The sequence below is a fragment of the Streptomyces sp. NPDC001231 genome (assembly GCF_042896885.1).
Classification (GTDB): Bacteria; Actinomycetota; Actinomycetes; order Streptomycetales; family Streptomycetaceae; genus Streptomyces.
Map to the genome: position 1 here is coordinate 86,035 of NZ_JBIAXS010000018.1, position 54,210 is coordinate 140,244.

Here is a 54,210-nt window from a genome sequence, read left to right on the forward strand (position 1 = left end):
GCCACCCGCCGACCCGTCACGGCACACCGACTCCGACCACCCGCCGGCTGCCACGGCGCCGCCGGTCCTACCACCCGCTGGACCGCCCGGTGCTCCGTCGATCCCAACAACGCCCGTTGGCGCAGTGCTGGTTCGGCCACCCGTCGACCGTTCGGCGTATGGCCGGCTCGGCCACCCGCCGACCCGTCACGGCACACCGACTCCGACCACCCGCCGGCTGCCACGGCGCCGCCGGTCCTACCACCCGCTGGACCGCCCGGTGCTCCGCCGAAACCACCAACTCTCCCTGGCATAGAGCCGGTTAGGCCATCCGCCGACCATCCGGCATACCGTCGCCCGTCGCCCGTCGCCCGTCGCCCGTCGCCCGTCGCCCGTCGCCCGTCGCCCGTCGCCCGTCGCCCGTCGCCCGTCCGCCGTCCGCCGTCCGGTGTTCCGCCGGCCCTGTTGCCGCCTGTCCGCCATGGTGCCGCCGGCCCTGCCACCTGGTGAGCCGTCCGGGGTACACCGATCCTGCCCATCCACCGACCGCCCGGCGTACCGCTGGTCCGGTTACCCGCCGGCCCTCATGGTGTCGGCGGTCCCGCCACCCACCGACCGTCCGGCGTCCCCCGCCATCCGTGGAAAGCCCGGCCTGCCGCCGGCCCAGTTACCCCTGTCCGTCGTGGTGCTGCCGGTCCCGCCACCCGCTGGACCGTCCGGTTCACCGCCAGTCCTGCCACCCACCGCCCGCCAGGCGTACCGATCGGGCCACCCGGCGCCCGGCGCCCGGCGTTCCGCCAGTCCTGCCACCCGCCGACCGTCGCGGTGCCGCCGGTCCCGTCGCCCGCCGACCGTCCGGAGCACCGGCGCTCCGGGCACCGGCTGATCGCACGGGGCCGCCCTTCAGCCCCGCCCCTCGGCCCCGTCCCTCAGCCCCCGTCGACGTACCACCCGCTCCTGCCCTCCCTCAAGAAGGACGATCCCGTGCGCCATCCGATACGTCTTCCCCTCCTCGCTGCAGTCGTCGCGCTGGCTCTTGCCGGCTGTACCAACGCATCGGCCGAAGGCGGTTCCGCCGGTCCGGGGCCGTCCGCGGCGGCGTCCGGCGGTGGTGCCGGCACGGCGGTGGTGGACGCCGCGGCCGCGGCGCTGCTCCCCGCCGACGTCAAGTCCAAGGGCGTGCTCGCGGTGGCGAGCGACGCGTCCTACCGGCCGTTCGAGTACTTCGACACCGACAACAAGACGATGATCGGCTTCGACATCGACATGACCGACGCCCTCGGCGCCAGGCTGGGCCTGAAGGTCACGCACGTCAACGCCGGATTCGACGGCATCCTGCCCGGCCTCGCCGCCCGCAAGTTCGACATCGGCGCCTCCGCCTTCTCCAGCACCCCCGAGCGGGCGAAGACCGTCGACTTCGTGCCCTACCTGAACGGCGGCTCCGGCATCGCGGTCAAGGCGGGCAACCCGCTGGGCCTCAAGATGGAACCGATGTCGCTGTGCGGGCACACCGTCTCGGCCCAGAAGGGCAGCCTCCAGGGACTCAACCAGCTGCCCGCGATCTCCCAGCAGTGCACCGGCGCGGGCAAGGCCCCGGTGAAGGCCGAGCTCTTCCCCTCCCAGGACGGCGCCAACCTCGCCGTCGTCAGCGGCCGGGTCGACGCGGTGATGGCCGACTCGGTCTCCCTCGCGCTCCAGGCCAAGGCGTCCAACGGCAAGTTCGAACTCGCACCCGGCACCGACTACGAGCCGTCGCCCATCGGCATCGCGCTGCCCAAGGGCTCCGCGCTCAAGCCGGCCCTGGACGCGGCCATGAAGGCCCTCCTGTCCGACGGCACCATGGAGTCGCTCATGAAGAAGTGGGACATTCCCGCCGGCCTGCACCTGAACTCCGGGAGCTGACATGGCCGCCCTGCCCACCCCGCTCGCCCGGGAGACCGAGGCGAAGACACCGGACGCCGAGCCGACCGTCGTCCCCAAACGGCACCCGGCCCGCTGGCTGACGGCGGCCGCGCTGCTGCTGATCGGCGCGGCGACGCTGCGGTCGGTGTTCACCAACCCCCGCTTCGGCTGGGACGTCGTCAACACCTACCTCCGGGACGTGTCCATCGGCCGCGGACTGGCCGTCACACTGGAACTCACCGCGATCTGCATGGTCCTCGGCGTCGCACTGGGCATCGTCCTGGCGGTGATGCGCCTGTCGGTCAACCCCGTCGTGCGGTCCGCGGCGTTCCTGTACGTGTCGTTCTTCCGCGGTACGCCCGTGCTGGTGCAACTGCTGTTCTGGTACAACCTGGCGGCGCTCTACCCCACGCTGACCTTCGGCATTCCGGGCCTGTCCCTGGACGCCAACCGGCTGATCACCCCGCTGGTCGCGGCCATCCTCGGCCTCGGCCTGAACGAGGCCGCCTACATGTCGGAGATCGTCCGGGCCGGCATCCTGTCCGTCGACCACGGCCAGGCGGAGGCCGCCGGAGCGCTGGGCCTGACCCGGATGCAGACCATGCGCCGGGTGGTCCTGCCGCAGGCCATGCGGGTGATCATCCCGCCGACCGGCAACGAGACCATCGGCATGCTCAAGACCACCGCCCTGGTGAGCGTGCTGGCCGTGCCCGACCTGCTCTACTCCGCGCAGATCCTGTACTCGCGCAACTTCCAGACCATCCCGCTGCTCATCGTCGCCAGCATCTGGTACATGGTCGTCACCAGCGTCCTCACCATCGGGCAGTTCTACGTCGAGCGCCGGTTCGCGCGCGGCAACCGCACGCTGCCGCCCACCCCGCTCCAGCGGCTGCGGCAGATGCTGAGCACCCACGCGCCGATCGCCACCGGGAGGCAGTCATGACCACCGGCAGTGCCACCACGGAACCGGCCCCGATGGTCCGGGCCGAGAAGGTCCGCAAACACTTCGGGCGGCTGGAGGTTCTCAAGGGAGTCGACCTGGAGGTCCGGCGGGGCGAGGTGGTCTGCCTCATCGGCCCGTCCGGCTCGGGCAAGAGCACCTTCCTGCGCTGCATCAACCATCTGGAGACCGTCGACGGCGGCCGGATGTGGGTGGACGGCGAGGTGATGGGCTACGAGCAGCGCGGGACCAGGCTGCACGAACTGGGCGACAAGGAGATCTGCCGCCGGCGCACCGGGATCGGCATGGTGTTCCAGCACTTCAACCTCTTCCCCCACATGACCGTGCTGGAGAACCTCGTCGAGGCGCCCCGGCGCGCGCTGAAGGAGCCCAAGGCGGTCGTCACCGAGCGGGCTCTGGACCTGCTCGACCAGGTGGGACTCAAGGACAAGGCCCAGGCCTACCCGCGCCACCTCTCCGGCGGGCAGCAGCAGCGCGTGGCCATCGCCAGGGCGCTGTGCATGCGGCCCAAGCTGATGCTGTTCGACGAACCGACCTCGGCCCTGGACCCCGAACTCGTCGGCGACGTGCTCAGGGTGATGCGGGACCTGGCCGCGTCCGGCATGACCATGATCGTGGTCACCCACGAGATGGGCTTCGCCCGCGAGGTCGCCGACCGGGTGGTCTTCTTCGACGGCGGCCAGGTCGTCGAGACCGGACCCGCCCGGCAGGTCATCACCGCACCCAAGCACGAACGGACCAAGGCCTTCCTGGCCGCCGTGCGATGAGCGCCCCCGGCGCCCACCCTTGAGAAACGCCCTCGAGTGAGAAACCCCCTCGAGTTCCCCGAGTGACGACGAAGGAGGACGACCGATGAGGCTCCTGCTCCGCGCCAACGCCCACCGGCAGGTGGACAGCGGCTGCCGGGAGGTCGCGGCCGCACCGGACACGCCCCGCCGTGAGCCCTGGCAGTGGCAGGTGCGGCTGCTCGCCGAAGGACACGGCCCCAGCACCGCCCCGCTGCCCGGAGCGTCGCGGATCACCGAAGCCCTGCCGGACGGGGCGCTGCTGGAGGTCGCGGCCGACCCCGCGGCGGTCCGTGCCCGTGTGGAGGTACTCGACCCCGGCGCCGGGACGACCGTGGACCGCGCCGAGGACGATGTGCTGGTCCTGGTCTCCACCGGGGGACGGCTGCTGGTGGAGGAACGGCACCTGCTGGCGGACGCGGACGCGATGGTGCTGGCGGGAGACGACCCCCTGCACGTGGACGTCCGGCACCCGGACGGCCCAGGCACCTCGGACGACTTGGACACCCGGGTCGCCGTGGTCCGCCTCGGCTCCGCCCGGGGCCGCACCCTGAGCTGGGTGCCCTGATGGCGGCGGCACCCGTCACGGACGGGGAACGGCGGCTGCGGCTGCGTGTGTCCGCCCTGGTCCGGGAGGCCGAAGGAGTGGTCTCGGTGCACCTGCGGCGGCCCGACGGCGGCGACCTGCCGGCGTGGGAGCCGGGTGCGCACCTGGACCTGTGCCTGCCCGGCTCCCTCACCCGGCAGTACTCGCTCAACGGATCGCCCGCGGACCGGTCCGTCTGGCGGGTCTCCGTGCTCAGGGAACCGGCGTCCCGCGGCGGCTCCCGGGCGGTGCACGAGACCCTGCGCCCCGGTCAGGAGGTCGAGGTGGCCGGGCCGCGCAACCGGTTCCCGCTGGTCGACGTCCCCGAGTACCTGTTCGTGGCGGGAGGCATCGGGATCACCCCGCTGCTGCCGATGCTGGAGCGGGCCGACGCCGCCGGCGCCCGCTGGACGCTGCTGTACGGCGGGCGGACGCGAGAGAGCATGGCGTTCCTGCCGCGGTTGGCCCGCTACGGCGACCGGGTGCTGGTGCGCCCGCAGGACGAGTACGGCCTGCTCGACCTGGAGCCCTTCCTGGGCGTGCCGAGGGAGGGGACGGCGGTCTACTGCTGCGGCCCCGAGCCGTTGCTCGCCGCCGTCGAGCGGTTCTGCGCCCCGTGGCCTCCCGGCGCCCTGCACACCGAGCGGTTCGCCGCGGCGCCCCGGGAGCCCGGCGCCGCGGACGCCGACGGGGAGTTCGAGGTGGTGCTCCAGCGTTCTGGCCGCAGCGTCACCGTGCCCGCCGGCATGACGGTCCTCCAGGCGCTGGAGGACCAGGGGATCGACGCCCCGAACTCCTGCCGGGAGGGCATCTGCGGCACCTGTGAGACCAAGGTCGTCGAGGGCGTGCCCGACCACCGGGACAGCCTCCTGTCGCAGGAGGAGCGCGCCGCCAACGACACCATGATGATCTGCGTCGGCCGCGCCCGCTGTCCCCGGCTGGTGCTGGACCTCTGACCGTCCGGGCCCGCGCCGGGGCACGGTCCTCGGCGCGGTCCGGCCGTGCACGCGTCACGTGTGCGGGGTGTCCGGGGCGGCGGCTTCGAGATCGGCGACGCTGCCCGACATGATCGTCCGCACATGCTCGGTGATGTGCTCCGCGGGCCAGTCCCACCAGGCCACCGCCAGCAGCCGGGCGATGTCCCGGTCGTCGTAGCGCGTGCGGATGAGGCGGGCCGGGTTGCCCCCGACGATGCCGTAGTCGGGTACGTCGGAGGTGACCACGGCGCCGGTGGCGATGATCGCGCCGTGTCCGATCCGTACGCCGGGCATCACCGTCGTTCCATGGCCGAACCAGACGTCGTTGCCGACGACGGTGTCTCCTCGGTTCGGCAGGTCGGTGAGCAGGTCGAAGTGCTCGGACCACGAACCTCCCATGGTGGGGAAGGGGAAGGTCGAGGGGCCGTCCATGCGGTGGTTGGCGCCGTTCATGATGAACCGCACTCCCGTGCCCAGCGCGCAGAACCTGCCGATGATCAGCTTCTCGGGGCCGTAGTGGTGGAGCACGTTGCGGGTCTCGAACGCGGTCGGGTCGTCCGGGTCGTCGTAGTAGGAGTACTCCCCGACCTCGATCAGCGGGGACTTCACCAGTGGCCGGAGCAGTACCACCCGCGGTTGCCCGGGCATCGGGTGGAGGACCGTCGGGTCGGCAGGGACAGGCATGGCGGGCGGTTCCTCATCGGTTGCGTGCCGGTGTCCCGGTCCATGATCGCCGCGCAGCTTCGTCCAGGACACCGATTTACCGAAGTGCGGCTGGTGAACGCGCCCGTAGCCGCGCCTCCGATTCCTCGTGTTCGCTTTCCGGCCATCCTGAGGATTCCTGGAATCAACCCGGGATTCTCATGAGCCCATCATGTGCCACTGGTTGCGTGTGCGGGGTCGGTCGGTCCGCAACGTATGAGCAAGGAGGCGCATGGTGTTCCTGTCGAAGGCAACCGCGGCGCGCGACGGCCGGGCCGATCAGGTCCGGCCCGGCGAGGGCGCGGAACGGGCGAACGACGAACCACATGCCCCGCGGGGCGGCCGGCGGCGGTCAGGGCGGCGATCCGGGCCAGGGCATGCCCGGCGGCAAGGGCGGGCAGGGCGGCTTCATGGAGCATGTCCTGAAGACCAGGTTCCTGGAGGCCGACGCGTTCGACGGCGTCTAGCAAGAAGGCCTACCGAGCGCTGTACCAGAAGTTCTACCAGTCGGGTACGGCGACCGAGGACCTCCAGTCCGTCACGGATGACTCGCTGGGCCGACCGCACGTCCAAGGCGCCACCCCAGCAGGGAACTTGCCCTTGGCGGCGACCGCGGTCATCTGTCACGATCAAGCGTGGTCAACCCTTCAACGGTCACCAGATGGACGGACCGCCTCCACGAGCTGATGGGCCTGGCGGCAGGCGCAGTGTTGCTGGCGGTCGGACTCAGAACCCACCGCCACGGAGGATCCGTGGGCTGGGTCGTCGCGGGAGCAGCAGCGCTGATCCTGAGCGGCCTCTGGGTAGCCCGGCGCCGACGCGCTCGGCGTATGAACGCGACTCCACAACCGTGAAGATGCCCGGACCGCATCGCGACCTACCAAACTGTGCCGGCGGCGTCGAGGTCGTCCAGCAGGATCAGCGCCGGCCAGGTCACTGGCCGGCGACCACGATCAACATCGGACCAACGTCATGCCTTGTGCTGCATGCTGCGTCGTGCGGGGCTTCCCTGCTCGGCGGCCTTGGGATCCTTCTCGTCGGCCTTGGAGCGCACGCCGTCGGCAATGCGCTTGCCGATCGTCTCGTCGATGTTCGACCAGTACGTGAAGGCGCGCTCCAGGACCGGTTCGCTGACGCCGTCGAGGAGGTGCCCGACGACGTTGTCGACCAGACGGTCCCGGGCGGCGTCGTCCAGGACCTGCCGGACCAGGGTGCCGGGCTGCCCCCAGTCGTCGTCCTCGGCGTGGGAGACGTATGCGGCACGGATGATCTCGCCGTCGGCCGCCCAGCTGGGCGGCGGGCCGAAGCGGGCGGGGTCGGCGGCGGGACCGCCCTTGGAGTTCGGGGCGTACACCGGATCCGTCGTCTTCCGGTACGCCATCGCCCCGTCCTTCGAGTAGGTGTGGACGTCGACGATGGGCGCGTTCACGGGAAGCTGCTGGTAGTTGGCGCCGATGCGGTGCCGGTGGGCGTCCGCGTAGGAGAACAGCCGGGCCAGCAGCATGCGGTCCGGACTCGGCCCGATCCCGGGGATGAAGTTGTTGGGCTGGAACGCCGCCTGCTCGATCTCCGCGTGGTTGTCGGTCGGATTGCGGTCCAGGGTCATCCGGCCGACCGGGATGAGCGGATAGTCACCGTGCGGCCACACTTTGGTGAGGTCGAACGGGTTGAAGCGGTAGTGCGCGGCCTCCGCGTACGGCATGACCTGCACGTACAGCGTCCAGCTGGGGAAGTCGCCGTCACGGATGTGCTCGAAGAGATCGCGCATGTGGTAGTCCGTGTCGACGGCGGCCATCTGGTCGCCCTCGTGCTGGGTGAAGAACTCGATCCCCTGGTCGGTCTTGAAGTGGTACTTCACCCAGAACCGCTCGCCCTTGGCGTTGATCCACATGTAGGTGTGGGAGGTGTAGCCGTTCATGTGGCGCCAGGTGCGGGGGATGCCGCGGTCTCCCATCAGCCAGGTCACCTGGTGCGCGGACTCCGGCGAGAGCGTCCAGAAGTCCCACTGCATGTCGTGGTCGCGCAGGTTGTTGTCCGCGCGGCGCTTCTGGGAGCGGATGAAGTGCTGGAACTTCATCGGGTCCTTCACGAAGAACACCGGCGTGTTGTTGCCGACCATGTCGTAGTTGCCCACGGTGGTGTAGAACTTCACCGCGAAGCCGCGAGGGTCACGCCAGGTGTCGGGGCTGCCCCGCTCGCCGGCGACCGTCGAGAAGCGAATGACCAGGTCGGTGCGGGTGCCCGGCTGGAACACGGCTGCCATGGTGTAGGCGCTGACGTCCTCGATCACCTCGAAGTGGCCGAAGGCGCCGCTCCCCTTGGCATGCGGCTGACGCTCGGGAATCCGCTCCCGGTTGAACTGGGCCATCTGCTCGATCAGGTAGGCGTCCTGCAGCAGGACCGGCCCGCCCGGGCCCAGGGTGAGAGAGTGCTCATCACTCTCCACGGGCGCGCCGGAGTCCGTCGTGGTGGCGGGGTGGAACTCCGTCATGGGTCTGCCCTTTCGCTGTGCCGGTCCTCCATGCCCTTCCATGCGCGTGACCATAAGAACCCGTACTAAACACCCCGAGCCACACGTTATGGATGACACCGTCGGATTCGGTACGGGCTCTCACGGAGGGTGAATCGTCATGAGGGCGGTGCGGACGTGGTCGGCGACACGTCCGCACCGTAAGGCCCGGGCCGACGTCGCCCGACCCTGCAAGGAGGAAGAGAAGATGACCACACAGACCGACCGTGTCGACCACGAACTGATCGGGGCAGCGGCGCACGTCGCGGCCACACGCTGCCGGGGCGACAACCACACCATGGCGGCCGCGGCCCGCGCCCAGGACGGCCGGATCGTCACCGCGGTGAACGCCTATCACTTCACCGGAGGCCCCTGCGCGGAGCTGGTCCTGATCGGCACCGCTGCCGCCCAGGGTGCCTATGACCTGGACACCATCGTCGCCGTGGGTGACCGCGACCGAGGTGTCGTGCCCCCATGTGGCCGCTGCCGCCAGGTCCTTCTCGACTACTTCCCAGCCCTCAAGGTCATCGTCGGGACGGACGATGGCCTCCGGATGGTGCCCGTCACCGACCTGCTTCCCGAAAGCTACATCTGGGCGGACCACCAGCTCGACGCTGAGGAGAGCGCACCACCCGGCACGAGCTGACGCCCCGGACGGTTACAGGGCAGACGTTGCCTGCCACGGCACCGGCTCCTGGCGTGTGGCACTACCAGGCCCGTCGCGTCTGCCGTCCGAAGAGGATGCGGGGCGGTTCGGGCGGTGGGGGAGTGCCCGGCTTGAGGGGCCAGGCGAGCAGCATGCCCACGATGAAACCGACCACGTGGGCCAGGTACGCCACGGTGCCCGCCTCGGCGACGGCCTGCCCGGAGGAGTAGAACGCCTGGAGTACGAACCAGAAGCCCAGCACCAGCCAGGCCGGCAGCCGCAGCGGCAGGAAGATCAGGAAGGGGACGAGCACCCAGACGCGTACCTTCGGGAAGAGCAGCAGGTAGGCGCCGAGGACGCCGGCGATGGCTCCCGAAGCGCCGATCAGCGGAGTGGTGGAGTGGGCGTTCATGAGAGCGAATCCGTATGCGGCCGCGTACCCGCAGACCAGGTAGAACAGCAGGAACCGCACATGGCCCATGCGGTCCTCGATGTTGTTGCCGAAGATCTGAAGGATGGACATCAGCGCAGGTCACAGGCGTGATTGCTGAGCCCTGGTCAGCAAGTGGCCAGCAAGCGGCGAGCGGGAGACTCCGCCTTGCCGACCGCGGGGCGCGTCAGCGGGATCAGGTCCGCTGGTTCGCTCGTCCTCCGGAAGGTGTCGCTCCTTGGTTCGCCGGCTCGCCCGCGGCATGGGCTCCTTCTTCAAACCCTGTGACTGCTCCAAGCCCAGCCGTTGCCCGCACTCCTGCACCATCCAGGGACCTGCCGATTAATAACTCCTCGGTTTCGCTGGCCAGTTGGGTCAGACGGCACGGGAGTGACGGAGGAGACCGAGACGGCTCTCGCGGATGCGTTCGCCAGGCTGTTGCCGCACCTCGACGAGCGGCAGAGGCGCCTGGTGGCCGGGGCAGCGGCCCGCGTTGTCGGGCACGGCGGGATCCGCACGGTGGCCCGCGCGGCGCGGATGGCGGAGTCCACCGTTGGCCGGGGTGTGCGTGAACTCGGTGTCGGCCCGGCCCGGCCCGGCGGGCCGGGCCCGCACCGTGGGCGCGGGGCGAGAGAGGCTGCGGGATTCGGATCCGGGCCTGGTCCCGGCGTTGCTGGCGTTGGTCGAGCCCGAGCAGCGCGGTGATCCGGAGTCCCCGCTGCGCTGGACGGCCCAGATCCGGGCCCTGACCTCCCTGCTCGGCTCACCCGCAGGCGCCGTCAGCGACGTCCTGCACGAGATGACCCCCATCCTGGAAGCCCTCGACCGCCGTCCCCGCCCGGCACCGATCACCGCACCCACCGCAGCAGACCTCGCCAACCTCATCGGCAAGACCGACACCAAACCCTGAAGTTATTAATCGGCAGGTCCTTGGGCCCGCGCGAGGTCGACTTGGCCAACACTTTCCAGGAGTGCGTTTTGGCCGGAGCATCAAGGAACTGGACGACTTCAGCCTTCGCTATGGGTACGACATCAGGAAGTGGCCAGGGCTCCCTGTCCTCTGCAAAATACGGGACCTGCATACACTCGGTTCCTTTGTCCGCCGCGCTGACCTCGGTGATGAAGCTGCCGCAAATCAGCTGAATCATCGTGTTGCAACGCTCATGAACGAGGACAGCCAAGCCCGACGGAGCGCCGCCTCAGCCAGGGAGGGAAGGCACCTGGGAACCGTCGTTGCCGAGCTGCCGGAAGAAGGACCTGATCGACAACCTGAGTGAGACGGAACCGCCGAGCCTGCTCGCACCGACCATACGGCGGGGCTTGTCCTCACTGGGCTTGGCGCGTTCGGATTTCGTGTTCGCCGGCGCCCGTTATGTTGACCGGAACATCTGACAGGCGGAGCTGGCATGCAGAGAACAGAAGAACGGGCCGGGGAGGCCGAGGCCACCGACGCGGACAGAACGGCGGGGGACGATACCGCCCCTGGCTGGCCCCGGTTCTGGCCGCTCCTGTTGCTGGGGGCGGCCACCGTTCCCGGCGTGGTGCTCTACTTCGGGGGCCGATGGCTGGAAACGCCTGTGATGCAGGCGTGGCGGACCGTCTGTCTTGCCGTGACCGTTCAGGCGCTGCCCTTCCTTCTGCTGGGTACGGCCCTGTCCGGTGCCATCAACGCGTTCGTGCCGGCAAGGGTGTTCAGCCGTGTGCTGCCACGTCGGCCGGTGCTCGCCGTGCCGGTGGCCGGTGCGGCGGGAGTCGTGCTGCCGGGCTGCGAGTGCGCGTCGGTGCCGGTGGCGAACCGTCTGATCGGGCGGGGCGTCACGCCTGCGGCCGCGTTCGCGTTCCTGCTGTCGGCGCCCGCGATCAACCCGGTGGTGCTGACGGCCACCGCGGTGGCCTTCCCGGGGAACCCGGCCATGGTCGCCGCCCGGCTGCTGGCCTCGCTGGGCACGGCGTTGGTGATGGGCTGGCTGTGGCTGTGGCTGGGGCGGGCCGAGTGGCTGAGGCCGGTCGCGCGGCACCGTGGGCATCAGGCGGGTGGCAGTCGGTGGCAAGAGTTCCGGGTCGGCTTCCAGCACGACTTCCTGCATGCGGGCGGTTTCCTGGTGGTGGGTGCGATGGCGGCGGCCACGTTCAATGTGGCGGTGCCCCGTTCCGTGCTGGATGCGTTCTCCGGATCGCCCTGGCTGTCGGTGCTGTTCCTGGCCGGGCTGGCGATCGTGCTGGCGGTGTGTTCGGAGGCGGATGCGTTTGTGGCGGCCTCGCTGAGCGGGTTCTCGCCGGTCGCGCGGCTGACGTTCATGGTCGTCGGTCCGGTGGTCGACCTGAAGCTGATCGCCCTGCAGGCGGGTACCTTCGGCCGAGCCTTCGCGATCCGGTTCTCCGCCGCCACGGTGGTCGTGGCGGTTCTGTCCAGCGCGCTGATCGGAGGAGCACTGCTGTGAGACGCCCGCTCCAGACGACCCTGCTCGTCCTCAGCGGCATCGGCCTGCTGCGCGTGTCCCTGTTCACCGACCTGTACCTGCGGTATGTCACGGAGGGGATGCGCCCGCTGCTCATCGCCTCCGGCGCCCTGCTGATCCTGCTCGGCGTGGCGGACGCGGTGTCGTACGCGCGACGGCGCGAGGGCGACGAACACACGGACCACGGCGACAGCGGCCACGGGCACAGCCACTCCGGCGCACCTCGTGCCGCGTGGCTGCTGTTTCTCCCGGCGTTGAGCATGCTGTTCTATGCTCCGCCCGCTCTCGGCGCGTACACCGCCTCCCGTCAGCCGCCCAAGGTCATTACGCACGAGGGCGACTTCGACCCGCTGCCCACGACCTCGCCGCTTCCGATGACCCTTTCGGACTTCATCCGCCGCGTGCAGCAGGACCGCACGCGGGCCATCAAGGGGCGTACGGTCCAGTTGACTGGTTTCGTCACCTCCGACAAGCGGGGCGACAGCTGGTTTCTGAACCGGCTCGTCATCTCCTGCTGTGCGGCGGACGCCCAGTCCGTGAAGGTACGGATCCACCGCACCCCGGCCCCGCCGGCCAACACCTGGGTGACCGTCACGGGCACCTGGCACCCCGGCGGAACTCTGGGCACGAGCTCCGCACCCGCCGCGCTCGACGCCCGTTCCGTGGAGAAGATCGCCAAGCCGGCGAACGCGTACACCGATGCCCTGCCGCTCACCCCCACGAGATGAACCAGCGCCCTTCCGCCATACGAATCGACGTGGACCGTCATCAGCAGCGCCTCCATGCCACGGTGGACCAGGCAATGGACCATGCGGGCCGGGTCCACCTTGGACAGATCGCAGGCAACGCTTCCGCCGACGCCCTCTCCCGCCCCGGCCCGCAGCCGCTCCGCCAGCTGCCACTGTGTCCGCTGTCACCGTTTCCGTCGGCGGACCGGGCCGGTCCGCCGAGACCACCCGAGGGGTCCTGTCCTCGTCGCGCGGCGACTCGGCCGCACCCGTCAAAGCAGCACGGTGTCAGTGCACCCGACGGTCTTCCAACGGAGCCGCCTTCAACTCCCCGTCGGTCATCCGGGGAAGGTGCGGCGTGTGGTTGACCAGTCGGGCCGAGTTGCCGACTACCGCGATGCTGCTCATGTTGTGCAGCAGGGCCGCGAGAACGGGGTTCATGGAACCGCCGGTGCTGGCGAGGAGGCCGAGCAGATTGACTCCGATGGCGAGTCCGTAGTTCTGGCGGACGAGGCGCAGGGTGTGGCGGCTGAGTTCGACGACGGCGGCGACCTGGCGCAGGTCGTTGCCCGCGAGGGCGATGTCGGCGGTTTCCAGGGCGACGTGGGAGGAGTGTTCGCCCATGCTGATGCCGACGTCGGCCAGGGCGAGGGCCGGAGCGTCGTTGGTGCCGTCGCCTACCATGGCGACGGTGTGGCCCTCGCTCCGCAGGTCGCGGATCAGCTGGAGTTTGCCCTCCGGGAGGGCATGAGCGTGGACCTCGGTGATGCCGAGGGTGTCGGCGACGACCTGGGCGGTCTCGGGTGCGTCGCCGGTGAGCAGCACCAGTCGTGAGACGCCGAGGTCGCGCAGTTGCCGGATGACTGTTGCGGCCTCGGAGCGTACGGCGTCGGAGACCCCGAGCAGCCCGATCAGGTCGTCGTCCTGGGCCAGGCAGATGACGGTTTCGCCGCCTCGTCGGAGCTGTTCGGTCCAGTCCTGCGCCCCGTCGGTGAGTTCGACGCCGTGCCGGCGAAGCAGGGCGGGGCTGCCCACCAGCAGACGGGTGCCGTCGAGTTCGGCGCGCATACCCATGCCCAGGACGACCTCGCAGGCTTGATGGATGGGCACGTTCAGGTGCTGTTGCTCGGTGCGGGCGACGATCGCCTGGGCGAGCGGATGCCGGGCGTGCAGCTCTCCGGATGCGGCGAGGCTGAGCACCTGGTCGGCCGTGAACCGGTCGCTGAGGGTGACCACGCTGGTGACCAGGGGGCGGCCGAAGGTGAGCGTGCCCGTCTTGTCGAAGACGACGGCCGTGACGCGGCCGACGCCCTCCAGGTGGGTGCCGCCCTTGATGAGGGTGCCGCGGCGCGCTCCGTTGCCGATGGCGGCGCTGATGGCGGTGGGTGTGGCCAGGCCGGCGGCGCAGGGACAGGCGATCAGGAGCATGGTCATGGCGCGGCGGGCGTCGCGGGTGATGGCGTAGGTGAGTGCGGCCAGGGCGAAGGAGACGGGGACGAAGTGCCGGGTGAAGCGGGCCGCGACGGTCTGGATCGGCGCCCGGTCGGACTGGGCCTCTTCGACCCGGCTGATGATCCGGCCCACGGTGGTGTCCCGGCCGACCGAGGTGGCCCGGACGGTGAGCGATCCGGAGGTGACGATGGTTCCGGCGTAGACGTGGGTGCCTTCCCGGGCGTAGACGGGCAGGGCCTCACCGGTGATCGCGGCCTGGTCCACGAGGGCCTCGCCGGAGACGACATGTCCGTCGACCGGGATGCGGTGGTGTTCGTACACCGCGACGACGTCTTCCGGTGCGACGTCTTCGAGGGCCACCTCGGCCTCGACGCCGTCTTCCCGTACGAGCCAGACGCGCTCCTCACCGATGGTGAGCAACTCCTCGATGGCGCGCCGAGTGCGGCGCAGGGTCAGGGTCTGCAGGAACTCGCCGATGTTGAGCAGCCACAGGACGGTGAGGGCCACCACGTTCTCCCGCAGGAGCAGGGAGATGACGGTTGCCGCGGTGACCAGGGCGTCCGTGCCCGGATGGCTGCGGCCGCGCAGAGAGCGCAGGGCTCCCCGGAAGAAGGGCAGTCCGGTGAAGACGGTGACCACGCCGAGGAAGCCGGACGAACCGAGCGTGATCCTCGGCCGGCCCAGCAGGCGTCGCAGCGCCACGAAGGCGAGGACCGCGCCACCGACGACCAGCCGGACCACCTCACCGGTGGACGAGTCGGGCATGGACCGGGTGGGCTTCGCCGGCGCGGTCGCGGGTGGAGCCTCTTCGAGCGCCGCGACGAGCCGCTCGACGTCGATGAGGTCCGGCGCCATCCAGACCACGACGCTCCCGGTACGCGGGAAGATCCGCAGTGCCCTGAACCCGCTGATGCCCATCAGCCGCTCGTCGACCAGTCCCGCGCTGCCGGGGCGGGCACGCACCCATGGAACGACCAGCCGGACCCGGCCCGCGGCGACGGAGCGTACGACCACGCCGGACATGATCAGTGCTCGTGCCCGTGATCGTCGTCTGCGAGGTTCACCGCGGAGGGCGGCGGTGCCTCCTCACCGAGCGTGGTGCGGGCCTCCGCGATCATGTCTCCTGCTTTGAGCCGGGCTTCTTCGGCGGCCGATGCGACCCAGCGGCCGACGACGATGCCGCGGGCGATACCACCGACGAGGGCCTTCCGGACGGCGGGTTGGCCGTCGGGTGCGCGTTTCGTGACTCCCCGGATGATCAGGCCGCCCACCACTCCGGAGACGGCGTAGTGGGCGAGACGCCCGGCTGCGCCACTGGCGACGGTGAGGGGATGCATGAAGGACTCCTTCCGCCGCTGCTGAGTGACGGATCCCCTCCTCAAGTGTGTGCCCGTACCGTGCGCCCGGTCGAACGGAGGCCGACGCGCAGGCTTCCTCGGCAGATGACGTCGGCCACTGCACGTCGCGACTGCCGCCGCCTGCTCGGTCAGGCGGGCTGCGGGACCGTCCTTCTGGCTCCCGGACGGCGGGTGCGGTACTTGCCGACCAAGCGGCAGACGGCGTAGATCGTGAACGAGATCGTCGTGACGTACGGGCTGATGGGGATGCTGCTGCCCAGGGCGAGGAGAATGCCGCCCTCGATGGAGATCACTGCGAAGACGGTGCTGAGCAGTGGTAGCAGTACGGGGGAGGCGGTGACGCGGGCGGCGGCCGCTGCGGGAGTGACGACGAGGGTGAGGACCAGCAGGGCGCCGACGACCTGCACGGACAGGGCGACGGCGAGGCCGAGCACGAGCATGAAGGCGAAGGACAGTCCTCGCACCGGGACGCCGCGGGCCTCGGCGACGTCCGGGTCGGCGCTGGCGAAGGACAGAGGCCGCCACATCACCACCAGAGCCACCAGGACCACGGCGGAGGTGCTGAGCAGCCAGGTCGTCTGCGGGGTGTCCACGGCGACGATCTGACCGGTGAGCAGGCCGAACTTGTTGGCCGCCCGGCCCTTGTAGAGGGCGAGGAAGAGGACACCCAGCCCCAGGCCGAACGGCATGAGGATGCCGATCACCGAGTTGCGGTCCCGGGCCCGCGCTCCCAGGACGCCGATCACCCCGGCCGCGACGAGCGAGCCGACGATCGAGCCCGCCACGACGTTCGCCCCCAGCAGCAGCGCGGCCGAGGCGCCCGCGAAGGACAGTTCGCTGATGCCGTGCACCGCGAAGGGCAGGTCGCGCATGATGACGAAGACCCCGGCCAGGCCGCCGATCAGGCCGAGTGCGGCGCCGGCGACGAGGGAGTTGCGGACCAGGGCGAGCAGTTCGCCGTAGTTGTCGAAGTTGAAGATCTGCTGCCAGATCCCGTCGGCGAGCGTCATGACCGGGCCTCGCCGGACTCGTGGAGTTCGTGGCTGTGGTGAAGCTGGGCAGCCGGTTCTTCGGGTACGCCGGCCACCACGATCCGGCCGTGGACGCGGACGACGTCGATCTGCGTGCCGTACAGGCGGGAGAGCGAGCCGGAGGTCAGGACGTCCTCCGGCGTGCCGACCCGGTGGCCGCCCGGTGCCAGGTACAGCACCCGGTCCACCAGGTCGAGGACCGGGTTGATCTCGTGGGTCACGAAGACCACCGCCGTGTCATGGGAGCGGCGGCGGGCGTCGATCAGTTCGGTGACGGCCCGCTGGTGGTTCAGGTCCAGGGAGAGCAGCGGTTCGTCGCACAACAGGATGCGCGGGTCGGTGGCCAGTGCCTGCGCGATGCGGACGCGCTGGCGTTCGCCACCGGACAGCAGTCCGAGCGGGACGTCGCCGTACGAGAAGGCCCCGACCTGCTCCAGGATCTCGTCGACCCGCCGGCGGACGGCGCTCGTGCGCAGCCGCGGGCCGAAGCGGCGGCCGTCGATCCCGAAGCGCACCAGGTCGCGGGCGCGCAGCATCGTCTGCGCGGACAGGGCGGCCTGCTGGGGGACGTACCCGATGTGCCGTCCGGCGTCGCGGGGAGGGCGGCCGAGGACGGTCAGCGTTCCCGCGGACAGCGGCTGCCGGCCCAGCAGGGCTTTCACCAGGCTCGTTTTGCCCGACCCGTTCGGCCCGAGCACGGCGAGGAACTCCCCGGGCCGTATCTCGAGGTCCAGATCACGCCATACCGTCCGCGTGCCGTAGGCCACGGCGGCGTTGCTGAGGCTGATCAGCGGGGCGGTGTCTGCGCCGACGACGCTGGTTTCCGTCCTGCTCTCGCGGGCCCGGGGTACGGGAGCCACCTCTGGTCACCTCACTTGTTCAGCGCGTCGGCCAGCGCGTCGACGTTGGAGGTCATCCACCCGACGTAGTCCTTGCCCTTGGGCAGGGTCTCGGTGACGGGAATGACGGGGATGCCGGCCGCCTTGGCCGCCTGTTCGATCTTCTCGGTCTGCGGACCGGAGGTCTGTGCGTTGTAGACCAGCGCCTTGACCTGCTTGCCGGTGAACAACGCGAGAGTGGCCTGCAAGACCTTGGGAGAGACGTCACTGCCTTCCTCGACGGCCTTGCTGAACTCCTCGGGAGTCTTGTTCACCAGCCCGCCGGCCTCGGTCATGTACAGCGGCACGGGCTCGGTGACGGCGATGGCCTCGCCCCCGTGGACCTTCTTGATCTGCGCTTCCTTCGCCTCGAGCGGCTCGAGCCTCGCCTTGAAGGTCTCGGCGTTCTTGGTGAAGGTGGCCGCGTCGGCGGGTTCTGCCTTGCCCAGGGCCGTGGCTATGCGATCGGCGATCTTGGCGGCGGTGGGGAAGTCGTACCAGACGTGCTCGTTGAGCTCGCCGCCCTTCGGGGCGGTCTTGCCGGAGACCTTGACGGCGTTGATGACCTCGGCGGAGGAGTTGCTGCTCTTGAGCATTCGGTCGATGAAGTCGTCGTAGCCGCCGCCGTTCTCGATGACGAGCTTCGCCTTGGACAGGACCAGCTGGTTCTGGGTGTTGGCCTCGTAGGAGTGCGGGTCCTGGTCGGGGTCGCTGATGACCGACGTGACGGCGACCTTGCCGCCGCCTATCTGCTCGACGATGTCGCCGTACACGTTCGTCGAGGCGACCACCGTGACCTTCGAGGAGACGGCCGGGGTCTGCGAGACGCTCCCGTCGCTCTTGGAGCCCGAGGAGCTGCCGCAGCCGGCCACGAGAGCCAGGCAGGCGCCCATGAGGAGAGCGAGACGGCAGGACGGGAACGTGGGCATGCATTCTCCACGACGCGTGCTGCAGGGGCCTTCGCGAAAGCGACTGGTCCGACCCGGATCGGTCCGGGCATATACACCACGCTAGATGGAAGTGAATATCACAACCATGACCTGATTGTGCCGATATGGCAATCGTTGCGGAGAATTGACGCGCCGGCTACTCGTGCGAGGGCGTCGCCCGTGACTGGCAGAGGCGGCAGACGCCCGTGAGCTCCAGGGTGTGCTCGACCTCGGCGAATCCGGTGGTTGCGGCCAGGGCCTCGGTCGAGCGCTCCACGCTCTCCGCGTCCACGGGGCGGCTGTCGGTGACGCCGCCACGGCCCGCGCGGCGGCGGACCGGGATGCAAGGGCCGTGGCGGGACGTCGACCAGGTCGAGCGGGCGATCTTCCAGTGGGTCACCGTGCCGGCACCCCGCGCACCCGGTCGGTGCCGGCCTCGTCGGCCAGGTCCAGCCTGTTGAGCACGAGCACGTCCGCGAACTCCACTTGCCGATCAGCAGATCGCTCACGGTCCGTTCGTCGCCCTGGCAAGGCCGCACGCGCGGGCGGCTCAGTGGGAATCAGCCGCGTTGGTTGCGGTGCGGCCTCGAGGGGCGAGCGGATCGGGTGCGGGTCACCAGCTGCTCTTGGTCACGCCGGGGAGTTCGCCCGCATGGGCCATCTCGCGTACGCGGATGCGGGACAGGCCGAAGGCACGCAGGTGGCCGCGGGGGCGCCCGTCCACGGAGTCGCGGTTGCGGAGGCGGGTGGCGCTGGCGTCGCGGGGCTGCCGGCGCAGTTCCCGCTGGGCGGCGGCGCGTTCGTCGTCGGATGTCCGGGGGGACGAGACGATCGCCTTCAGCTCGGCGCGGCGAGCGGCATGGCGGGCCACGACGAGGCGCCGCTGTTCGTTCTTCGCGATCTTGCTCTTCTTCGCCATCAGACCTTCCCTCCCCGGGCGCGGATGCGGGCCACCGCGGCCTCGATGCCGATCGTGTCGACCGTCTTGATGCCCTTGGCGGAGAGGGTGAGCCGGACGTGGCGGCCTTCGCTCGGCAGCCAGTAGCGCTTGGACTGGATGTTGGGGTCGAAGCGGCGCTTGCTGCGCCGGTGGGAATGGGAGATGTGATGGCCGAAGCCGGGCTGTCGACCGGTGAGTTGGCAGTGGGCGGACATGGTTCCTCCTCGATGGCGGCTGGGGCAGCACACTAGCAGCTAAATGAAAATGAAAACCAATCTCCTGTATGGTGCTGTCCATGCCTCGCAACGAACTGCGTCCGATCATCAAGCTGAGGTCCACCGCCGGCACCGGCTACACCTACGTGACCCGAAAAAACCGCCGTAACGACCCCGACCGGCTGACGCTGCGCAAGTACGACCCGGTCGCCGGCCGCCACGTCGACTTCCGTGAGGAGCGCTGAATACCGTGAAGCCCGGAATCCACCCCGCCTACCGCCCGGTCGTCTTCCGTGACCGGGTCGCGAACTTCGCCTTCCTCACTCGGTCTACGGCCACGAGCGACAAGACCGTCGAGTGGGAGGACGGCAACACCTACCCGGTCATCGACGTCGAGATCTCCTCGGCGAGCCACCCCTTCTACACCGGCACCCAGCGGGTCCTGGACACCGCGGGGCGGGTCGAGCGCTTCGAGCGGCGTTACGGCCGCGGCCGGAGCGAGCGGTGAGCGCGGACCGGGCGCGACTGCCGGTCGCGATCGTCGCCGGGCTGCACGCGGATGCCCGCCGGGCCGCCGTGGAGGAGATCCTGCGCACGGTCCCCGGCTCGGTCGTGCTGCACCACGACCTGACGTCCGCCGTCGACAGCGCGGTGCACCGCACCGTACGCGCCGCCGACGGCCTGCTGGGCAGCGGCGACGCACCCCTGGTGAACGACTGCGCGTGCTGCGCGCTGCGCGAGGACCTCGTCCCCGAACTGCTGCGGCTGGCCGAGGAAGGCAGACACCGGCTGGCCGTCGTGGAACTGTGGGACTCCGTCGAACCCCAGGCAATGGCCGCGGTCATCGCCGCCGCGGGCGCACCGCTGGCGCTGACCGGGGTCGCCACCGCGGTCGACCCGGCACTCGTCCTGCCGTACCTGTCCAACGGCGACGACCTGGCCGACGTCGGCCTCGCCGCCGCCCCGACCGACCAGCGCACCGTCGCCGACACCTTCGCCCGGCAACTGGAATACCCCACGCTGATCGCCCTCGCCGAGGACGGCTCGGGCGCAGAGGGCGTCGAGCCCGCCGACGACACCGACCACGCGCTGCTCGCCCAGCTCACGCCGGGCGCACGAAAGATACACCTGGCCGGCGGCGGTTTGCAGGCCGCCCTGCTGGCGGGCTTCGACGTGGCCGCGGCCGCCGCCCGCCTGCACCCGGCGTGCGCGCTGCTGCCGCAGGAGTGCGACGAGTACGGCGTGAGCACCTTCGTCTGGCGGCGGACACGCCCCTTCCACCCGCAGCGCCTCTACGCGGCGCTGGAGGACCTGACCTGCGCCGCCGCCCGCAGCCGCGGGCGGTTCTGGCTGGCCGACCGCCCCGACACCCTGCTGTCGTGGGACGCCGCCGGCGGCGCGCTGTGCGTGGAGTCGGCCGGACCCTGGCTGGCCGCCCTGCCCGACGCCGCCTGGGAGATGGTGCCCGCCGAACGCCGCCTGGCCGCCTCCGTGGACTGGCACCCCGAACACGGTGACCGCTGCCAGTACTTCACGTTCACCTCGCCCGGCCTGGACCGTGACGGTCTACTGGCCCTGCTCGACTCGTGCCTGCTCACCGACGACGAGTACGCGGCGGGCAGGGACCACTGGAAACAACTTCCGCACGCCTTCGACGGCTTGCTCGACCCAGTGGCCTGAACCGCGACCCGGCCCGGCACTGAGAGCGCGTCATCCACTCGTCCCACCCCAGGTGCCCCGCCGGATCGCCCGCGCATTCCATCGCATCCCGTTGAAAGAGAGGACCGACCTCACCATGCCCCGACGCACAAGTACCCGGCGGCAGGCCGCCAAGCCTCAGCGCGTCAACCCGCTGGACGCCGCCGGCATCACGTACATCGACTACAAGGACACCGACCTGCTGCGGAAGTTCATCTCCGACCGCGGAAAGATCCGCAGCCGCCGGGTGACCCGCGTGACGCGTCAGCAGCAGCGACAGATAGCGCAGGCCATCAAGAACGCACGCGAGATGGCACTCCTCCCTTACAGTTCCCGATAGCCGGGATGGCGGTACGGACGCCCGCGGTATCTCCACCGTCGATCGTCCGTACGTGTCCAGGCTGCGTCGACCGGGTCAACGCTTTTCGTACGGGTCCGACGGCTCCTCGACCTGCCTGACCGTCGTCGCGTCCAGCACCGGGGGCCAGGCCGCAGACGACCCCGGCTTGCCCGTGGGGTGCCAGATGCCCGTCACTGTCACCCACGTGTCCGTCGCCGGGGCGTCCGCGCCGCGAACCAGCACCTTGTTCGTCGTCGCGTCGGCCGCGCAGCACGAGACCAGCAGCCGGGTCACGTACCAGGTGCCGCCGTCCCCGTGGGTGACGAAGCCGGTCAGCCGGACCGTACGGCCCTGCAGCGAACGCCCGCTGTCGTAGACCGCGCGGGAGGCGAACGCGGCCACACTCAGGTCCACCGGGTCGCCGGACGGCAGTGCCGGGAACGTGCCGACGCCCACCGCCGCGCGCCGGGCGTCCTCCCGGGCCGCGCTGTAGGAGCCGAGCGCGGGCGGCGGGAAGAGCAGCAGGGCGGTGGCGGGGAGAGCGAGAAGCCAGGCCAGGCGCGGGCCGACCGTGTGGGAGTGGGAGTGGCCGTGGTCGTGCGCGTCCTCGTCCGGGCGCGCGTCCTCGCCCGCGTGTCCGGTGCCTTCCCGCGCCGTTCGTGCCCTCGCCGCCGCCAGCACCCCGAGCAGCCCCAGAAGCACCCCGGACGCGATCAGATACGGCCGCAACCCGGCCTGTACGTACCGCAGATACAGGTCACTGAACAGCGTGATCCGCAGCATCGCGGCAGCCATCAGCAGCATCAGCACGGCCGGCCCGTACCGCCTCACAGCAGCCACCCACCCACGAGCACACTGCTCACCAGGGCGACCGCCCAGGTCGCCGACGAGAACCGGAGGGCGAAGGCCCGGCCGAACGTGCCCGCCTGCAGCGCGATCAGCTTCAGGTCGACCATCGGCCCGACCACCATGAACGCCAGCCGCGCGGTCGGTGAGAACCCGCTCAGCGACGCGGCCACGAACGCGTCGGCCTCGCTGCACACGCACAGCACCACGGCGAGCAGCGCCAGCAGGAGCACCGACAGCCAGGCGGACCCGGTGAAGGTGTCCAGGAGTGAGCGCGGCACCGCGATGTTGAAGGTCGCCGCGGCCGCCGAGCCGAGCACGAGGAAACCCCCGGCGTGCAGGAAGTCGTGCTGCAGTCCGGCCGCGAAGGCACCTGCACGTCCGCGTGAGGTGGTCGACGGGGCCGTACGGGTCCTGGGCAGCCGCAGCCACTCCTCCCTGCCGAAGCGGGCCCACAGCCACCCCATGACGACGGCCGTGGCGAGGGAGGCGACGAACCGGGCCGCCACCATCAGCGGCTGCCCGGGAAAGGCGATGGAGGTGGCGACGAGGACGACAGGGTTGATCGCGGGCGCGGAAAGCAGGAACGCGAGCGCGGCGGCCGGGGCCACCCCGCGCCGCATCAGGCTTCCGGCCACCGGTACGGACGCGCACTCGCACCCGGGCAGCACGACACCGGCCGCCCCCGCGACGGGCACGGCGAGCGCCGGACGCTTCGGCAGCAGCCGGCTGAACACGCGCTCGGACACGAAGGCGCCGATGGCGGCGGAGACCAGCGTGCCCAGCAGCAGGAAGGGAACCCCCTGGACGACGACGGCGGTGAACACCGTCCACCAGGCGGCGACGGGTGGCGTGTAGACCTCCTGGGCGACCACCGGGCCGAGGAACCACACGACCGAGGCGACCGTGACGAACGCGAAGCCGCCGAGGACGACGTGCAGGAGCGCGCGAACGCCGAGGCGTATGACGTCGAAGAACCCGTACCCGCTTCCGGGGTACTCCTGATCGATCACGCCACTCGCTTCGCAGTACGACACCACGGACGTGCACACGCTAGCAAGAGACCCTGCGCGCAAGCCGGGTCCTGCCACGGAGCGAGCTGTCGGAGTGACAGCTGCGCTGGTGTGGGTCAGCAGTCGCGGAACTCGGGTGACTGGTTGAGGATCTGGGCGCGCAGCGAGGTGAAGCGGGTGTGGGCCGCTCCACCACGGGCCTCGGGGTGGAAGGCGGCGACACGGTGGCAGTTCTGGAAGGCCAGGGTGATACCGAAGTGCCGTTCCAGGCTGCCGCGGATCGCGTCGCTGGACAGGGCCCGCAGCAGCTGGCCGCGCTCCTCCTCGGACGGCGGCGGCGTCTGGTTGTCCGCGAACTCCGCGCCTTCCGTGCGCAAGTCGTCGGCCAGGTGGGCGATGAGGTCGTAGGCGTACGGCAGGGAGGTACGGACCGTATCCACGAAGTCTTCCTCCCGGATCTCACCCTTCTCGGCTTCGGTGAGCAGCTGCGGGGAGACGTCGAGTGACATGAAGAGGGTGTCCTGTCTGTTGTTCGGGTGCCTGTTGTGCGGGTCGATCCGGTGCGGGACGGACGGGAGCCGCTGATCCGGCCCGTCGTACGTCAGGTGCAGGCCGCCAGCGCCGCAGGGCCGTGATGGAAGTCGGGGTCGATCTGGGTGGCGAGGTCGTGGCCGGTGGCCTCGTTGGCCCAGGCGATGGCGTTGCGCAGGTGGAATTCGACGGCGTGTTTCTGGAAGGCGTCCCAGTCCTTCGGGCGGGCGTCCACGGCCTCGCGCAGCCGGTCCAGGGTGTGGGCGTTGTGGGGCTCCAGCTCGCCGTGGACGCGGCCCTGCTCCTGCGCCCGCACGAAGGAGGACTGCTCGCAGTGCGCGAGGAGGTCGTCGCCGACGTGCTCTTTGAGGAAGAGCAGGTCGTCCTCGCCGGTGATCTTGTTGCCGACCACGGCGATGGGGATGCCGAACTCGGCGGCGTGGTCACGGTACTGGCGGTAGACGGAGACGCTCTTTCGGGTCGGCTCCACCACCAGGAAGGTCATGTCGAAGCGGGTGAACAGGCCGGAGGCGAAGGCGTCGGCGCCGGCCGTCATGTCGACGACGACGTACTCGCCGGGCCCGTCCACGAGGTGGTTGAGGTAGAGCTCGACCGCGCCGAGCTTGGAGTGGTAGCAGGCCACGCCGAGGTCGCTCTCGCCGAAGGCACCGGTCACCATCAGCGGTACGCCGTGCACCTCCCGGACGTGGTGGACGTGGATCTCGTCGTCGCCCAGCAGGCGCAGCAGGCGGGAACCACGGCCCGGCGGGGTCGTCTTGACCATGGCGTCGCGGGACGGGATGCGCGGGTTGGTACCTCGCAGGTAGTCCTTGATCTCACCGGTCCGCGCGCTGAGCGGCGGCGCACCGAAGGATGCGCCCTCGTCGAGACCGAGTGCGAACGCCAGGTGCTGGTTGATGTCGCCGTCGATGGCGACGACCGGCGCGCCGGAACGCGCCAGGTGACGGGAGAAGAGCGCGGACAGGGTGGTCTTCCCGCTGCCGCCCTTGCCGACGAACGCCACGCGCATGACTCACCAACCCCCTCTATTGAAAATGGGTGTCATGAGCATAGGCTGGGGGTGTGGCGGCAGGCTGTCAAATCGCATTCCGCCAACCGCCTGTGCCGGGCCGCGAGTTGCTTCACCCGATCGGGCTAAACGGCCTCTGGCGGGGCTTCGGTGGCGGGTGTACGGCCGCGGTCAGCGGCCCACCGGGTCCTCCCAGGCGCGGTCCCCCGGAGCCGTCAGGGCCAGGTGGCCGCCGTCGTCGAGGGGGGTCGGTACGGTGAGCGTGGCCAAGGGCTCGGTTTTGTCGAAAAGGTGGACCTCGCCGTGGCCGCCGCGGGTGACGGCGGTGAGCGGGGCACCCGGCGAGGCGGCGATCGCCCGGCGCTGCACGCCGTCCCACGGGGTTCCTCCGGGCTTCGGCGCGCCGTCCATGGGCGGCAGCGGGTGACGGGCGATGACCCGGGGTTCGCCGCCCGAGGGTTCGGCTGCCAGCAGGATCAGTTCGTCGCCGTCGGGGTGCACACGTGCGTACGCGACGTGGTGAGCGGCGACTGCGAACCGGAAGACCAGCCCGGGGCCGAGTGGCACGCGGCCGGTGCGGCCCCCGTCGAGGGTGTGGAACCAGGCGTCGTTGGTCCACTCCGGCCATTGCCCCGGGTTGGTGGGGCCGCCGCGTACGCACGACCACAGTGCCCGCCGTACGGGATCGAGCCGCAGGTAGTAGCCGCGCCCGGGCCCGGCCCAGGGTAGCGGCTCCTCCATGAGCAGGCGGTCGCCGTCGCGCCGGGCCCGGTGCACTCCGGAGGCCGCGGCGGCGAACAGCCGTCCGGTGAGCCGGTCGTAGGCGTCGCCATGGCCGTCGTGGTCGGGCAGCTCCGTCTCGTACGCGGGTGACGCGGGGGGACTGGCGGGGGCGGCGCTCTGCAGATCGTCGTAGCGGTACGCGGTCAGCGTGCCGGGCTCGCGGTGCCGCAGGACGACGAGCGGGCCGCCGGAGCCGCACAGCACCGTCACGCCCGGTTCGCCGGCCTGCGTGCGTACCCGGACCGACCTGCCGCGGTCGAGGTCGACCGTGGTCAGCAGATCCGACCACGGCTCCCAGTTGCGGCCCAGACCTGTGGTGACCGCGAGCCGACGGCCGGACGCGTCGGCCGCCAGGTGTTCGGCCGGAGTGGCCACCGGCGCCGTCGCCGCGATCAGCGGGCGGCCCGCGTCCGGGCCGTACGGGTCGAGGACGACGAGCTCGCCCGCGAGGTCGTCGACGAATGCCCAGTGGCCGCCCGGGAGGGCGAGGAAGCCGGCGTGCTCGGCGAGGTGCCGGCCCTCCACGACACCCGTCACCCGGCCGTCCGGCAGGTTCAGCACCCGTATGGATCCGGCGACTTGGTCGGCTATCAGCAGGCGCGGGGCGAGCGGCATGGCAGGACTCCTGGAGGGATGGCGGGGCGGACTATCGATAATGATTATCATGTGCCTCGCATGTGTGGTGGGGGAACGGCCTGGGGCGCCTCCGCCTCACGTCCACACCCGCCCTGGGAACGAGACGGAGAGCTGAGAGTCATATGTCACGCAGAATGCTGCGGACCGTTCGCCGCTGGGCCGCCGCGGCCGTCATGGGGGCGCTGCTCACCGGCTGCGGATCCACCGCCGCCGAGACCGGCGACAAGGGGAGAGGCAATGCGGGGGCCAGGACCGATGTGAAGGTCGAGCCCATCACCGCCGCCCGCTCCATCACCGATGGCAAGGGCGTCACCGTCGCCACGAAGGCCGCGCCGCGGCGCGTGGTCTGTCTCGTCGCGCTCTGCGACGACATGCTTGCCGAACTGGGCATGACGCCTGCCGCCACCAACTCCGGGCTGCTCGCCCATCCGAAGTTCCTGGGCAAGGAGAAGGCCGCGAAGATACCGGTCGTACCGGGCGGTTTCCTCGCGCCTGAGGCCGAGGCGATCCTCTCCCACAAGCCGGATCTGGTGATCGGCCTGGAGGACACGCACGGCAAGCTCGCGCCGGCGCTGAAGGGCGCGACGGTGTTCTGGCCGGTGCAACCGGGCAGTTGGGAGGACAGCGTCGGCTACCTGCGCAACCTCGCCGCGCTCACCGGACGCACCTCGCAGGGCGAGGCGGCCGAGAAGGCGTTCCGCGCCAAGCTCGCCAAGGCCGAGAGTGCCAGGAGCGACAAGACCGCGCTCATCATCTTCGGCAGCGACGAGAACTTCGGCGTCGCCACGCCCGGCAACGACGTCGCCGCCGGGCTCTTTCCCAAGATCGGGCACTACCCGTGGAAGAGCCGCGGCGTCGACGGTACGTACAGCATGGAGGAGATCCTCGCCGCCGACGTCGACGTGCTGTTCGTCGAGACGCTCTCCTTCGGCGGCTCTTCCGAAGGCAAGCTCTCCGACAAGCTCGCCAAGAACCCGCTCTGGTCGCGCATCCCGGCCGTCAAGAACGGCGATGTCCACGAGGTCGACTCCGAGGTGTGGGCCAAGGGCCGCGGCACCCGGTCGCTCGGCATCGTCCTCGACGAGGCGACGGCAGCACTGAAGTGACCGGGCAAGGGACCGTGCGCCATGTCGCTGTGGCCGCCGCGGTGCTGGTGGCGGTCATCTCCAGCGCGTTGTGCCTGGGAACGCCGTATGTGCCGCCTTTCGCACTCGCCGACGCGCTCGGCGGGGACGGCCTTGCCGGCGTCGTCGTTGCCGAACTGCGGCTGCCCAGGCTCGTGCTGGCGCTCGTCGCCGGTGCCTGCCTGGGTGCCGCCGGGCTGGTCCTCCAAGAGGCCCTGCGGAATCCGCTCGCCGTGCCCGAGATGCTCGGCGTCTCCAGCGGGGCCGCGCTCGGCGTCGCGGCCCCGCTGGTCCTCGCCCTGTCCGTGCCGCTCGCGGTGCAGCCGCTGCTCGCCATCGGCGGCGCGGCGCTCGGCGGTGTCCTGACGCTGCTCGCCGCCGGGTTCGGGCGCAGCCCCTCGGGCGTGCTGCTCACCGGGGCGGCCGTCGCCGCCGCCCTTCAGGCCGCGCTGCTCGTGCTGATGGTCCTGGCCGACCAGCTCGACCTCCAGCTCATCTACCGCTACCTGCTCGGCAGCCTCTCCGCCCGGACCTGGGACGACGTGACGGGCCTCGGGCCCTGGCTTCTCATCGCCGTCCCGGCGCTGGTCCTGTGCGCCCCGGTGCTGAGCGTGCTGCGGCTCGGCGACGACGACGCCCAGGCGCTGGGCGTACGGGTACGACGGGCACGGCTGGCCGCGCTCGCCATCTCCGTGCTGCTCATCGCGCCGGTCGTCGCCGTGTGCGGGCCGGTGGCCTGGGTCGGGTTTCTCGCACCCCACCTGGCACGCCGGTTGCGTCCGGGCTCGGACGCGGTGGGCTGGCTGCCGTGGTCGGCGGCGTGGGGCGCGCTGGTGGTGGCCTGCGCGGACCAGCCGGCGCGGCTCGCCCTGGCGCCGACCGAGACCCCGGTCGGCGCCTGGACGGCCCTGATCGGCGTCCCGGCGGGCGTCGCCCTGCTGAAAGCGAGCCGCCGATGACGTACACGCGGACGTACGCGCGCCGAACTGCCCTCCTGGTGCTACTCGTCGCGGCCGTCGCGGCTGCCGGGCTGTGCGCCGGACGCGCGCTGCCGGCCTTTGGCGTCTGGGAGGTGCTGAGCGGCGGCGGCGACCCCACCGCTCGGCACATCGTTCTTCATCTGCGCCTGCCGCGCACCCTGGTGGCGCTGGCGGCGGGCGCCTCACTGGGCCTGGCCGGCACGGTTCTGCAGTCGGCGCTGCGCAACCCGCTGGCCGGACCCGAGGTCACCGGCGTCACACCGGGTGCCGTTCTGGGCGCGGTGACCGCGACCGGGCTGGGCCTGGCGGGCTGGGAGTCCCCGGCCGCGGTGGTGACCGCCGCGTGCCTGGGCGGGTTCTCGGGGGCGGGGCTGCTGTGGTTGCTCGCCGGGCCTGAGAGAGGTGACCCCGCGCAGACGGCCGTGAACGGCGTGCTCGTCTCGGCGGTGCTCGCCGGACTGACCGCCATGGTGCTGCTGGTCGCCCCCGGCGAGCTCGGCAGTGTCGTGCAGTGGCTGGTCGGCTCCACCGAGGGCCGCGTGTGGGCCCACTGGCACCTGCTGTGGCCCTGGGCGACCGCGTGGGCCGTCGCCGCCTGCGCGATGGCGGCCCCCCTGACCCTGCTGCGCTGCGGGGAGGAACAGGCCGCGGCGACCGGGCTGAACACCGGACGGGCGCGGGTCGCGGCGCTCGTGTGCGCCGTGGCGCTCACCGCCGGGGCGGTCGCGGCCGTCGGCGCGCTGGGCTTCGTCGGGCTGCTCGTACCCCATCTCGCGTTCGCCCTCTTCGGGGCGGACCTGCGCGCAGCGCTCCCCGGGGCGGCACTGCTCGGCGCCGTCGTGGTGGGCGCCGCGGACGCGGGTGCCCAGTGGCTGTCCCGGATGGCCGCCGCCGCACTGGACATGGACCGGCTGAGCATCCCCGTCGGGGCGCTCACGACCTGCGGTGGCGCGGCGCTGCTGCTGATCGTGGCGCGTCGCCGCACGGCGAGTGAGGAGTGAAGGTGGACGTCGTCGTGGAAGCCGGGACCAAGGGTGCGATACGGGTCGAAGGGCTGCGCTTCGGCTACCCGGGCCGGGAGGTCCTCGACGGGATCGACCTGGGCATCGCCACCGGCGAGCTGGTCGCCCTCGTCGGCCTCAACGGCTGCGGCAAGAGCACCCTGCTGCGGCTCTGCGCCGGCCTGCTGAAACCGGCCGCCGGACGGGTGCTGCTCGGCGGAGACGACCTGTCCCGCCTCTCGCGGCGGGCGACCGCCCGCCGGGCGGCTCTGCTGCACCAGCAGGCTCCCCAGGTACCGGGTATGACGGTGCGCCACCTGGTGCGCCAAGGGCGGTACGCGGCACGAGGGCCGCTCGGCATGCTCCGCGACGGCGACGACGCGGTGTGCGCCCGGGCCATGGCCGACGTCGGAGTGACCGAGTGGGCGGACCGGCCGGTGGACGCGCTCTCGGGCGGTGAGCGCCAGCGCGTACGGCTGGCCATGGCGCTCGCCCAGGACACCCGCGTGCTGCTGCTCGACGAGCCGACCACGTACCTCGACCTGCATCACCAGCTGGAGGTCATGCAGACGGTGGTGCGGCTGCGCGAGGAACGCGGGATGACGGTCGTGATGGTGCTCCACGACCTGGGGCACGCGGCGCGGTTCGCGGACCGGGTTGTGGCGCTGCGTCACGGCCGCGTGGCGGCGGACGGCCCGCCGACCGAGGTGGTCACCCCGGCCCTGCTGGCCGAAGTCCTGGGCGTGGCAGGCCGGGTGGGCCGCGACCCGGAGGGCGGCTGGCCGGTGTGTTACCCGGATCACCCGCTCCCCGGAGCCTTGCAAAATGATAATCATCTTCATTAGTGTCGGTGGTGCGTCGCCGATCCGGCGGCGCGGTCACCCGTACTGAACGGAGACTCATTCATGGAGCAGAACAAGGTGTTCACGCCGATCGCGGAGCAGGGTCAGCTCGCCCACCTGTCGGCGACCCACTCCAACGCCCTCGTCGAGAACCCCTTCGACGACGCCGTCGAGGCGGACGCGGACAAGTAAGCCCGCCTGCCGAACCTGGGCCCGCCCGGAACGCCTTCCCGGGCGGGCCCGTCCAGTCCCCTTCCCCCTTGGAGGAACCTCGTGACCACCGTGCGGCTCGCCCCCGGCGTCGTCCTCGTCACCGTCCCCCAACGGGGCCTCGCCGTCCGCACGCCCGACGGGAGGTTCCTGCGGGTGAACACGGGCACGGCGGACGAGAAGGAGCTCCTCTCCCACCTCACCGACGGTGGTCCCGGCAACCCCCAACTGCTGGCCCTCGCACGAGCCTTCGAGGAGACGGGCTACACCACCCGCACACCGGCACCTGCCCCGCTCGACGGACGCACCGTGGTCGTGCTCGGCGATCCCGAGCTCACAGGGCCGCTCACCCGGTGCGTCCGTGACGCGGGAGCCACCGTGCGCAGCGACTTCCGCATCGAGGACCCCCACCGCACCGCCGTCGTCTGGTGCTTGAACAAGCCCGCCGCCGAAGGCATCTGGGAAGAGGCCGACGAGCTGCCCCAACGCGGTACGGCCTGGCTCCGCTGCCACCGCGAGGGCGCCCACGCCTGGCTCGAGCCGCTTGCCTGCGCGCCCGGTGACGTCACTGCCGCGCACGTACGGCTCCGCCGGCTCGCCGCGACCCCCGCGTACCGCGAACTCTCCGCCTACTGGGCCGGCCACGCCACCCCCGACGAGGCCCCCGGCCACTCGCAGGCGTCAGCCGCGCTCACCGCGGCACTGCTCACCGGGGACCTCATCGCCTGGGCGAACGGCGCGCCCCTGCCCGTGCGGCGCCGGCTGCGCCGCATCGACCTGCGCGACCTCACCGTCACCGAACACCCCGTCCTGCCGGTACCGCGCGTCGCCCCACTGGACCTGCGCCGATGACCACCACCGTCCGCATCGACGGCCTGGCGACCGACGTCTGCCTTCCCCCGGCGCCGGGCCCCCACCCCACCGTGGTCATCCGCACTCCCTACGACCGCCGCCATCACCGCGCCGAACTCCGCGGCTGGGCCGCCCGGGGCTTCGCCGCCCTCGCCCAGGACGTACGCGGCCGACACGCTTCGAAGGGCGACTGGCACCCGTACGGCGCTCACGAACCCAAGGACGGCGAGACGACCCTCCACTGGATCCGCGCCCAGCGCTGGAGCAACGGCCACGTGGTCGCCGCAGGCGCCTCGTACGCCGCGTACTGCGCCCTCGTCACGCCTGGTGCCGACGCGGTGATCGCCGCCGTTCCCGCCCTCGGACTCGCCGAGACGGCCCGCGAAACCACCGGCCCCGAACGCCTCCAGGCCCGCGTCGGCTGGTGGTCCCAGTACGGCGCCCGCCAAAGCCGCACCCCGAGGGCGCTGGAACACCTCCCGGTCAGCGAAATCCTGGACCTCCCGGCGTGGCCCGCCCTGTGGCACGCACCCCGCCGCGCCATGCCCGGGGCCCGCGTGCCCCTGCTCTCCGTCGGAGGCAGCCGCGACCCGTTCGCCGAGGACACCATCCGGCTCTGGCGGCACTGGCCCGGCCCCGCCCGGCTGCTGCTCGGCCCCTGGGGCCACCGGCTCACCGTGGAGCCGGCACCCGAGGCACGCCCCGGCCACCGGCTCAACCTCGGTGAGCTCTACGCGGGCTGGGCCCGCGCCGCACTCGCCGGCACCCTCGCGGACCGGACCGGCGCGGTCGCGCTCGGCGGCAGCGATCACTGGTGCCGCCCCCGACCGGGCCACCCCGCCTCGTTCGCCTTCGGCACCCCCCTGCACCTCCTGAACGGCGCCGACTTCGTCGCCGACCCCCACCACCCGGTCCGCTCCGACGACCTGAACGTCCCCGCCCAGGGCACCCCGGACCGCTGCCTGCTGCTGTCACCACCCCTGCCGCGCACCCTCGACATCCTCGGCCCCGCCGAAGCCCGACTGGACGCCGTCGCCGACGCGCCCTGTGCCGACTGGGCCGTACGGCTCGTCGCGCTCGACCCCGCCGGCCGGGCCGAACCGCTCGCCACCGGCATCGTGCGCCGCACGGAACCCGGGCCCTTCACCGTTCCGCTCGGACACCTGGCCCGTCGCCTGCGCGCCGGGACCCGGCTCCGCCTCGAAGTCGCGGGCCACCACTTCCCGGCGCACGCCCGCAACCCGCACACCGGCGAGGACCCGGTGGCGGCCACCCGCCTGCTGCCCTCCCACCGCACCGTACGCACGCGCGGCAGCGCCCTCTCCCTCCCCGTCGTCCGGCGCATCCACCACATCGATCCCGCCCAGGAGATCCAGACTTGACCATCGAATCCCTCGTGGACCCCGTCTGCGGGCTGATACGCGGCGTCGAGCCCGTACCGCACCCCACCGGAGCCCCGCCCCGCTACACCGCGATGACCGCCGACGTCTCCGACGCCCGCCGGTTCGGCGCGTGGCCCGCCGACCGGGTCTCGCTCGGCACCACCTTCGGCGACCCGACCGGCGCACGGATCGCCGCCATCGCCGAGGCCGTCGAACGGTACTGCGGCAACCGTGTGCCCCCGCAGGACCACCCCGACGCGCCGCGCCGCGCCACCGCCGCCGAACTCGCCGCCGAGGGAAAACGCCTCTACGGTCCGAACGACGTCCCGGCCTACGCCCCCTGGCAGTACGCACGCGAGAACTTCCCCTACCGCCCTCTCACCCCCGACACCCCCGCCCTGTGGGCCCGCGGCACCGAGGACGGCGAGGAGTGCTGGGCCCCCGTCGCCCTCACCCATCTCAACTGGCGCCAGGGCGAGCACCGCCTGCTTCCGCGCACCCACCACCTCAACTACGCGGGCATCGCCACCGGACAGGGCCTGGACGACGCCGTCGAACGAGCACTCCTCGAAATCGTCGAACGCGACGCCCTCGAACTGTGGTGGCACCTCGACGGCCCGACCCGCGGCATCGACCCCGCCAGCGTGCCCGGCCTGCTCGACGACCTCGCCGGCACCACCCTCGACGTGTGGATCGTCGAGATGCCCTCCGAGTTCGCCCCGTGCATGGCCGCACTCGTCCACGATCCCGCCCGCGGCATCCACGCCGCCGGCTTCGCCTGCCGCTACGACCCCGCCGAAGCCGCCCGCAAGGCGGTCCTCGAAGCGGTCCACACCTGGGTCTTCACCCAAGGCACCACCGACGCCGACGGCTGGGTCTTCCAAGCCATCGACGCGGGCATGCTGGCCCGCGGCCTCTACCTCGACCACCGCCCCGACCGGCGCTACCTCGACGCCTGCGGCGAGGACTTCGCAGCCGTACGCGACCTGGGAGCCCACGTCCAGGTATGGCTCGACCCGCGCATGGCCCCCTACGCCCGCCGCTTCACCGACCCCGCGCTCGGCACCGTCCCCATCACCGACATCGAACCCACCACACGATCCGCCCTCAGCTCCCGCCTTGCCCGGCACCGCGTGATCACCTTCGACCTGACCACCGAGGACATCCTCGAAACGCCCCTGCGCGTCGCCCGCGTCCTCGTGTCCGGCCTCATCCCGAACCAGCCCGCGGCCTTCGCCTACCTCGGCTGCCCGCGCTTCGCGCAACAGGCGCTGTCCCGACAGTGGCGCACCAGTGCGCCCACCACCGCCGCCGACTTCACCCTCGCGCCACCGCCCCACATGTGATGACGTCCCTCCACACCGCCCTCGCCCGTGCCCGCTCCCCACAGCCACCCGGCCCCGACATCCCGGCAGGCCACCAGGTCACCCCGTGGCCCGGGGAGCCTCACCCGGTCCCGCCGCACCTGGACCGGCTCCTGCGCCTGTCCCTCGGGGGCAACCGCCTGCGGCCCGCGGCCTCCGCCGGCGCCCTGCACCCGGTCAACACCCACCTCTTGCTGGGCCCCGACAACACGGTCCCGCCCGGCCGGTACGCGTACGACCCCGTACGGCACCGCCTGCTCGCACGCGGCACCGTATCCGCCGACGCGCCGCCGGGCGCGGTCGCCGTCCTCACCGTCACCGCGCGGCGCACGGTGTCCCACTACGGCCATCGAGCATGGCCGCTGCTGCTCCTGGACACCGGACACGCGACCGCCGCGCTCGCGCTCGCAGGTGCGCCGCAATGGTGCCCGGACGCGGACATCACCCTCCTCGCCGCAGCGGCGGGCCTCCCGCCCGACTGGCACGGAGCCGAGCCGGAACACCCGCTCGCGGCCGTACGACTCACACCCGGGCCGGCCGACGCCCTCGACCGCTGGGCGGCCTACGCCCCCGGCACCCCACCCCTCCCGACATCCCACACCTCGCCATCCGTCCTCCGAGGGACGTGGCGCATCCTCAGTTCCCTGCCCGGCACGACGACCTGGCGCCCCACGGCGGCTCCCGTACTGCCCGACACCGCACTGACGTCCCGCCGCAGTGCGCAGCCGCCCTTCCCGGGCGTGCCCGAGAGGACCCTGCTGGAACAGGTCCTGGCAACCGCCCGCCGCGCAGCCCCGGTCCCGTGGCGCCTGCTGACCGCCCGCCACCCCGGTACAGCGGCTCCGCCCGCAGGCGAGGCCGCCCCCGCGGACCTGGTCGCCCGGGCCGCGGGCCAGTCACTGCTCGGACAGGTCGGTGCCCTGCTCGTCGCGCACGGCTGCCCCGACGATGCGCCGCCCGCCCAGGTGCGCCAGGACCACGTGCTCGCAGGCCACGGCGTCGGCCTCGCCCAAGCGGTCGCCACCCACCTGGGTCTGGCCTCGCGCCCCATCGGCTCCTGGCAGCACGGCCCCTGCGGCCCGCCCCACATCGTCCACGCCCTCGCGCTGGGCGTCCGCACACAGCCCCCAGAAGGGACCGACCGGCCATGATGGTCCACCCGGAACTGCTGCGCGCCGCACGGATCGCGCGACGCCCCCTCCTCGGGGCCACCGCTCTGCTCGGCGCCGTGGCCGTCACCCACCTCGCCCAGGCGGTGCTCATCGCTCTGGCCCTGGCCCGCATCGCGCGCGGGGAGATCTCCGGCCTGCCCGCCCTGCTGGCCGCGGTCCTCACCACCGTCGCCGTCCGCGCCGTACTGGGCTACCGCCAGCGCGTCCTCGCCGTCCGCGCCGGGGCACGCGTACGGGTCGGCCTGCGCGACGAGCTCCTCGAACGCCTCGCCGCTCTCGGGCCCCTGCGCGGCACGGACAACCGCGCGGGAGCCGTACGCGCCACACTGGTCGACGGTGTGGAGGGCGTCGACGCGTACGTCTCCCGCTACCTCCCGCAGCTTCTGGTCACCTGCGTGCTGCCGCTCCCGCTCCTCGCCGCCGTCGCAGCGGTCGAACCGTACGCACTGCTCGCCCTCACTCCGGCTCTCCTCCTGGCCCTCTTCGCCCCGCGCTGGTGGGACAAGCTGCTCGCCCGCCGCGGCCAAGAACACTGGGGCTCGTACGAGGCGCTGTCCGCGGACTACCTCGAGGCGCTCCAGGGCATGCCGGCGCTCCGGGCCGCCGGCGCGGTCACCCGCACCCGAGCGCGCCTGGAGGAGCGTTCGGCGGCCTTGCACCGTGCCACCGTCGCCAAGCTGCGGGTCTCACTCGTCGACACCGGCATCACGGACCTGGCCGTCCAGGGCGGCACGGTCGCCGCCGCGCTCGTCGCATGCGCCTCCGCCGCATCCGGCCGGACCGCCGCCACCGGCACCTACCTCGTCCTCATGCTGGCCTCCGAGTGCTTCCGCCCGATCCGGGACCTGTCACGCGAATGGCACGCGGGCTACCTCGGCCTCTCGGCCGCCGACGGCATCACCAAGCTCCGCACCGCGCAACCCGCCGTACGCGACGAAGGCACCGAGCCGGCTCCGCACCAACGGCCCGAGATCCGCTTCGACGACGTGCACTTCACCTACCCGGGCGCCGCACGCCCCGCACTGCGCGGGATCACGTTCACCGCCGACCCAGGCCGCACCACAGCCATCGTCGGTCCTTCCGGCGCCGGCAAGTCGACGCTCCTCGCGCTCCTTTTGCGCCAGTGGGACCCGGACGGAGGGAACATCATCCTCGACGGCACGGACCACACCGCCCTCACTCTCGCCTCTCTCCGACGCGGCATCGCGGTCGTCTCCCAGGAGACCTACCTCTTCCACGCCTCCGTCGCCGACAACCTCCGCCTGGCCCGCCCCGACGCGGCCGACGAGGAGCTGTATGCGGCCGCCGGTGCCGCCGGCATACACGACGAGATCACGCGGCTGCCCGACGGCTACGACACGCAGGTCGGCGAGCGCGGTGCGACGCTCTCGGGCGGTCAGCGCCAACGCCTGGCGCTCGCCCGGGCCTTGCTCGCGAACGCGCCGGTCCTGGTTCTGGACGAGGCCACGAGTGCGGTGGACGAGCGCCGTGAGTCGCGCATCGGCCGCGAGCTGCTCCGTGCGGCGCGCGGCCGCACCTGCCTGGTCGTCGCCCATCGCCTCGCGTCCGTACGGGACGCCGACCGGATCGTAGTCCTGGACGGCGGTCGCATCGACGGGGTCGGGACGCACACGAGCCTCCTGGCACAAGACGGGCTGTATGCGCGGCTGGTGGCCGCGGGACGCGTTCAGGAGGCGGCGTGACCACCATGGCGACCGGGACCGAACGCGGTGCCCTGCGAGCCCTGCTGCCGGTGCTGGCGGCGCACAAGGCCATGACGGCACGGACTTTCGGTGCGGCGCTCCTCGATCAGGCGGCGCTCGTCGCGCTGGTGACGCTTGCCGCGCACACCGTCGGTACCGCGGTCATGGAGCACTCCGTCCCGGCACCGGTCACCGTCACCGCTCTCATCGCACTGATCCTGCTGCGGTCGCTCGCCACCTGGCGGGAGATGGACCTGTCGCACGACCTGGCGTACCGGGTGCTGGCCGAGCTGCGGGTACGGGTCTTCGACGGGCTGGCCCGCAACGCGCCCGCGCGGATAGCCGGCCGACGCAGCGGCGACCTCGCGGCGGCGGCACTGGCCGATGTGGAGGCGCTGGAGTTCTTCTACGCGCACGCCGTCGCCCAGATTCTCGCCTCCGCCACCGTCTTCGCGGCCGGCACGGCGGTGCTGGCCGTGGTCGACACCTGGCTGTTGGCCCCGATCGTTCCCGCTGCCGGGTTGCTAGTCCTCGCGCCGCTGCTGGACGGCCGGGCGCGGGCGACGCGCGGTGCCCGCACGCGCCGGGCAGCCGCCGAGCTGTCCGCAGAGGCGGTCGAGACCGTCGACGGGCTACGCGAACTACTCGCCTTCGGCGCGCTGGAGCAGCGGCGCGCCGGTCTGCGCAAGCAGGGCGAGCGGCTGGGGGAGGCACAGAGCTCCGAGCACGCGTGGGAGGCAGGCGCGGCAGCGGTGCGCGACCTGCTCGTGGTGGCGGCAGTCGTCGGGGTGGTCGGGACGGCCGCGCACTCGCTCAGCGGGGCATGGGCACCGGCGGCCATGGCACTGGCGCTCGGCGTGCTCGCCCCGGTCGCCGACTCCGCCACCGCGCTCGGCCAGGCGGCCGGGCTGCGCGCGGCGGCCTCCCGCGTCGGCGCGGCGATCCGTGCCCGGGCGGGGGCACCCGCGCCCGCCTCGCCCCGCCCGGCGCCGACCGGGCCCCTGGGCATCCGGATGCGGGGGGTTCGCTTCGACTACGGCGGGGCGTCCGTGCTCGACGGCCTCGACCTGACGGTCCACGCCGGCGAGACCCTCGCACTGGTGGGGGCGTCCGGCACCGGCAAGTCCACCTGCGCGCATCTGCTGGCGCGCTTCTGGGATCCGACGCAGGGCTCCGTCGAGCTGGTCGGGGCCGGTGGCTCGCCCGTCGACATACGGGAGCTCGCGGAGGAGGAACTGCGCCGTACCGTCTCGGTCGTCGGCCAGGACACGCCGCTCTTCCACGGCACGCTCGCCGACAACCTCCGCCTGGCCCGCCCGGACGCGACCGAAGACGAGCTGCACGCGGCCGCTCGTGTCTGCGGCGTCGACCGGATCGCCAAGGCCCTGCCCGACGGATACGACACACAGGTCGGCGAGCGCGGCGCGACACTCTCCGGCGGGCAGCGCTCCCGCATCGCCCTGGCGCGGGCGCTGCTGACGAACCCACGGGTCCTCGTTATGGACGAAACAACGGCCCACCTGGACACGGCGGGGGACGCGGAGCTGTCCGCGGCGCTCGCGGCCGCGTCCCGGGGGCGTACGACGGTGGTGATCGCTCACCGGCCGACGACCGTGCAGCGAGCGGACCGGATCGCGGTCCTGGAGAACGGCCGGATCGCGGAGACCGGCACATGGGACGAACTCTCCCGTGCGGGCGGGGCGTTTTCCCGAGTGCTCACCCGGTGAGCAGGGGAAGGCCGCCCGACGGCTGGTGGGTCCGCGAAGCGGTGCGCGGCGTCCCGGCCGCCCGCCGGGGCGATGATGGCGAACCGGGGATGTCACGACGTGAGGGCGGCAGTACGCCCAGGGTTGCTCCCGGCACGTCGCGCGCTTCAACTGCCGCCCGGGCATCTTGGGTGACCGAGCGGCTGCCGGGCCGGGCGGCGCCGTGGCTGCGTCCACCGCCCGGCCCGGGGTCCTCAGACGCCCGCCACGGGTTCGGGATGCTCGTGCTCGCAGGTGTCGTCGATGCCGTAGGTGTCCCAGGCGGGGAACGGGTCGACGGGCGGCAGACTCTCGCCGTCGGCCATGAGGCAGTCGGTCAGTGCCGCGTGCAGTGCGTCCGCGTGCAGGTGCGTGCCGATGAAGACCAGTTCCTGGCCGTCGGGGCTGTCGGTGTCGCGGGCGGCGGAGGGCTCGAAGCGTGCGACGGAGCCGGCCTGTGACCACAGGCCCGTCACCTGCGGGCGGCTGGCCAGCGTGAAGAACCCCTTGGAGCGCAGGATCTGCCCGTACGCGCCGCTGTCGAGCTCTTTGGTCACGAACGTCCACAGCCGGCCGGGGTGGAACGGCAGTTCGGCGCGGAAGACGGTCGAGGAGATCCCGTACTCCTCCGTCTCGGGGACGTGGTCGCCGTTGAGCTCCCTCACCCAGCCGGGGGCCTGCTGGGCGCGTTCCAGGTCGAACAGCCCGGTGCCCAGTACGTCGCCGGCCCGCACGCGGCCGTGGACGGCCGGGACGACGCGCGCGGCCGGATTGAGGCGGCTGAGCGTCGCCCGCAGCCGGTCCGCCGACTCCTCGTCGACGAGGTCGAGCTTGTTGAGCACGATGACGTCGGCGAACTCCACCTGGTCCATCAGCAGGTCGCTGACGGTGCGTTCATCGTCCTCGTACTGGTCCAGGCCGCGCTCGACGAGCTCGTCGCCGCCGGTCAGCTCGGGCAGGAAGCCCGCGGCGTCGACGACCGTGACCATGGTGTCCGGGCGGGCGACCTCGCCGAGGGTGGCGCCGTCGTCGCGGGCGAAGGCGAAGGTCGCGGCCACCGGCATGGGTTCGGAGATGCCGGACGACTCGATGAGCAGGTAGTCGAAGCGGCCCTCGCGGGCCAGCCGGTCGACCTCCTGAAGCAGGTCGTCGCGCAGGGTGCAGCAGATGCAGCCGTTGGTCATCTCGACCAGGCGTTCCTCGGTGCGCGACAGCGCGGCCTCGCCGCCGCGCACCAGGGCGGCGTCGATGTTGACCTCGCTCATGTCGTTGACGATGACCGCGACGCGCAGCCCCTCGCGGTTGCCGAGGATGTGGTTGAGGAGGGTGGTCTTGCCCGCACCGAGGAATCCGGACAGGACGGTGACGGGCAGACGGTCGGAAGGCATGAACGCTCAGCCCTCGGGCCGCAGCAGCCCGCGCTCGTACGCCTTCACCAGCCGCTGGGGCACCAGGTACGAGACGCCGTCGACGGTGATCGGGACGAGCGTCGGCGTGGCCGCCTTCCACTGGGCGCGGCGGTGGCGGGTGTTGCTGCGGGACATCTTGCGCTTGGGCACGGCCATGGGGTTCCTCCTGGATCGGTGAGCATGTAGAAGTTACATGAAAATGAATGCCATTACTACTTGGTGTTGAGGCGTCGAGCTTCGAGGGGGTGGGCGGCAAGCGTGCTTGCGGGCGCACTCACCCCGTCGGCCGGCTGGCGCTCCCGCCGTTCAGGCGGATTGCGGGGTCGGCCTCCTGGCTCCCGGACGGCGGGTGCGGTACTTGCCGATCAAGCGGCAGACGGCGTAGATCGTGAACGAGATCGTCGTGACGTACGGGCTGATGGGGATGCTGCTGCCCAGGGCGAGGAGAATGCCGCCCTCGATGGAGATCACTGCGAAGACGGTGCTGAGCAGTGGTAGCAGTACGGGGGAGGCGGTGACGCGGGCGGCGGCCGCTGCGGGAGTGACGACGAGGGTGAGGACCAGCAGCGCGCCGACGACCTGCACCGACAGGGCGATGGCGAGTCCGAGCACGAGCATGAAGGCGATCGACAGGCCCCGCACCGGCACCCCGCGCGCCTCGGCGACGTCGGGGTCGGCGCTGGCGAAGGCAAGCGGCCGCCATATGGCCGCGAGGACGATGAGTACGACGGCGGAGGTGCCGAGCAGCCAGGTCGTCTGCGGGGTGTCCACGGCGACGATCTGGCCGGTGAGGAGACCGAACTTGTTGGCCGCCCGGCCCTTGTAGAGGGCGAGGAAGAGCACGCCCAGGCCCAGGCCGAACGGCATGAGGATGCCGATCACCGAGTTGCGGTCCCGGGCCCGCGCTCCCAGGACGCCGATCGCGCCGGCCGCGAGGAGCGAGCCGGTGATCGAGCCCGCCACGATGTTCGTCCCCAGCAGGAGCGCGGCCGAGGCGCCTGCGAAGGACAGTTCGCTGATGCCGTGCACGGCGAAGGGCAGGTCGCGCATGATGACGAAGACACCGGCCAGGCCGCCGACCAGGCCGAGCGCCGCACCGGCGATGAGCGAGTTGCGCACCAGCGTGAGCAGTTCGCCGTAGTTGTCGAAGCTGAAGATCTGGTGCCAGATCCCGTCGGCGAGCGTCATGGGCGGACTCCGTCGGTCTCGCGGGTCTCGTGGGTGTGAGGGGGAGGTGTGGCCGGCTCGTCGGGCGCTCCCACGACCACGACCCGGCCGTGGACGCGGACGACGTCGACCCGCGTGCCGTACAACTCGGAGAGCGACTCGGAGGTCAGGACCTGCTCGGGGGTGCCGACCCGGTGGCCGCCGCCGGCCAGGTACAGCACCCGGTCCACCAGACCGAGCACCGGGTTGATCTCGTGGGTCACGAAGACCACCGCCGTGCCGTGGGAACGGCGCCGGGCGTCCACGAGTCCGGTGACGGCCCGCTGGTGGTGCAGGTCGAGGGAGAGCAGTGGTTCGTCGCACAGCAGGATCCGCGGGTCGGTGGCCAGTGCCTGCGCGATGCGGACGCGCCGGCGTTCGCCGCCGGACAGCAGGCCGAGCGGGACATCGGCATACGCCGACGCCCCGACCGACTCGAGGATCTCGTCCACCCGGCGGCGAACGGCGCCGGTGCGCAGTCGCGGGCCGAAGCGGTGTCCGTCGATGCCGAAGCGGACGAGATCGCGGGCCCGCAGCATCGACTGCGCGGACAGGGCGGCCTGCTGGGGGACATAGCCGATGTCCCGACTGGCCGCGCGGGGTGGCCGGCCGAAGACGGTCAAGGTCCCGGCGGACAGCGGCTGCCGGCCCAGCAGGGCCCGGACGAAGCTGGTCTTGCCCGCGCCGTTCGGTCCGAGCACAGCCACGAACTCGCCCGGGTGCACGTCGAGTTCGAGACCGCTCCACACCGTGCGGTTGCCGTAGGACAGGGCGGCGCCGCGCAGACTGATCGCCGCGGCGCCGTCCATGCGCCGGCCTTGCCGGGCTCGGGGCACGGAGGTCATGCCCGGCCGCCTCACTTGTCCAGCGCGCTCGCGAGCGCGTCGACGTTGGCGGTCATCCAGCCGAGGTAGTCCTTGCCCTTCGGCAGGGTCTCGGTCACGGGAACCACGGGGATGCCTGCCGCCCTGGACGCCTGCTCGACCTTGTCCGTCTGGGGGCCGGAGGTCTGCTCGTTGTAGACCAGCGCCTTGACCTGCTTGCCGGTGAACAGCGCCAGGGTCTCCTGCAGGATCTTCGGAGAGACGTCGTCGCCCTCCTCGATGGCCTCGCTGAACTCCGCGGGCGTCTTGTTGACCAGGCCGCTCGCCTCGATCACGTACAGCGGCACGGGCTCGGTGATGGCCACCGCATCGCCGCCGTGCTCCTTCTTGATCTGCGCTTCCTTGGCCTCCAGCGGCTTCAGCTTCGCCTTGAAGGTGTCCGCGTTCTTGGTGAAGGCGGCGGCGTTCGCGGGGTCGGCCTTGCCCAGGGCGGAGGCGATGCTGTCGGCGATCTTGGCGACGCTGGGGAAGTCGTACCAGACGTGCTCGTTGAGCTCACCGCCCTTGGGGGCGGTCCTGCCGGAGACCTTGACGGCGTTGATCACCTCGGCGGAGGAGTTGCCGCCGCTCTTCAGCATCTTGGCGATGAAGTCGTCGTAGCCGCCGCCGTTCTCGATGACGACCTTCGCCTTGGACAGGGCCAACTGGTTCTGGGTGTTGGCCTCGTAGGAGTGCGGGTCCTGGCTGGGATCGCTGATGACCGAGGTGACCTCGACGTGGTCGCCGCCGATCTGCCGGGCGATGTCGCCGTACACGTTCGTCGAGGCGACCACCGGGACGGCGGACGAGGACGCTGGACTCTGGGCGCTCCCGTCGCTTCCGGAGCCCGATGAACTGCCGCAGCCTGCCAGAAGGGCCAGGGAGGCGGCGCCGGTTATCAGCGCCAGGCAACGGGACGGGGACGGGGGCATGGTTCCTCCATGACAGGTGGGAACGGTGTTTTCACACGCGTGGGACCGCCCGGTGCCGGACCGGGCACACATCACGCTAGATGAAAACGAATACCAAAACCATGCTGGATCTGTTGTATATGAAAATCGTTGCCAATTGTTGACGTGCTCGCCAGGGCTGTGATGCGCGCGGTCCGGCTCCTGTCGGCAGTGGTCGGGATCCCCGTGACCTCCGCGATGTGCTCGGCCTCGGTGAATCCGGTCGTCGCCACGCCGTCGGCCCAGCGCTGGACAGCTTTAGCCTCCGCGGCGAGGCTGAGGCCGCAAAGCCGGTACGAAGACAGTTCCGGTGCCTGTCGGCCGGCCGGGTGATCGAGTGGTTCGCCGGTCCTGTCCCGTATGACGTCGACGTGCCCGGTGCTCTCGAGGGTCCGGCGCTCAACCGGTGGGCTGCTCCTGGGTGTGCCGGATGGCGTCCATCGCGATGCGGGAGGTGTGCGGGGCTGGAAGATCGGCGGCTGGCTCGCCCCGAGGGTGCTCACGGTTCGCGGACACGCTTTCCGTCCTTCGGCAGCTCGCGGACGATGCCGGGGGCGGACGGGTGAGGCCAGTGCCCTTGGGGGCACTGGCCGCTTGCAGCGCCCCTGTCGGCTCGTCCGTCGATGGCGCTGGGGAAGGGGAAGCCGTTGTCGCACGCGTGCATCATCATGCGACAACGACTTCGGTTGCGTCAGTGGTCGTCCCAGTGCCCTTCATGGGCCGCGTGGCGGTGGCCCTCGTGCACGTAGTCGACGTGGTCCTCGTGGGGCACGGCCACGTGTCCGCATCCCTCGCCGTGCTGGTGGTCGTGGTTCTCGTGGGTGGTGTGGCCGGCGGTCACGCACTCGTCGACGTGGCCGTCGTGGGACTTGTGGAGGTGCCCGTCGTGCACGTAGTCGGTGTGATCGCCGTGCGGGACGGCGACGTGTCCGCATCCCTCGCCGTGGGTGTGGGTGTGGTCGTCGTGGGTGCGATGTTCGGCGGCGGTGGCCATGCGCTGCTCCTGGGGGTGCCGTTCGGCGGCCTGTGGGTGCTGCTGTCGCAGGCCGTGCGTCGTCAAGTCAATATAGGGCAATTCAGGCATATGGGAGGGGGTGTCGCGACGGCTGGGACACCCCTCACTGTCAGTCGAGGTCGCGTACCCCGAGGCGCAGGTGCTCGATGTGGTGGACGGCCTGGTCGAGGAGCTGGGCGACGTGGTCGTCGTAGAGGCTGTAGACGACGCGGCGGCCGTCGCGGCGGCCGGTGACCAGGCCGAGGGCGCGCAGCAGGCGCAGTTGGTGGGAGGCGGCGGACTGTTCCATGCCGACGACGGCGGCGAGTTCGCCGACCGGGTACGGGCGCTGCCGCAGAGCGGTGAGGATCAGCAGGCGGGACGGTGTGGCCAGGGCCTGGAGCGTCGTGGCGACGGAAGCGGCGGTGGCCTCGTCGAGCCGGGTGGCCGCGAGGACGTCGCGGCCACCGGCGTCGATGTCATCGGCGTGCACGGGCGCGGGCCCCGCGCGGTGGGCGGATGAACTGGAGCGCCAGAGTGGCCGGCGGTTCGGCGATACCGGGTCCGCCCTCCGCGGCCCAGCGCAGCAGGTCGTCGGTGCAGTCGTCGTCCATCGCGAAGCCCACCCAGACGGCACGGCCCCCGGCCCGGCGCCCGGACGTCGACGGCTGTACGACGATGACGTTCGCCTGGTCGCAGGGGCCGAGGCAGTCCGTCGTACGGACCTGGAAGCCGTGTCGCGCCGCGTCGGCGCGCAGCCGGTCCAGTTGCCAGGCGTGGTCGGTGCCGGGGTGCTTGCGCTGGTTGCCGCAGCAGCAGCCCCGGCACACGACGAGGGTGCAGGGCCGGGGAACGGACGCCCGGATCACGGACCGGTTCACACCGCGGTCCGGGACGGCACGCCGTACGTCCGGATCCGGCCGTCCCGCCGGGCGACGGCCAGCAGGTGGGGGCCTGCCCAGGCCGGCGCCGCGACCGCCGCACCGGTGCCGTCCAGTTCGCGCACCGGCCGCAGGCACGCCTGCGGCCGCCCGGCCGTGGCGTACCACAGCGCTGCGGTCCCATCCGCGCCGCTGGCGAGGTGCCCGGCGGCACCCGGCCGCCAGGCGAATGCGGTGACGGTGGACGCGGCGGGCTCCGTGCGCCACGACTCGCCTCCCTCCGCGTCGAGTACCAGCCCGCAACGGCCGGAGGCGACGGCGACCCGCCCCCAGCCTCGGCTTCGCTCGACCGGGGGCGCCCCCAGGTCGCGAGGTTCGGTGGTCAAGTCAATCTCCTGGTCGTGTTGTTCAGGGGCGAGCAGGGCGGTTCGCAGGTCGTCCTCGGTGATCTGGTAGGCGGGACGGTGCAGGGGCCGGCGGCGGGCCTCGCCCTCCATCGGCAGCACGGCGACGACCGTCTGCAGCGGCGGACAGCCTGGTTCGGTGCAGGCGAGCCGGCGGACCATGACGGCGGTGTCCGCGTCGAGTCCGAGCAGCACACGTACGGTTTTCTTCAGCTCGCGCAGCTGCGGACTCGGCCCCGCGGGTCCGGGGCGCGATCCCAGTGGCATGGCGGTGCTTCTCCTTCGTCCCCGGACGGCCGGCATCCGTCTGTGCGGGGCAGACAGTCGGCGCAGACGCCGGTGAGTTCGACGGTGTGCTCCACCGCGGCGAAACCGGTGTCGGCGGCGATCCGGCCCGCCCACTCCTCGACGACCTCGGAGTCCACCGGCCGGCTGCGGCCGCAGTCGCGGCACATCAGGTAGTGGCGGTGCCCGTCGGCGGGGCGTAGCCGGTAGAGCCGCCCACCCTCCCCCGTAGCCCTTCGGGCACGGGAGGTGCCCCCATTCGCTCCGGCTGCGCTCCGCTCGTCGCGGACGACGTCCACGCCGCCGTCCGCCTCCAGCTCACGTAGGACGCGGTAGACGGTGGTCAGGCCGATCGCGTGGTCGCCGGCCACCAGAAGGGCGTACAACTCCTGGGCCGACACGAAGTCCTGGCAGCCCGCGAGTGCGCGCATGACCGCCCTGCGCTGCCGTGTCATCCGGCCGCCCATGGCACATCACCCCCTGTGGCTCGTGCGGTGTCGGCACCGTTCACGGTAGATGAAAACGAAATCCATGTCCATATGAAGTGCCGGTCATGTGGTGTCGGGTCGCGTCTCCCGCGTCAGCAGCGCCGTCGAAGCGGTCGGACGGCAACGGCCCGCCGCACCGGCGACTGGTGCGGCGGGCCGTGGGCGCAGCGGATCAGCGGCGGCCCTCCGCGCGGGCCCGGGTCCAGGCGGCCTCGCGCAGCAGCCGCAGGCCGTTGAGGCCGACGATGACGGTCGAGCCCTCGTGGCCGAGGACGCCGAGGGGCAGGGGGAGGGTGGCGGCCAGGTCCCAGACGACCAGGCCGGAGATGAACACGGCGGCGATGACCAGGTTCTGCACGACCAGGCGGCGGGCCCGGCGGGAGAGGGCCACCACGGCGGGCACGGTGGCCAGTTCATCGCGGACGATCACCGCGTCGGCGGTTTCCAGGGCCAGGTCGGAGCCGGTCCGGCCCATGGCGATGCCGGTGTGGGCTGCGGCCAGGGCGGGTGCGTCGTTGACGCCGTCGCCGACGACCAGGACCTTGCGGCCGGCCTGCTCCTGTTCCCTGACCGCGGCCACCTTGTCCTGCGGGAGCAGTCCGGCTCGGACGTCGGTGATGCCGACCTCGGCGGCCAGGCGGGCGGCGGCGCGGGGATTGTCGCCGGTGACCAGCGTCGGCGCGGTGCCGGTGAGTGCGGCGAGGGAGGCAACGGTGGCGGCGGCGTCCGGCCGCAGCCGGTCGGCGATGCCCAGGACTCCGGTCGGCGCGCCGTCGGCCACCACCAGGACCGCGGTGCGCCCGCCATCCTCCAGCTCGGCGGCGGTGTGCGCGTCCTCGGCGCCGGACAGCAGCCGGGCGGGGGCGCCGACCGCGATCTTGCGGCCATCGACGGTGGCGGTGACTCCGATGCCAGGGGTGGAGGTGAAGTCCTCCGCGACGGGCAGGGCGAGACCACGGGCGCGGGCGGCGTCCACGACGGCGCGGGCCAGCGGGTGCTCGCTGGGGTGTTCGGCCGCCGCTGCCAGGATCAGCAACTCCTCCTCGTTCAGGCCGGAGCCGGGCAGTGGCCGGATGTCGGTCACGCGCGGGGTGCCCTCGGTGAGCGTGCCGGTCTTGTCCAGGGCGACCGCGTCGACCTGGCCCAGGCGCTCCATCACCACGGCGGACTTCACCAGCACCCCGTGCCGCCCGGCATTCGCGATCGCGGACAGCAGCGGCGGCATGGTCGCCAGCACCACCGCGCACGGCGAGGCGACGATCATGAAGGTCATGGCCCGCAGCAGCGAGTCGGTCAGCGCGGCGCCGAACGCGAGCGGCACCGCGAACACGGCCAGCGTGGCCGCCACCATGCCGATCGAGTAGCGCTGTTCGACCTTCTCGATGAACAACTGGGTCGGCGCCTTGGTCTCGGACGCCTCTTCGACCATCTGCACGATCCGGGCGATCACCGAGTCGGAGGCGTCCCGCTCGACCTCGATGTGGAGTGCGCCGGTGCCGTTGAGGGTGCCGGCGAACACCTCGTCGCCGGGTTCCTTCGCGACGGGCAGCGGTTCGCCGGTGATGGTGGCCTGGTCCACCTCGCTCGCCCCGCCCAGCACCCGGCCGTCGGCGCCGATCCGCTCGCCGGGCCGCACCAGGACCGTGTCGCCGACGGCGAGATCGGCGGTGGGCACGGTCTCCTCGGTGCCGTCGGCGCGCAGCCGGGTCGCGGTGGCCGGAGCCAGGTCGAGCAGGCCGCGCACCGAGTCGGCGGTGCGCGCGGTGGCCAGGGCCTCCAAGGCGCCGGAGGTGGCGAAGATGACAATCAGCAGGGCGCCGTCCATCACCTGGCCCACGGCCGCCGCACCCAGCGCGGCCACGATCATCAGCAGGTCGACGTCGAGGGTCTTCTCCCGCAGCGCCCGCAGTCCGGCCAGCGCGGGCTCCCAGCCGCCGGCGGCGTAGGCGAGCGCGTACAGCACGCCCCAGGACCAGGCGGGCGCGCCGGTCAGCTGCAGCGGGAGTGAGAGCAGGAACAGCGCCGTGGCCGCTGCGGCCCAGCGGACCTCGGGCAGCGCGAAGACCCGGGTCCGTCGCCGCGGAGCGGCATCCGGGCGTGCGGTCGCGGCGGGCGCGGGCCGCTCGGTCAGGGTGGAGGACATGACGAAGAACCCTTCGGGAGGGCGGGACGGAACGACTCAATCACCATACAGGTACATATGAAGAGCTGTTCAAGTGTCACTTGTATGATGGCAGTCATGGGCCATGGAGCAGCTCCCGCCAAAGACCCCGTCCCGCACACTCGCCTGGACGCGGACAGCGCCGCCCGGGTGGCCACCACCCTCCAGGCCCTGGCCACCCCCTCCCGGTTGCTGATCCTCTCCCGCCTGCGGGAAGGCCCCTGCGCCGCCACCGAACTCGCCACCGAGGTCGGCATGGAACAGTCCGCCTGCTCGCACCAGCTGCGCCTCCTGCGCAACCTCGGCCTGGTCGTCGGCCGCCGCCAGGGCCGCTCGGTGATCTACGCGCTCTACGACAACCACGTCGCCGAACTCCTCGACCAGGCCGTCTATCACATCGAGCACCTGCGCCTCGGGCTCAGCGACGCCACGGACGCGGACCGCTCGGAGGACGCCACGCTCGGCGTGACTCGCTGATCAAGGGCACGGCCAGCGATCCGGGTGGAAGACCTGGACGGCGGCGCGCTGATGCCAGGCCGAAAGCACCGGCGGCGGTGATGGCCTGGCGGTAGGTGTGGTCGACGATGCCCCCTGCGGCGAAGACTTCCGGGATGTTCGTCTGCGTCGAGGGCGAGGCGACCTTGAGGTAACCGTCGTCTTCCAGGCGAGTTGCGCCTTGAACAGCTCCGTGCGCGGGTCGTGGCCGATGGCGATGAACAGGCTGATGACGTCCAGGTCGCGGGTGGCGCCGGTGAAGACGTCACGCAGGACCCCACCAGACAGCATGCCGGTGCTCTCCTTGATCTCCGCGACTTCGCTGTCGAAGGCGAAGAAGATCTTGTCGTCGGCGAAGGAGCGGTTCAGCACTTGCGCGTGCACTCGGTAGCTACGCGGCTCTGTCCACGTTCCTCGTGGTGACCTCGTTCGCCGCTGCTGTATTGGCCGCTGGATCGGGGCGCAGATCTGTTCAGGCGAGGGCGAGAATCGCCCACTGCCGCCCGTTGACGCGATCGCGGTGGCTCCCAGCCGCGTCCAACACGGTCAACAAGTGGGCCGTTGGCATCTCCGACACCCTCGCCCTGGGAATCCTGTGCGAGGTGTACGGGATGGGGGTGGACTCAATCGATCAGCGCAACACCCCAGGTGGAACGTTCCGCGACGCCTCGTGATGCGGCCTCTCCGGCGTGGGGTGCCGGGGGTTCTGTCGAGCTCGGCTGTGAACCCCTGGGGGCCTCCACTCCGAGCCGTGATGGATGGTGCTCGATGTGACCCTTGTGGAGGTGCTCCTCGCCTGGCAAGGCGTCAGGGGAGTCGGCAATGGGTCAGCGTGAGCCCTGCTAGAGGCTCAAGAATCCGGCAAAACATGCAGGTGGTTGAATAGTTCAACAACCGACAGCCGGCCCGGGAATGCAAACGTTGCTTGTGTAAAATCATTCAGGTTTCCTTGGGCTGCCTGGCTCTTGGCGTGTGGCCCTACCAGGTCCGTCGCGCCTGCCGTCCGAAGAGGATGCCGCCCGGTTCGGGGGGTGGGGGAGTGCCCGGCTTGAGGGGCCAGGCGAGCAGCATGCCCGCGACGAAGCCGACCACGTGGGCCAGGTACGCCACGGTGCCCGCCTCGGCGACGGCCTCGCCGGAGGAGTAGAACGCCTGCAGTACGAACCAGAAGCCCAGCACGATCCAGGCCGGCAGCCGCAGCGGCAGGAAGAGGAGGAAGGGGACGAGGATCCAGACCCGCGCCCTCGGGTAGAGCACCAGGTAGGCGCCGAGGACGCCGGCGACGGCTCCCGAGGCGCCGATCAGGGGAGTGCTGGAGGAGGAGTTCGTGAGAGCAAAACCGTATGCGGCCGCGTACCCGCAGACCGCGTAGAACAGCAGGAACCGCACGTGGCCCATGCGATTCTCGATTGTGTTGCCGAAGATCTGAAGGATGGACATCAATGCAGGTCACAGGCATGATTGCTGAGCCCTGGTCAGTAAGTAGCCAGCAAGTGGCGAGCGGGAGTCCCTGCCTTGCTGACCGCGGGGCGCGTCAGCAGGACCAGGTCCGCTGGTTCACTCGTCCTCCGGAAGGTGTCGCTCCTTGGCCCGTCAGCTCGCCCGCGGCATGGGCTCCTTCTTCAAGCCCTGTGACTGCTCCAAGCCCAGCCGTTGCCCGCACGCCTACACCATCCGGTTCCGCGACGCTCGGGGAAAACAGCGAGAGGAAACCGGGTATCGGACCCAGGACGCGGCAGTCGAAAGGCTGACGGAGCTGTACGCCGACCGGAAGAAGACGTCTCCCTCGGTGGCGGAGGCACGACGCGAACTGGGGCAGCAGACGATAGAGGAGTACGCCCAGACGTGGTTGCCTCGGCAGCGCAAGATAACCGAATACTCGACCGCGAAAACCCTGGCGAGCCACTTCAGGGCACAGATCAACCCGGTGATCGGATCGCGGAAGCTGAATGCGGTGACACCGACCGTGGTGGAGGACTTCCTCGATCACTTGGAGGCGGAGGGGGTGGGCCGTGGACACCAGTTGAACGTCTACAGGGCCCTGTCAGCTCTCCTCCGGGATGCGTTCGAGAAGGGGGCCATTGCTGACAATCCTCTTCGCGGAGTGCAGAAACCCGAGTACGCCCCACAGCGGGTAGCCATCCCTGACGCCGAGTACATCGCAAGAGCGATCCAGGTGGCCGACTACAAGCTGGCGCTGGAGATAGTCCTGATGGTCGGCTGCGGACTCCGCAACGGCGAGGCACGTGCGGTGAACGTGAACAACATCGTCGCGGACGACGTGTACCGGGTGACCGAGCAGGTGCACTCCAGCACGCACCAGCTGGCGAAGCTCAAGCACCGCAAGGAAGGCGAATTCCGAGAGGTGCCCCTGCCGCGCACGGTCAAGGACGCCATCGAACGATTCGCGAAAGAGCACGGGACAACGGAGGACGGGTACCTCTTGAGGGGGCCGAAGGGGCCCTTCAGCGAACCGAACGAGCGTTACCGGGTGTTGAAGCTGTTCACGGCCCTCCCGCCGGCGGAAGGCGTCGGAATGTACAGCTTCAGGCACTTCTTCGCGTCCAACGCGCTGGGCAACGGCATCCCCATCACAGACGTGGCGGAATGGATGGGGCACACGTCGATCCAGGTCACCTACCGCACGTACAGGCACCTCATGCCCGGGAGCATCACCAAGGCGGCGACGATCTTGGACGAACAGTTGCGAGCTGTCGTGTGACGGTTGGAAGTTGGCGCCAGAAGCGGTAGCAGGATACCGGCGGGCCCCGACGGCCCGCCTCAACCCGTCACCTGACCCGCACTCCTCTTGACGCCGTCACGGAAACAATCCCGCCCCTCTCCGACGTTCTCGATCTTCGAATCGAGGAGGGAAGGTGTCCGGCCTGAAATTGTTCCGGATGACGAAGAGCGGCATGACGGAGGTCCTGTCTGCGCCGGACGGGGGTGAAGGCAGGTGACGCCGGACTGGCTGGGGTCGGCCAGCGGGTGTTACCTCGTATGGAGGAACTCCCTGGCGCCGCGGAGCCTGATGCCCAGCCGGTATTGCGCGGCGCGGCTGTCGAGGCGTACGTCCAGTGCCCCCGGTAGCCGGGTGTCCGCCCGACGGCCCGCGGGCAGCAAGGAAGGTGCGATGCCGTCGCGGCGGGCGATGAGCACGCCCAGCGAGTAGCGGCTGAGGGCGTCGGTGCCGGCGAGGTGGAAGACGCCTGCCTCGTTCGAGGCCGCGAGCTTCCACAAACCGGCCGCAAGATCGGCGACGTGGACGGGGCAGCGAATGTCGTCCGTGAACAGGGCTCCCTCTCGCTCGTTGGCAGCCAGCTCGTGCACCACCCGTTCGTGGTGGGATCCTCCGTCGCCGATGATCAGGGAGGTGCGGACGACAATGCCGTCCGGGCACAGCAGTCGCACAGCGGTCTCAGCGGCGGCCTTCGCGGCCCCGTACGGGGTGATCGGGTCTGGGGTGCAGGTCTCGTCGTAACGGGCCTTGCCGATGCCCGAGAACACGGCATCAGAGGAGACGTGTACCAGGCGGATTCCGAGCTTCGCGGTGGCCATGGCGATGTGGATGGAGCCGTCCGCAGTGATCGCCCAGTCCGCACCGCCGCTTGTCACGTTGATCACCGCGCGAGGTGCCACCGTAGCCAGGAGCGCTTCCACCTGTGCGGGATCACGGACGTCAAGCTGGTGCCAGGCGCCGGCCTGCGCGGCACTGGGGCGGGAGTGGAACGTAGCATCCGCCTCCCAGCCCCGTACTTGCGCTTGGCGCAGCAGCTCCGTCCCTAAGAACCCGCTGCCACCAATGATCAGCATCCTCATGCCGCACACGCTAAGGCATGCTGTCGCGGCGGCGGAGAGCACGGAAAATGCAGCAGGAGGCCGGGCCCGTTCGGCGTGAGCGTCCCGCAGGGGACCGCAGCACGGTCGTGCGCTCACCCAAGTTCGAGGCAGGGTCTGTGCGGTGAGTCCTCGTGTAACTCCCCAACAGGGAGCATCAGTTAGAACTGGTGAGTCTCCCGCGGAAGAGCAGCATGATGCCCCCTTGGACGGCGGTCGCCGAGCTGGGACGGCTGGCGCAGGTCGATGCCGAGTTCCTGCGTGTGCTGTGGGAATCGGCGGCCCACGCATGGACGGGGGAGCGCCCGGCCGACGACAATGATCCGTCACCCGCACCGCTGCGTCCGGCAGGTGACGTACGGGACCCGGATCCCCCGGACACCGTGCCCACAGGCCCCTTACCGGCTGAGGAACGGTTGTCCTCGCGCGGCTTTCGAGTGCCGTACGCGGGCGTACTGGCCGCTGTCGCTGCCTGCTCGCTGCTGGCCGCCGTGCTGCTCGCCCGGCCATGGGACAGCTGGACCAGCGGGACGGAGGACGACCGCCTGCCGGCCGGCGCTCCATCCGGAGCGCCGGCCTGGCCGTGGCCCTTGCACAGCGCGGCGGACGGGGCGGCCGCCGGGTGCCGGGCGGCCGGCTGCCGGGGCCTGGACCCCTACCGCGAAAGGTGCGACCGCGACCGTGTCGTCGTCCACCGGCTGCGCGCGTACGGCCGTGTCCTGACGCTTCAGTACAGTCCCGCCTGCCGGGCGAGCTGGGCGGAGGTCGACACCGCGGCGGCGACGGCCGGGTTGCGGATCGCCACGACGGGCGGCGACCAGCAGACGGCCACCGGCGGCGGGGCGTACACGGCGATGGTGGCGAGCGGGCCGGACGCGGCACGTGCCACGGTCGTCGTCCGTGGCCGACAACTCGGCGTCGCACAATACGACAGCTGGATCGACGCCGTCAGCGGCAGCGCGTGAGGGTGACGGCGTTCGTGCGCAGCGGATGGAACCGCCCGGCGTCATAGACCTCGTAGACGCCGTCCGGGGCCTGGCGCAACGGGAGGCCGTAGCGTTCGCCCTGGTAGACCATCCACTGGCCGACGGGGACTATACGCTCCGCTGCGGCGCCCCAGGTGGCCGGCCCGACGATCCCGTCCGCGGACAGGTGGTGGTTGCTCTGCCAGACGCGGGTAGCCTCGGCCGTCGCCTCGTCGTACGTGCAGGTGACCTCGGAGCGTGCCGAGTATCCGTCGGTCCACAGCACGCTCTGCCACAGGCCGATCAGGTCGCTGCGCCGACTGCGGCCGACCGCCAACTGCTGTGCGGCTCCCAGCCCGTCGGCGACGAGCACGCCGTTACGCCGGTCGCGGGACTGGTGGTTCCGCGGGGCTCCGGACCCCGCACACACCACCGCCAGAATCAGTACGCACAGCGCGGCGCGCGCTGTCGTCCCTTCGCCCATGGCACCGTCTCACCGTCGTGATGTCAACTGCGCTTTTCGCGGGTCCAGTTTGGCGAAACCAGCGGTTCC

55 protein-coding genes and 6 pseudogenes are annotated in these 54,210 nt (G+C 71.3%); 29 read left to right on the forward strand and 32 right to left on the reverse strand.

Features of this window, described 5'->3' with window-relative positions:
- Positions 1-963 precede the first annotated feature (963 nt).
- The 5 genes from ACFY3J_RS22285 (at position 964) to ACFY3J_RS22305 (ending at position 5,169) form a co-directional block, all read left to right on the forward strand.
- Entirely contained in the window at positions 964-1,881 is a 918-nt protein-coding gene (locus ACFY3J_RS22285) for an ABC transporter substrate-binding protein (RefSeq protein WP_384177091.1), read from the forward strand.
- A 1-nt stretch (position 1,882) separates the two neighbouring features.
- Positions 1,883-2,824 (forward strand): amino acid ABC transporter permease, encoded by a 942-nt coding sequence (locus tag ACFY3J_RS22290; RefSeq protein ID WP_384177089.1) that lies wholly within the window; start codon positions 1,883-1,885, stop codon positions 2,822-2,824.
- Positions 2,821-3,609, forward strand: coding sequence for an amino acid ABC transporter ATP-binding protein (locus ACFY3J_RS22295; protein ID WP_384177087.1), 789 nt, complete (start codon positions 2,821-2,823; stop codon positions 3,607-3,609). Before ACFY3J_RS22290 ends, ACFY3J_RS22295 begins: the two co-directional genes overlap by 4 nt.
- A gap of 85 nt (positions 3,610-3,694) precedes the next feature.
- Positions 3,695-4,195, forward strand: coding sequence for a hypothetical protein (locus ACFY3J_RS22300; RefSeq protein WP_384177085.1), 501 nt, complete (start codon positions 3,695-3,697; stop codon positions 4,193-4,195).
- Entirely contained in the window at positions 4,195-5,169 is a 975-nt protein-coding gene (locus ACFY3J_RS22305; RefSeq protein ID WP_384177082.1) for a PDR/VanB family oxidoreductase, read from the forward strand. The genes ACFY3J_RS22300 and ACFY3J_RS22305 overlap by 1 nt, the downstream gene beginning before the upstream one ends.
- Positions 5,170-5,223: 54 nt before the next feature.
- On the opposite strand, the gene ACFY3J_RS22310 is transcribed toward ACFY3J_RS22305, so the two are convergent.
- Positions 5,224-5,874: a CatB-related O-acetyltransferase gene (locus tag ACFY3J_RS22310; protein WP_390841564.1), complete on the reverse strand. Its 651-nt coding sequence runs from the start codon at positions 5,872-5,874 to the stop codon at positions 5,224-5,226.
- A gap of 344 nt (positions 5,875-6,218) precedes the next feature.
- Between ACFY3J_RS22310 and ACFY3J_RS22315 the strand changes: the two genes are divergently transcribed.
- On the forward strand, positions 6,219-6,359 hold the full coding sequence (locus ACFY3J_RS22315; RefSeq protein WP_384177080.1) for a hypothetical protein: 141 nt from the start codon (positions 6,219-6,221) through the stop codon (positions 6,357-6,359).
- A 503-nt stretch (positions 6,360-6,862) separates the two neighbouring features.
- On the opposite strand, the gene ACFY3J_RS22320 is transcribed toward ACFY3J_RS22315, so the two are convergent.
- Positions 6,863-8,383, reverse strand: coding sequence for a catalase (locus ACFY3J_RS22320; RefSeq protein WP_384177078.1), 1,521 nt, complete (start codon positions 8,381-8,383; stop codon positions 6,863-6,865).
- 226 nt (positions 8,384-8,609) lie between these two features.
- Between ACFY3J_RS22320 and ACFY3J_RS22325 the strand changes: the two genes are divergently transcribed.
- Complete coding sequence (locus ACFY3J_RS22325) at positions 8,610-9,047, forward strand: cytidine deaminase (protein ID WP_390841565.1); 438 nt, start codon at positions 8,610-8,612, stop codon at positions 9,045-9,047.
- Positions 9,048-9,108: 61 nt separating this feature from the next.
- Here ACFY3J_RS22325 and ACFY3J_RS22330 read toward each other — a convergent pair.
- Positions 9,109-9,570: pseudogene (locus tag ACFY3J_RS22330) on the reverse strand (rhomboid family intramembrane serine protease); the annotation flags it as partial.
- Between the two features lie 297 nt (positions 9,571-9,867).
- Here ACFY3J_RS22330 and ACFY3J_RS22335 point away from each other — a divergent pair.
- The 3 genes and pseudogenes from ACFY3J_RS22335 to ACFY3J_RS22345 form a co-directional block, all read left to right on the forward strand.
- Positions 9,868-10,255, forward strand: a pseudogene (locus ACFY3J_RS22335) (ISAzo13 family transposase); the annotation flags it as partial.
- Positions 10,256-10,883: 628 nt separating this feature from the next.
- Entirely contained in the window at positions 10,884-11,918 is a 1,035-nt protein-coding gene (locus ACFY3J_RS22340) for a permease (protein WP_390841566.1), read from the forward strand.
- Positions 11,915-12,664, forward strand: coding sequence for a TIGR03943 family putative permease subunit (locus tag ACFY3J_RS22345; protein WP_390841567.1), 750 nt, complete (start codon positions 11,915-11,917; stop codon positions 12,662-12,664). Before ACFY3J_RS22340 ends, ACFY3J_RS22345 begins: the two co-directional genes overlap by 4 nt.
- A gap of 288 nt (positions 12,665-12,952) precedes the next feature.
- Here ACFY3J_RS22345 and ACFY3J_RS22350 read toward each other — a convergent pair whose 3' ends face one another.
- The 9 genes and pseudogenes from ACFY3J_RS22350 to rpmB form a co-directional block, all read right to left on the reverse strand.
- On the reverse strand, positions 12,953-15,139 hold the full coding sequence (locus ACFY3J_RS22350; RefSeq protein WP_390841568.1) for a heavy metal translocating P-type ATPase: 2,187 nt from the start codon (positions 15,137-15,139) through the stop codon (positions 12,953-12,955).
- Positions 15,140-15,141: 2 nt separating this feature from the next.
- Positions 15,142-15,453: a DUF1490 family protein gene (locus ACFY3J_RS22355; protein ID WP_390841569.1), complete on the reverse strand. Its 312-nt coding sequence runs from the start codon at positions 15,451-15,453 to the stop codon at positions 15,142-15,144.
- Positions 15,454-15,602: 149 nt separating this feature from the next.
- Positions 15,603-16,484, reverse strand: a complete 882-nt coding sequence (locus ACFY3J_RS22360; RefSeq protein ID WP_390841570.1) for a metal ABC transporter permease — start codon at positions 16,482-16,484, stop codon at positions 15,603-15,605.
- Positions 16,481-17,365, reverse strand: coding sequence for a metal ABC transporter ATP-binding protein (locus tag ACFY3J_RS22365; protein WP_390841571.1), 885 nt, complete (start codon positions 17,363-17,365; stop codon positions 16,481-16,483). The genes ACFY3J_RS22360 and ACFY3J_RS22365 overlap by 4 nt, the downstream gene beginning before the upstream one ends.
- Positions 17,366-17,376: 11 nt before the next feature.
- A complete protein-coding gene (locus ACFY3J_RS22370; RefSeq protein ID WP_390841572.1) occupies positions 17,377-18,312 on the reverse strand; it encodes a metal ABC transporter solute-binding protein, Zn/Mn family in 936 nt (311 codons plus the stop codon).
- 157 nt (positions 18,313-18,469) lie between these two features.
- A complete protein-coding gene (locus ACFY3J_RS22375; protein WP_390841573.1) occupies positions 18,470-18,712 on the reverse strand; it encodes a hypothetical protein in 243 nt (80 codons plus the stop codon).
- A pseudogene (locus ACFY3J_RS22380) lies at positions 18,712-18,839 on the reverse strand (GTP-binding protein); the annotation flags it as partial. The pseudogene ACFY3J_RS22380 and the gene ACFY3J_RS22375, both read right to left, overlap by 1 nt.
- An 86-nt stretch (positions 18,840-18,925) precedes the next feature.
- The gene (gene rpsN / locus ACFY3J_RS22385) at positions 18,926-19,231 is read right to left on the reverse strand and encodes a 30S ribosomal protein S14 (protein ID WP_390841574.1); all 306 of its coding nucleotides are present in this window, start codon (positions 19,229-19,231) and stop codon (positions 18,926-18,928) included.
- Positions 19,231-19,467, reverse strand: a complete 237-nt coding sequence (gene rpmB, locus ACFY3J_RS22390) for a 50S ribosomal protein L28 (protein WP_020937821.1) — start codon at positions 19,465-19,467, stop codon at positions 19,231-19,233. Before rpmB ends, rpsN begins: the two co-directional genes overlap by 1 nt.
- An 80-nt stretch (positions 19,468-19,547) precedes the next feature.
- Here rpmB and rpmG point away from each other — a divergent pair, with 80 nt between their 5' ends.
- From rpmG to rpsR, 4 genes are all read left to right on the forward strand, one after another.
- The gene (gene rpmG, locus ACFY3J_RS22395) at positions 19,548-19,712 is read left to right on the forward strand and encodes a 50S ribosomal protein L33 (protein ID WP_390841575.1); all 165 of its coding nucleotides are present in this window, start codon (positions 19,548-19,550) and stop codon (positions 19,710-19,712) included.
- Between the two features lie 5 nt (positions 19,713-19,717).
- On the forward strand, positions 19,718-19,975 hold the full coding sequence (locus tag ACFY3J_RS22400) for a type B 50S ribosomal protein L31 (protein WP_390841576.1): 258 nt from the start codon (positions 19,718-19,720) through the stop codon (positions 19,973-19,975).
- Positions 19,972-21,147, forward strand: a complete 1,176-nt coding sequence (locus tag ACFY3J_RS22405; protein WP_390841577.1) for a GTP-binding protein — start codon at positions 19,972-19,974, stop codon at positions 21,145-21,147. Before ACFY3J_RS22400 ends, ACFY3J_RS22405 begins: the two co-directional genes overlap by 4 nt.
- A 115-nt stretch (positions 21,148-21,262) precedes the next feature.
- Positions 21,263-21,505 (forward strand): 30S ribosomal protein S18, encoded by a 243-nt coding sequence (gene rpsR / locus ACFY3J_RS22410; RefSeq protein WP_390841578.1) that lies wholly within the window; start codon positions 21,263-21,265, stop codon positions 21,503-21,505.
- A gap of 75 nt (positions 21,506-21,580) precedes the next feature.
- Here the strand turns inward: rpsR and ACFY3J_RS22415 are convergent, their stop codons facing one another.
- The 5 genes from ACFY3J_RS22415 to ACFY3J_RS22435 form a co-directional block, all read right to left on the reverse strand.
- A complete protein-coding gene (locus ACFY3J_RS22415) occupies positions 21,581-22,336 on the reverse strand; it encodes a TIGR03943 family putative permease subunit (protein WP_390841628.1) in 756 nt (251 codons plus the stop codon).
- Positions 22,333-23,361 carry a permease gene (locus ACFY3J_RS22420; protein ID WP_390841629.1) on the reverse strand — a complete coding sequence of 343 codons (1,029 nt, stop codon included), beginning with the start codon at positions 23,359-23,361 and terminating at the stop codon, positions 22,333-22,335. The genes ACFY3J_RS22415 and ACFY3J_RS22420 overlap by 4 nt, the downstream gene beginning before the upstream one ends.
- 119 nt (positions 23,362-23,480) lie before the next feature.
- Positions 23,481-23,873, reverse strand: a complete 393-nt coding sequence (locus tag ACFY3J_RS22425; protein ID WP_390841579.1) for an SCO5389 family protein — start codon at positions 23,871-23,873, stop codon at positions 23,481-23,483.
- Between the two features lie 92 nt (positions 23,874-23,965).
- A complete protein-coding gene (locus tag ACFY3J_RS22430; RefSeq protein ID WP_390841580.1) occupies positions 23,966-24,925 on the reverse strand; it encodes an ATP-binding protein in 960 nt (319 codons plus the stop codon).
- 171 nt (positions 24,926-25,096) lie between these two features.
- Positions 25,097-26,323, reverse strand: a complete 1,227-nt coding sequence (locus ACFY3J_RS22435; RefSeq protein ID WP_390841581.1) for a hypothetical protein — start codon at positions 26,321-26,323, stop codon at positions 25,097-25,099.
- Positions 26,324-26,466: 143 nt separating this feature from the next.
- Between ACFY3J_RS22435 and ACFY3J_RS22440 the strand changes: the two genes are divergently transcribed.
- From ACFY3J_RS22440 to ACFY3J_RS22490, 11 genes are all read left to right on the forward strand, one after another.
- Positions 26,467-27,450 (forward strand): ABC transporter substrate-binding protein, encoded by a 984-nt coding sequence (locus ACFY3J_RS22440; protein ID WP_390841582.1) that lies wholly within the window; start codon positions 26,467-26,469, stop codon positions 27,448-27,450.
- Positions 27,451-27,464: 14 nt separating this feature from the next.
- Entirely contained in the window at positions 27,465-28,427 is a 963-nt protein-coding gene (locus ACFY3J_RS22445) for a FecCD family ABC transporter permease (protein WP_390841583.1), read from the forward strand.
- Positions 28,424-29,449 (forward strand): FecCD family ABC transporter permease, encoded by a 1,026-nt coding sequence (locus ACFY3J_RS22450; RefSeq protein ID WP_390841584.1) that lies wholly within the window; start codon positions 28,424-28,426, stop codon positions 29,447-29,449. The genes ACFY3J_RS22445 and ACFY3J_RS22450 overlap by 4 nt, the downstream gene beginning before the upstream one ends.
- Positions 29,446-30,294, forward strand: coding sequence for an ABC transporter ATP-binding protein (locus ACFY3J_RS22455; RefSeq protein WP_390841585.1), 849 nt, complete (start codon positions 29,446-29,448; stop codon positions 30,292-30,294). The genes ACFY3J_RS22450 and ACFY3J_RS22455 overlap by 4 nt, the downstream gene beginning before the upstream one ends.
- A 60-nt stretch (positions 30,295-30,354) precedes the next feature.
- Positions 30,355-30,483, forward strand: coding sequence for a streptamidine family RiPP (gene amiA, locus ACFY3J_RS22460; RefSeq protein ID WP_267882580.1), 129 nt, complete (start codon positions 30,355-30,357; stop codon positions 30,481-30,483).
- A gap of 81 nt (positions 30,484-30,564) precedes the next feature.
- A complete protein-coding gene (locus ACFY3J_RS22465; protein WP_390841586.1) occupies positions 30,565-31,353 on the forward strand; it encodes a hypothetical protein in 789 nt (262 codons plus the stop codon).
- Entirely contained in the window at positions 31,350-32,735 is a 1,386-nt protein-coding gene (locus ACFY3J_RS22470; protein ID WP_390841587.1) for a CocE/NonD family hydrolase, read from the forward strand. Before ACFY3J_RS22465 ends, ACFY3J_RS22470 begins: the two co-directional genes overlap by 4 nt.
- Positions 32,732-34,081, forward strand: a complete 1,350-nt coding sequence (locus ACFY3J_RS22475; protein ID WP_390841588.1) for a YcaO-like family protein — start codon at positions 32,732-32,734, stop codon at positions 34,079-34,081. The genes ACFY3J_RS22470 and ACFY3J_RS22475 overlap by 4 nt, the downstream gene beginning before the upstream one ends.
- Entirely contained in the window at positions 34,081-35,250 is a 1,170-nt protein-coding gene (locus ACFY3J_RS22480; protein ID WP_390841589.1) for a hypothetical protein, read from the forward strand. Before ACFY3J_RS22475 ends, ACFY3J_RS22480 begins: the two co-directional genes overlap by 1 nt.
- Positions 35,247-36,974, forward strand: a complete 1,728-nt coding sequence (locus tag ACFY3J_RS22485) for an ABC transporter ATP-binding protein/permease (RefSeq protein ID WP_390841590.1) — start codon at positions 35,247-35,249, stop codon at positions 36,972-36,974. Before ACFY3J_RS22480 ends, ACFY3J_RS22485 begins: the two co-directional genes overlap by 4 nt.
- Positions 36,975-36,979: 5 nt before the next feature.
- Positions 36,980-38,701 carry an ABC transporter ATP-binding protein gene (locus tag ACFY3J_RS22490; RefSeq protein WP_390841630.1) on the forward strand — a complete coding sequence of 574 codons (1,722 nt, stop codon included), beginning with the start codon at positions 36,980-36,982 and terminating at the stop codon, positions 38,699-38,701.
- A 233-nt stretch (positions 38,702-38,934) separates the two neighbouring features.
- Here the strand turns inward: ACFY3J_RS22490 and ACFY3J_RS22495 are convergent, their stop codons facing one another.
- The 11 genes from ACFY3J_RS22495 to ACFY3J_RS22545 all read right to left on the reverse strand — a co-directional run bounded on the left by ACFY3J_RS22495 (position 38,935) and on the right by ACFY3J_RS22545 (position 48,342).
- Positions 38,935-40,107, reverse strand: a complete 1,173-nt coding sequence (locus tag ACFY3J_RS22495; protein ID WP_390841591.1) for a GTP-binding protein — start codon at positions 40,105-40,107, stop codon at positions 38,935-38,937.
- 6 nt (positions 40,108-40,113) lie between these two features.
- Entirely contained in the window at positions 40,114-40,284 is a 171-nt protein-coding gene (gene rpmF / locus ACFY3J_RS22500) for a 50S ribosomal protein L32 (RefSeq protein WP_053667044.1), read from the reverse strand.
- Positions 40,285-40,434: 150 nt separating this feature from the next.
- Complete coding sequence (locus tag ACFY3J_RS22505; protein WP_390841592.1) at positions 40,435-41,316, reverse strand: metal ABC transporter permease; 882 nt, start codon at positions 41,314-41,316, stop codon at positions 40,435-40,437.
- Positions 41,313-42,179 carry a metal ABC transporter ATP-binding protein gene (locus tag ACFY3J_RS22510; protein ID WP_390841593.1) on the reverse strand — a complete coding sequence of 289 codons (867 nt, stop codon included), beginning with the start codon at positions 42,177-42,179 and terminating at the stop codon, positions 41,313-41,315. Before ACFY3J_RS22510 ends, ACFY3J_RS22505 begins: the two co-directional genes overlap by 4 nt.
- 11 nt (positions 42,180-42,190) lie before the next feature.
- Complete coding sequence (locus tag ACFY3J_RS22515; protein WP_390841594.1) at positions 42,191-43,129, reverse strand: metal ABC transporter solute-binding protein, Zn/Mn family; 939 nt, start codon at positions 43,127-43,129, stop codon at positions 42,191-42,193.
- 709 nt (positions 43,130-43,838) lie between these two features.
- Positions 43,839-44,141, reverse strand: a complete 303-nt coding sequence (locus tag ACFY3J_RS22520; RefSeq protein ID WP_073948446.1) for a hypothetical protein — start codon at positions 44,139-44,141, stop codon at positions 43,839-43,841.
- Positions 44,142-44,271: 130 nt separating this feature from the next.
- Positions 44,272-44,634 (reverse strand): ArsR/SmtB family transcription factor, encoded by a 363-nt coding sequence (locus ACFY3J_RS22525; RefSeq protein ID WP_390841595.1) that lies wholly within the window; start codon positions 44,632-44,634, stop codon positions 44,272-44,274.
- Positions 44,621-45,022 carry a (2Fe-2S) ferredoxin domain-containing protein gene (locus ACFY3J_RS22530; RefSeq protein WP_390841596.1) on the reverse strand — a complete coding sequence of 134 codons (402 nt, stop codon included), beginning with the start codon at positions 45,020-45,022 and terminating at the stop codon, positions 44,621-44,623. Before ACFY3J_RS22530 ends, ACFY3J_RS22525 begins: the two co-directional genes overlap by 14 nt.
- The gene (locus ACFY3J_RS22535; protein WP_390841597.1) at positions 45,019-45,693 is read right to left on the reverse strand and encodes a hypothetical protein; all 675 of its coding nucleotides are present in this window, start codon (positions 45,691-45,693) and stop codon (positions 45,019-45,021) included. Before ACFY3J_RS22535 ends, ACFY3J_RS22530 begins: the two co-directional genes overlap by 4 nt.
- A complete protein-coding gene (locus ACFY3J_RS22540; protein ID WP_390841598.1) occupies positions 45,636-46,178 on the reverse strand; it encodes a Fur family transcriptional regulator in 543 nt (180 codons plus the stop codon). Before ACFY3J_RS22540 ends, ACFY3J_RS22535 begins: the two co-directional genes overlap by 58 nt.
- Before the next feature lie 193 nt (positions 46,179-46,371).
- Entirely contained in the window at positions 46,372-48,342 is a 1,971-nt protein-coding gene (locus ACFY3J_RS22545) for a heavy metal translocating P-type ATPase (protein WP_390841599.1), read from the reverse strand.
- A 96-nt stretch (positions 48,343-48,438) separates the two neighbouring features.
- Between ACFY3J_RS22545 and ACFY3J_RS22550 the strand changes: the two genes are divergently transcribed.
- Entirely contained in the window at positions 48,439-48,837 is a 399-nt protein-coding gene (locus ACFY3J_RS22550) for an ArsR/SmtB family transcription factor (protein ID WP_390841600.1), read from the forward strand.
- Here the strand turns inward: ACFY3J_RS22550 and ACFY3J_RS22555 are convergent.
- A pseudogene (locus ACFY3J_RS22555) lies at positions 48,779-49,218 on the reverse strand (FAD-dependent oxidoreductase); the annotation flags it as partial. The gene ACFY3J_RS22550 and the pseudogene ACFY3J_RS22555 sit on opposite strands and share 59 nt — an antisense overlap.
- 118 nt (positions 49,219-49,336) lie before the next feature.
- Between ACFY3J_RS22555 and ACFY3J_RS22560 the strand changes: the two are divergent.
- Positions 49,337-49,475, forward strand: a pseudogene (locus tag ACFY3J_RS22560) (flavoprotein); the annotation flags it as partial.
- Between the two features lie 358 nt (positions 49,476-49,833).
- On the opposite strand, the pseudogene ACFY3J_RS22565 reads toward ACFY3J_RS22560, so the two are convergent.
- Positions 49,834-50,295: pseudogene (locus tag ACFY3J_RS22565) on the reverse strand (rhomboid family intramembrane serine protease); the annotation flags it as partial.
- Between the two features lie 145 nt (positions 50,296-50,440).
- Here ACFY3J_RS22565 and ACFY3J_RS22570 point away from each other — a divergent pair.
- Positions 50,441-51,577 carry a tyrosine-type recombinase/integrase gene (locus ACFY3J_RS22570; RefSeq protein WP_390841601.1) on the forward strand — a complete coding sequence of 379 codons (1,137 nt, stop codon included), beginning with the start codon at positions 50,441-50,443 and terminating at the stop codon, positions 51,575-51,577.
- A gap of 269 nt (positions 51,578-51,846) precedes the next feature.
- On the opposite strand, the gene ACFY3J_RS22575 is transcribed toward ACFY3J_RS22570, so the two are convergent.
- Entirely contained in the window at positions 51,847-52,674 is an 828-nt protein-coding gene (locus tag ACFY3J_RS22575; protein WP_382119098.1) for an SDR family oxidoreductase, read from the reverse strand.
- A gap of 212 nt (positions 52,675-52,886) precedes the next feature.
- Here ACFY3J_RS22575 and ACFY3J_RS22580 point away from each other — a divergent pair, with 212 nt between their 5' ends.
- Positions 52,887-53,657: a DUF2690 domain-containing protein gene (locus ACFY3J_RS22580; RefSeq protein ID WP_390841602.1), complete on the forward strand. Its 771-nt coding sequence runs from the start codon at positions 52,887-52,889 to the stop codon at positions 53,655-53,657.
- On the opposite strand, the gene ACFY3J_RS22585 is transcribed toward ACFY3J_RS22580, so the two are convergent.
- On the reverse strand, positions 53,641-54,141 hold the full coding sequence (locus ACFY3J_RS22585) for a peptidoglycan-binding protein (RefSeq protein ID WP_390841603.1): 501 nt from the start codon (positions 54,139-54,141) through the stop codon (positions 53,641-53,643). The two genes, ACFY3J_RS22580 and ACFY3J_RS22585, sit on opposite strands and share 17 nt — an antisense overlap.
- Positions 54,142-54,210 lie beyond the last annotated feature (69 nt).

What these genes read in the sequence shown, in the direction of transcription:
- ACFY3J_RS22290 (WP_384177089.1), top strand. Translation starts at nt 1,883, where the DNA reads ATGGCCGCCCTGCCCACCCCGCTCGCCCGGGAGACCGAGGCGAAGACA.
- ACFY3J_RS22295 (WP_384177087.1), top strand. Translation starts at nt 2,821, where the DNA reads ATGACCACCGGCAGTGCCACCACGGAACCGGCCCCGATGGTCCGGGCC.
- ACFY3J_RS22300 (WP_384177085.1), top strand. Translation starts at nt 3,695, where the DNA reads ATGAGGCTCCTGCTCCGCGCCAACGCCCACCGGCAGGTGGACAGCGGC.
- ACFY3J_RS22305 (WP_384177082.1), top strand. Translation starts at nt 4,195, where the DNA reads ATGGCGGCGGCACCCGTCACGGACGGGGAACGGCGGCTGCGGCTGCGT.
- ACFY3J_RS22310 (WP_390841564.1), bottom strand. Translation starts at nt 5,874, where the DNA reads ATGCCTGTCCCTGCCGACCCGACGGTCCTCCACCCGATGCCCGGGCAA.
- ACFY3J_RS22315 (WP_384177080.1), top strand. Translation starts at nt 6,219, where the DNA reads ATGCCCCGCGGGGCGGCCGGCGGCGGTCAGGGCGGCGATCCGGGCCAG.
- ACFY3J_RS22320 (WP_384177078.1), bottom strand. Translation starts at nt 8,383, where the DNA reads ATGACGGAGTTCCACCCCGCCACCACGACGGACTCCGGCGCGCCCGTG.
- ACFY3J_RS22325 (WP_390841565.1), top strand. Translation starts at nt 8,610, where the DNA reads ATGACCACACAGACCGACCGTGTCGACCACGAACTGATCGGGGCAGCG.
- ACFY3J_RS22340 (WP_390841566.1), top strand. Translation starts at nt 10,884, where the DNA reads ATGCAGAGAACAGAAGAACGGGCCGGGGAGGCCGAGGCCACCGACGCG.
- ACFY3J_RS22350 (WP_390841568.1), bottom strand. Translation starts at nt 15,139, where the DNA reads ATGTCCGGCGTGGTCGTACGCTCCGTCGCCGCGGGCCGGGTCCGGCTG.
- ACFY3J_RS22355 (WP_390841569.1), bottom strand. Translation starts at nt 15,453, where the DNA reads ATGCATCCCCTCACCGTCGCCAGTGGCGCAGCCGGGCGTCTCGCCCAC.
- ACFY3J_RS22360 (WP_390841570.1), bottom strand. Translation starts at nt 16,484, where the DNA reads ATGACGCTCGCCGACGGGATCTGGCAGCAGATCTTCAACTTCGACAAC.
- ACFY3J_RS22370 (WP_390841572.1), bottom strand. Translation starts at nt 18,312, where the DNA reads ATGCCCACGTTCCCGTCCTGCCGTCTCGCTCTCCTCATGGGCGCCTGC.
- rpsN (WP_390841574.1), bottom strand. Translation starts at nt 19,231, where the DNA reads ATGGCGAAGAAGAGCAAGATCGCGAAGAACGAACAGCGGCGCCTCGTC.
- rpmB (WP_020937821.1), bottom strand. Translation starts at nt 19,467, where the DNA reads ATGTCCGCCCACTGCCAACTCACCGGTCGACAGCCCGGCTTCGGCCAT.
- rpmG (WP_390841575.1), top strand. Translation starts at nt 19,548, where the DNA reads ATGCCTCGCAACGAACTGCGTCCGATCATCAAGCTGAGGTCCACCGCC.
- rpsR (WP_390841578.1), top strand. Translation starts at nt 21,263, where the DNA reads ATGCCCCGACGCACAAGTACCCGGCGGCAGGCCGCCAAGCCTCAGCGC.
- ACFY3J_RS22425 (WP_390841579.1), bottom strand. Translation starts at nt 23,873, where the DNA reads ATGTCACTCGACGTCTCCCCGCAGCTGCTCACCGAAGCCGAGAAGGGT.
- ACFY3J_RS22430 (WP_390841580.1), bottom strand. Translation starts at nt 24,925, where the DNA reads ATGCGCGTGGCGTTCGTCGGCAAGGGCGGCAGCGGGAAGACCACCCTG.
- ACFY3J_RS22435 (WP_390841581.1), bottom strand. Translation starts at nt 26,323, where the DNA reads ATGCCGCTCGCCCCGCGCCTGCTGATAGCCGACCAAGTCGCCGGATCC.
- ACFY3J_RS22440 (WP_390841582.1), top strand. Translation starts at nt 26,467, where the DNA reads ATGTCACGCAGAATGCTGCGGACCGTTCGCCGCTGGGCCGCCGCGGCC.
- ACFY3J_RS22450 (WP_390841584.1), top strand. Translation starts at nt 28,424, where the DNA reads ATGACGTACACGCGGACGTACGCGCGCCGAACTGCCCTCCTGGTGCTA.
- amiA (WP_267882580.1), top strand. Translation starts at nt 30,355, where the DNA reads ATGGAGCAGAACAAGGTGTTCACGCCGATCGCGGAGCAGGGTCAGCTC.
- ACFY3J_RS22470 (WP_390841587.1), top strand. Translation starts at nt 31,350, where the DNA reads ATGACCACCACCGTCCGCATCGACGGCCTGGCGACCGACGTCTGCCTT.
- ACFY3J_RS22480 (WP_390841589.1), top strand. Translation starts at nt 34,081, where the DNA reads ATGACGTCCCTCCACACCGCCCTCGCCCGTGCCCGCTCCCCACAGCCA.
- ACFY3J_RS22485 (WP_390841590.1), top strand. Translation starts at nt 35,247, where the DNA reads ATGATGGTCCACCCGGAACTGCTGCGCGCCGCACGGATCGCGCGACGC.
- ACFY3J_RS22490 (WP_390841630.1), top strand. Translation starts at nt 36,980, where the DNA reads ATGGCGACCGGGACCGAACGCGGTGCCCTGCGAGCCCTGCTGCCGGTG.
- ACFY3J_RS22495 (WP_390841591.1), bottom strand. Translation starts at nt 40,107, where the DNA reads ATGCCTTCCGACCGTCTGCCCGTCACCGTCCTGTCCGGATTCCTCGGT.
- rpmF (WP_053667044.1), bottom strand. Translation starts at nt 40,284, where the DNA reads ATGGCCGTGCCCAAGCGCAAGATGTCCCGCAGCAACACCCGCCACCGC.
- ACFY3J_RS22505 (WP_390841592.1), bottom strand. Translation starts at nt 41,316, where the DNA reads ATGACGCTCGCCGACGGGATCTGGCACCAGATCTTCAGCTTCGACAAC.
- ACFY3J_RS22510 (WP_390841593.1), bottom strand. Translation starts at nt 42,179, where the DNA reads ATGACCTCCGTGCCCCGAGCCCGGCAAGGCCGGCGCATGGACGGCGCC.
- ACFY3J_RS22515 (WP_390841594.1), bottom strand. Translation starts at nt 43,129, where the DNA reads ATGCCCCCGTCCCCGTCCCGTTGCCTGGCGCTGATAACCGGCGCCGCC.
- ACFY3J_RS22520 (WP_073948446.1), bottom strand. Translation starts at nt 44,141, where the DNA reads ATGGCCACCGCCGCCGAACATCGCACCCACGACGACCACACCCACACC.
- ACFY3J_RS22535 (WP_390841597.1), bottom strand. Translation starts at nt 45,693, where the DNA reads ATGCCACTGGGATCGCGCCCCGGACCCGCGGGGCCGAGTCCGCAGCTG.
- ACFY3J_RS22540 (WP_390841598.1), bottom strand. Translation starts at nt 46,178, where the DNA reads ATGGGCGGCCGGATGACACGGCAGCGCAGGGCGGTCATGCGCGCACTC.
- ACFY3J_RS22545 (WP_390841599.1), bottom strand. Translation starts at nt 48,342, where the DNA reads ATGTCCTCCACCCTGACCGAGCGGCCCGCGCCCGCCGCGACCGCACGC.
- ACFY3J_RS22550 (WP_390841600.1), top strand. Translation starts at nt 48,439, where the DNA reads ATGGGCCATGGAGCAGCTCCCGCCAAAGACCCCGTCCCGCACACTCGC.
- ACFY3J_RS22575 (WP_382119098.1), bottom strand. Translation starts at nt 52,674, where the DNA reads ATGAGGATGCTGATCATTGGTGGCAGCGGGTTCTTAGGGACGGAGCTG.
- ACFY3J_RS22580 (WP_390841602.1), top strand. Translation starts at nt 52,887, where the DNA reads ATGATGCCCCCTTGGACGGCGGTCGCCGAGCTGGGACGGCTGGCGCAG.
- ACFY3J_RS22585 (WP_390841603.1), bottom strand. Translation starts at nt 54,141, where the DNA reads ATGGGCGAAGGGACGACAGCGCGCGCCGCGCTGTGCGTACTGATTCTG.